The organism is Caulobacter endophyticus (assembly GCF_003116815.1).
In the GTDB taxonomy this organism is placed as follows: domain Bacteria; phylum Pseudomonadota; class Alphaproteobacteria; order Caulobacterales; family Caulobacteraceae; genus Caulobacter; species Caulobacter endophyticus.
Genome location: NZ_QDKQ01000063.1, coordinates 1 through 54,623, shown reverse-complemented (window position 1 = coordinate 54,623; position 54,623 = coordinate 1). Strand labels below are relative to the sequence as shown.

The 54,623-nt window shown below is 68.7% G+C and carries 56 protein-coding genes, 4 tRNA genes and 1 pseudogene; 23 read left to right on the top strand and 38 right to left on the bottom strand.

The window, feature by feature from the left end; translation table 11 throughout:
- Nucleotides 1-73 precede the first annotated feature (73 nt).
- Nucleotides 74-904, bottom strand: a complete 831-nt coding sequence (gene cysE, locus DDF67_RS18575; protein WP_058349242.1) for a serine O-acetyltransferase — start codon at nt 902-904, stop codon at nt 74-76.
- Nucleotides 905-978: 74 nt separating this feature from the next.
- Complete coding sequence (locus DDF67_RS18570; protein WP_109102329.1) at nt 979-1,590, bottom strand: NUDIX domain-containing protein; 612 nt, start codon at nt 1,588-1,590, stop codon at nt 979-981.
- Nucleotides 1,591-1,667: 77 nt separating this feature from the next.
- Between DDF67_RS18570 and DDF67_RS18565 the strand changes: the two genes are divergently transcribed.
- Both DDF67_RS18565 and DDF67_RS18560 read left to right on the top strand, forming a co-directional pair.
- On the top strand, nt 1,668-2,285 hold the full coding sequence (locus DDF67_RS18565) for a nitroreductase family protein (protein WP_109102328.1): 618 nt from the start codon (nt 1,668-1,670) through the stop codon (nt 2,283-2,285).
- Nucleotides 2,286-2,515: 230 nt separating this feature from the next.
- A complete protein-coding gene (locus DDF67_RS18560; RefSeq protein ID WP_146198055.1) occupies nt 2,516-3,205 on the top strand; it encodes a hypothetical protein in 690 nt (229 codons plus the stop codon).
- On the opposite strand, the gene queF is transcribed toward DDF67_RS18560, so the two are convergent.
- The gene (gene queF, locus DDF67_RS18555) at nt 3,202-3,657 is read right to left on the bottom strand and encodes a preQ(1) synthase (protein ID WP_109102326.1); all 456 of its coding nucleotides are present in this window, start codon (nt 3,655-3,657) and stop codon (nt 3,202-3,204) included. The two genes, DDF67_RS18560 and queF, sit on opposite strands and share 4 nt — an antisense overlap.
- A gap of 86 nt (nt 3,658-3,743) precedes the next feature.
- Between queF and DDF67_RS18550 the strand changes: the two genes are divergently transcribed.
- Entirely contained in the window at nt 3,744-4,541 is a 798-nt protein-coding gene (locus DDF67_RS18550; protein ID WP_109102325.1) for an SDR family NAD(P)-dependent oxidoreductase, read from the top strand.
- A 247-nt stretch (nt 4,542-4,788) separates the two neighbouring features.
- Nucleotides 4,789-5,481, top strand: a complete 693-nt coding sequence (locus DDF67_RS18545) for a TorF family putative porin (RefSeq protein ID WP_109102324.1) — start codon at nt 4,789-4,791, stop codon at nt 5,479-5,481.
- Between the two features lie 71 nt (nt 5,482-5,552).
- Here DDF67_RS18545 and DDF67_RS18540 read toward each other — a convergent pair whose 3' ends face one another.
- The 9 genes from DDF67_RS18540 to sfsA all read right to left on the bottom strand — a co-directional run bounded on the left by DDF67_RS18540 (nt 5,553) and on the right by sfsA (nt 15,027).
- Nucleotides 5,553-6,212 carry a cysteine hydrolase family protein gene (locus DDF67_RS18540; RefSeq protein WP_109102323.1) on the bottom strand — a complete coding sequence of 220 codons (660 nt, stop codon included), beginning with the start codon at nt 6,210-6,212 and terminating at the stop codon, nt 5,553-5,555.
- Complete coding sequence (locus DDF67_RS18535; protein WP_109102322.1) at nt 6,209-7,270, bottom strand: LLM class flavin-dependent oxidoreductase; 1,062 nt, start codon at nt 7,268-7,270, stop codon at nt 6,209-6,211. Before DDF67_RS18535 ends, DDF67_RS18540 begins: the two co-directional genes overlap by 4 nt.
- A gap of 103 nt (nt 7,271-7,373) precedes the next feature.
- On the bottom strand, nt 7,374-8,639 hold the full coding sequence (locus DDF67_RS18530; RefSeq protein WP_109102321.1) for an MFS transporter: 1,266 nt from the start codon (nt 8,637-8,639) through the stop codon (nt 7,374-7,376).
- The gene (locus DDF67_RS18525; RefSeq protein WP_109102320.1) at nt 8,639-11,011 is read right to left on the bottom strand and encodes a TonB-dependent siderophore receptor; all 2,373 of its coding nucleotides are present in this window, start codon (nt 11,009-11,011) and stop codon (nt 8,639-8,641) included. Before DDF67_RS18525 ends, DDF67_RS18530 begins: the two co-directional genes overlap by 1 nt.
- Before the next feature lie 180 nt (nt 11,012-11,191).
- Nucleotides 11,192-11,866 (bottom strand): RES family NAD+ phosphorylase, encoded by a 675-nt coding sequence (locus tag DDF67_RS18520; RefSeq protein WP_109102319.1) that lies wholly within the window; start codon nt 11,864-11,866, stop codon nt 11,192-11,194.
- Nucleotides 11,863-12,387, bottom strand: coding sequence for an MbcA/ParS/Xre antitoxin family protein (locus DDF67_RS18515; protein ID WP_199229276.1), 525 nt, complete (start codon nt 12,385-12,387; stop codon nt 11,863-11,865). The genes DDF67_RS18520 and DDF67_RS18515 overlap by 4 nt, the downstream gene beginning before the upstream one ends.
- Before the next feature lie 93 nt (nt 12,388-12,480).
- The gene (locus DDF67_RS18510; RefSeq protein ID WP_101711802.1) at nt 12,481-13,173 is read right to left on the bottom strand and encodes a GntR family transcriptional regulator; all 693 of its coding nucleotides are present in this window, start codon (nt 13,171-13,173) and stop codon (nt 12,481-12,483) included.
- Nucleotides 13,174-13,335: 162 nt separating this feature from the next.
- A complete protein-coding gene (map, locus tag DDF67_RS18505; RefSeq protein ID WP_109102317.1) occupies nt 13,336-14,166 on the bottom strand; it encodes a type I methionyl aminopeptidase in 831 nt (276 codons plus the stop codon).
- 147 nt (nt 14,167-14,313) lie between these two features.
- On the bottom strand, nt 14,314-15,027 hold the full coding sequence (sfsA, locus tag DDF67_RS18500) for a DNA/RNA nuclease SfsA (RefSeq protein ID WP_109102316.1): 714 nt from the start codon (nt 15,025-15,027) through the stop codon (nt 14,314-14,316).
- A gap of 55 nt (nt 15,028-15,082) precedes the next feature.
- Between sfsA and DDF67_RS18495 the strand changes: the two genes are divergently transcribed.
- A complete protein-coding gene (locus DDF67_RS18495; RefSeq protein ID WP_109102315.1) occupies nt 15,083-15,841 on the top strand; it encodes a competence/damage-inducible protein A in 759 nt (252 codons plus the stop codon).
- 5 nt (nt 15,842-15,846) lie between these two features.
- Here the strand turns inward: DDF67_RS18495 and DDF67_RS18490 are convergent, their stop codons facing one another.
- Nucleotides 15,847-16,224 carry a helix-turn-helix domain-containing protein gene (locus DDF67_RS18490; RefSeq protein ID WP_109102314.1) on the bottom strand — a complete coding sequence of 126 codons (378 nt, stop codon included), beginning with the start codon at nt 16,222-16,224 and terminating at the stop codon, nt 15,847-15,849.
- Between the two features lie 105 nt (nt 16,225-16,329).
- On the opposite strand from DDF67_RS18490, the gene DDF67_RS18485 reads away from it, so the two are divergent.
- From DDF67_RS18485 to DDF67_RS18465, 5 genes are all read left to right on the top strand, one after another.
- The gene (locus DDF67_RS18485) at nt 16,330-16,749 is read left to right on the top strand and encodes a response regulator transcription factor (protein ID WP_109102313.1); all 420 of its coding nucleotides are present in this window, start codon (nt 16,330-16,332) and stop codon (nt 16,747-16,749) included.
- 38 nt (nt 16,750-16,787) lie between these two features.
- Entirely contained in the window at nt 16,788-17,051 is a 264-nt protein-coding gene (locus DDF67_RS18480) for a hypothetical protein (RefSeq protein ID WP_233247697.1), read from the top strand.
- A 215-nt stretch (nt 17,052-17,266) separates the two neighbouring features.
- A complete protein-coding gene (locus tag DDF67_RS18475) occupies nt 17,267-17,614 on the top strand; it encodes a hypothetical protein (RefSeq protein ID WP_109102311.1) in 348 nt (115 codons plus the stop codon).
- 88 nt (nt 17,615-17,702) lie between these two features.
- On the top strand, nt 17,703-18,146 hold the full coding sequence (locus tag DDF67_RS18470; protein WP_109102310.1) for a hypothetical protein: 444 nt from the start codon (nt 17,703-17,705) through the stop codon (nt 18,144-18,146).
- 103 nt (nt 18,147-18,249) lie between these two features.
- Nucleotides 18,250-18,738, top strand: coding sequence for a protein activator of alkane oxidation PraB (locus DDF67_RS18465; RefSeq protein ID WP_109102309.1), 489 nt, complete (start codon nt 18,250-18,252; stop codon nt 18,736-18,738).
- 281 nt (nt 18,739-19,019) lie between these two features.
- On the opposite strand, the gene DDF67_RS18460 is transcribed toward DDF67_RS18465, so the two are convergent.
- The 7 genes from DDF67_RS18460 to DDF67_RS18430 form a co-directional block, all read right to left on the bottom strand.
- Nucleotides 19,020-19,106: transfer RNA gene (locus DDF67_RS18460), tRNA-Leu, on the bottom strand.
- 45 nt (nt 19,107-19,151) lie between these two features.
- Complete coding sequence (locus DDF67_RS18455) at nt 19,152-19,916, bottom strand: SDR family NAD(P)-dependent oxidoreductase (RefSeq protein ID WP_199229275.1); 765 nt, start codon at nt 19,914-19,916, stop codon at nt 19,152-19,154.
- A 4-nt stretch (nt 19,917-19,920) separates the two neighbouring features.
- A complete protein-coding gene (gene hisD / locus DDF67_RS18450; RefSeq protein ID WP_109102307.1) occupies nt 19,921-21,246 on the bottom strand; it encodes a histidinol dehydrogenase in 1,326 nt (441 codons plus the stop codon).
- 98 nt (nt 21,247-21,344) lie between these two features.
- A complete protein-coding gene (locus DDF67_RS18445; protein WP_109102306.1) occupies nt 21,345-22,028 on the bottom strand; it encodes a hypothetical protein in 684 nt (227 codons plus the stop codon).
- 70 nt (nt 22,029-22,098) lie between these two features.
- Nucleotides 22,099-22,653 (bottom strand): helix-turn-helix transcriptional regulator, encoded by a 555-nt coding sequence (locus DDF67_RS18440; protein WP_109102305.1) that lies wholly within the window; start codon nt 22,651-22,653, stop codon nt 22,099-22,101.
- 196 nt (nt 22,654-22,849) lie between these two features.
- Entirely contained in the window at nt 22,850-23,905 is a 1,056-nt protein-coding gene (locus tag DDF67_RS18435; protein WP_109102304.1) for an NAD(P)-dependent alcohol dehydrogenase, read from the bottom strand.
- 127 nt (nt 23,906-24,032) lie between these two features.
- A complete protein-coding gene (locus DDF67_RS18430) occupies nt 24,033-25,589 on the bottom strand; it encodes a sensor histidine kinase (protein WP_158278072.1) in 1,557 nt (518 codons plus the stop codon).
- A gap of 115 nt (nt 25,590-25,704) precedes the next feature.
- On the opposite strand from DDF67_RS18430, the gene DDF67_RS18425 reads away from it, so the two are divergent.
- The gene (locus DDF67_RS18425; protein WP_109102302.1) at nt 25,705-26,328 is read left to right on the top strand and encodes a response regulator transcription factor; all 624 of its coding nucleotides are present in this window, start codon (nt 25,705-25,707) and stop codon (nt 26,326-26,328) included.
- Nucleotides 26,329-26,435: 107 nt separating this feature from the next.
- Nucleotides 26,436-26,825, top strand: a complete 390-nt coding sequence (locus DDF67_RS18420) for a response regulator transcription factor (RefSeq protein WP_109102344.1) — start codon at nt 26,436-26,438, stop codon at nt 26,823-26,825.
- 29 nt (nt 26,826-26,854) lie between these two features.
- On the opposite strand, the gene DDF67_RS18415 is transcribed toward DDF67_RS18420, so the two are convergent.
- The 6 genes from DDF67_RS18415 to DDF67_RS18385 form a co-directional block, all read right to left on the bottom strand.
- Nucleotides 26,855-27,991 (bottom strand): hypothetical protein, encoded by a 1,137-nt coding sequence (locus tag DDF67_RS18415; RefSeq protein WP_146198054.1) that lies wholly within the window; start codon nt 27,989-27,991, stop codon nt 26,855-26,857.
- A 296-nt stretch (nt 27,992-28,287) separates the two neighbouring features.
- On the bottom strand, nt 28,288-28,554 hold the full coding sequence (locus DDF67_RS18410) for a hypothetical protein (protein ID WP_109102300.1): 267 nt from the start codon (nt 28,552-28,554) through the stop codon (nt 28,288-28,290).
- Nucleotides 28,555-28,763: 209 nt separating this feature from the next.
- Nucleotides 28,764-28,840, bottom strand: a tRNA-Arg gene (locus DDF67_RS18400).
- A 20-nt stretch (nt 28,841-28,860) separates the two neighbouring features.
- A tRNA-Arg gene (locus DDF67_RS18395) sits at nt 28,861-28,937 on the bottom strand.
- Nucleotides 28,938-28,995: 58 nt separating this feature from the next.
- Nucleotides 28,996-30,312, bottom strand: coding sequence for an NCS2 family permease (locus tag DDF67_RS18390; protein WP_109102299.1), 1,317 nt, complete (start codon nt 30,310-30,312; stop codon nt 28,996-28,998).
- A 3-nt stretch (nt 30,313-30,315) separates the two neighbouring features.
- A complete protein-coding gene (locus DDF67_RS18385) occupies nt 30,316-31,368 on the bottom strand; it encodes a purine nucleoside permease (protein ID WP_109102298.1) in 1,053 nt (350 codons plus the stop codon).
- A 136-nt stretch (nt 31,369-31,504) separates the two neighbouring features.
- Between DDF67_RS18385 and DDF67_RS18380 the strand changes: the two genes are divergently transcribed.
- Nucleotides 31,505-32,407, top strand: coding sequence for a 5'-methylthioadenosine/S-adenosylhomocysteine nucleosidase (locus DDF67_RS18380; protein ID WP_109102297.1), 903 nt, complete (start codon nt 31,505-31,507; stop codon nt 32,405-32,407).
- 153 nt (nt 32,408-32,560) lie between these two features.
- Here DDF67_RS18380 and DDF67_RS18375 read toward each other — a convergent pair whose 3' ends face one another.
- The gene (locus DDF67_RS18375) at nt 32,561-33,523 is read right to left on the bottom strand and encodes an ABC transporter ATP-binding protein (protein ID WP_109102296.1); all 963 of its coding nucleotides are present in this window, start codon (nt 33,521-33,523) and stop codon (nt 32,561-32,563) included.
- Between the two features lie 143 nt (nt 33,524-33,666).
- Here DDF67_RS18375 and DDF67_RS18370 point away from each other — a divergent pair, with 143 nt between their 5' ends.
- Together DDF67_RS18370 and DDF67_RS18365 are read left to right on the top strand one after the other, a co-directional pair.
- Nucleotides 33,667-33,957, top strand: a complete 291-nt coding sequence (locus DDF67_RS18370) for a zinc-finger domain-containing protein (RefSeq protein ID WP_109102295.1) — start codon at nt 33,667-33,669, stop codon at nt 33,955-33,957.
- A 3-nt stretch (nt 33,958-33,960) separates the two neighbouring features.
- On the top strand, nt 33,961-34,392 hold the full coding sequence (locus DDF67_RS18365) for an acyl-CoA thioesterase (protein WP_101711763.1): 432 nt from the start codon (nt 33,961-33,963) through the stop codon (nt 34,390-34,392).
- A 136-nt stretch (nt 34,393-34,528) separates the two neighbouring features.
- Here the strand turns inward: DDF67_RS18365 and ggt are convergent, their stop codons facing one another.
- Entirely contained in the window at nt 34,529-36,298 is a 1,770-nt protein-coding gene (gene ggt / locus DDF67_RS18360) for a gamma-glutamyltransferase (protein WP_109102294.1), read from the bottom strand.
- Between the two features lie 288 nt (nt 36,299-36,586).
- Here ggt and DDF67_RS18355 point away from each other — a divergent pair.
- Nucleotides 36,587-36,663, top strand: a tRNA-Arg gene (locus tag DDF67_RS18355).
- A 74-nt stretch (nt 36,664-36,737) separates the two neighbouring features.
- Nucleotides 36,738-37,199: a low molecular weight protein-tyrosine-phosphatase gene (locus DDF67_RS18350; RefSeq protein ID WP_109102293.1), complete on the top strand. Its 462-nt coding sequence runs from the start codon at nt 36,738-36,740 to the stop codon at nt 37,197-37,199.
- Between the two features lie 134 nt (nt 37,200-37,333).
- Here the strand turns inward: DDF67_RS18350 and DDF67_RS18345 are convergent, their stop codons facing one another.
- Nucleotides 37,334-37,975 carry a TetR/AcrR family transcriptional regulator gene (locus tag DDF67_RS18345; protein ID WP_058348940.1) on the bottom strand — a complete coding sequence of 214 codons (642 nt, stop codon included), beginning with the start codon at nt 37,973-37,975 and terminating at the stop codon, nt 37,334-37,336.
- A 168-nt stretch (nt 37,976-38,143) separates the two neighbouring features.
- Between DDF67_RS18345 and DDF67_RS18340 the strand changes: the two genes are divergently transcribed.
- The 5 genes from DDF67_RS18340 (at nt 38,144) to DDF67_RS18320 (ending at nt 45,315) form a co-directional block, all read left to right on the top strand.
- A complete protein-coding gene (locus tag DDF67_RS18340; protein WP_109102292.1) occupies nt 38,144-38,323 on the top strand; it encodes a hypothetical protein in 180 nt (59 codons plus the stop codon).
- A 71-nt stretch (nt 38,324-38,394) separates the two neighbouring features.
- Complete coding sequence (locus DDF67_RS18335) at nt 38,395-39,570, top strand: efflux RND transporter periplasmic adaptor subunit (RefSeq protein WP_109102291.1); 1,176 nt, start codon at nt 38,395-38,397, stop codon at nt 39,568-39,570.
- 164 nt (nt 39,571-39,734) lie between these two features.
- Complete coding sequence (locus tag DDF67_RS18330) at nt 39,735-42,920, top strand: efflux RND transporter permease subunit (RefSeq protein WP_109102290.1); 3,186 nt, start codon at nt 39,735-39,737, stop codon at nt 42,918-42,920.
- A gap of 152 nt (nt 42,921-43,072) precedes the next feature.
- Nucleotides 43,073-44,470, top strand: a complete 1,398-nt coding sequence (locus DDF67_RS18325; RefSeq protein WP_109102289.1) for an efflux transporter outer membrane subunit — start codon at nt 43,073-43,075, stop codon at nt 44,468-44,470.
- Nucleotides 44,471-44,664: 194 nt separating this feature from the next.
- Nucleotides 44,665-45,315, top strand: a complete 651-nt coding sequence (locus DDF67_RS18320) for a flavin reductase family protein (protein ID WP_109102288.1) — start codon at nt 44,665-44,667, stop codon at nt 45,313-45,315.
- Nucleotides 45,316-45,424: 109 nt separating this feature from the next.
- On the opposite strand, the gene gyrB is transcribed toward DDF67_RS18320, so the two are convergent.
- From gyrB to dnaN, 9 genes are all read right to left on the bottom strand, one after another.
- On the bottom strand, nt 45,425-47,875 hold the full coding sequence (gene gyrB, locus DDF67_RS18315; RefSeq protein ID WP_109102287.1) for a DNA topoisomerase (ATP-hydrolyzing) subunit B: 2,451 nt from the start codon (nt 47,873-47,875) through the stop codon (nt 45,425-45,427).
- Nucleotides 47,872-49,050: a DNA replication/repair protein RecF gene (gene recF / locus DDF67_RS18310; protein WP_109102286.1), complete on the bottom strand. Its 1,179-nt coding sequence runs from the start codon at nt 49,048-49,050 to the stop codon at nt 47,872-47,874. The genes gyrB and recF overlap by 4 nt, the downstream gene beginning before the upstream one ends.
- 17 nt (nt 49,051-49,067) lie before the next feature.
- Nucleotides 49,068-49,415: a hypothetical protein gene (locus tag DDF67_RS18305; protein ID WP_109102285.1), complete on the bottom strand. Its 348-nt coding sequence runs from the start codon at nt 49,413-49,415 to the stop codon at nt 49,068-49,070.
- A gap of 86 nt (nt 49,416-49,501) precedes the next feature.
- Nucleotides 49,502-49,651, bottom strand: coding sequence for a hypothetical protein (locus tag DDF67_RS25795; protein ID WP_199229274.1), 150 nt, complete (start codon nt 49,649-49,651; stop codon nt 49,502-49,504).
- Between the two features lie 75 nt (nt 49,652-49,726).
- The gene (locus DDF67_RS18300; protein ID WP_109102284.1) at nt 49,727-50,104 is read right to left on the bottom strand and encodes a VOC family protein; all 378 of its coding nucleotides are present in this window, start codon (nt 50,102-50,104) and stop codon (nt 49,727-49,729) included.
- Nucleotides 50,105-50,203: 99 nt separating this feature from the next.
- The gene (locus tag DDF67_RS18295) at nt 50,204-50,566 is read right to left on the bottom strand and encodes a hypothetical protein (RefSeq protein ID WP_109102283.1); all 363 of its coding nucleotides are present in this window, start codon (nt 50,564-50,566) and stop codon (nt 50,204-50,206) included.
- On the bottom strand, nt 50,563-52,506 hold the full coding sequence (locus DDF67_RS18290; protein WP_109102282.1) for a S9 family peptidase: 1,944 nt from the start codon (nt 52,504-52,506) through the stop codon (nt 50,563-50,565). The genes DDF67_RS18295 and DDF67_RS18290 overlap by 4 nt, the downstream gene beginning before the upstream one ends.
- Nucleotides 52,503-52,763 carry a GIY-YIG nuclease family protein gene (locus tag DDF67_RS18285; protein ID WP_332888333.1) on the bottom strand — a complete coding sequence of 87 codons (261 nt, stop codon included), beginning with the start codon at nt 52,761-52,763 and terminating at the stop codon, nt 52,503-52,505. The genes DDF67_RS18290 and DDF67_RS18285 overlap by 4 nt, the downstream gene beginning before the upstream one ends.
- A 206-nt stretch (nt 52,764-52,969) precedes the next feature.
- Nucleotides 52,970-54,088 carry a DNA polymerase III subunit beta gene (gene dnaN / locus DDF67_RS18280; RefSeq protein ID WP_058348952.1) on the bottom strand — a complete coding sequence of 373 codons (1,119 nt, stop codon included), beginning with the start codon at nt 54,086-54,088 and terminating at the stop codon, nt 52,970-52,972.
- Between the two features lie 220 nt (nt 54,089-54,308).
- Between dnaN and DDF67_RS18275 the strand changes: the two are divergent.
- Nucleotides 54,309-54,479, top strand: a pseudogene (locus tag DDF67_RS18275) (DUF2061 domain-containing protein); the annotation flags it as partial.
- Between the last annotated feature and the right edge of the window lie 144 nt (nt 54,480-54,623).

The window sequence follows — 54,623 nt, the reverse complement described above, 5'->3', positions numbered from 1 at the left end:
GAGGAAGTCATTGCAACGGCATCCTCAACCTGAGGGGCTAGCCGCAGGCGAGCCTCGAAGGAGGTCGCGCCGCTCAGATCACGTAGTCGTACACTACGTCGGCCAGGGTGTGGTCCATGGTGCGGGCCGGCTCTTCGCAGGTGGGGCAGTTGACGATGCGGGCCGGCACGCCTGCGGCCGTGCAGTGCGGGGGGATGGGCTTTAGAACCACCGAACCCGAGGCGACCTTGGCGTAGTCGCCGATCTGGATGTTGCCCAGCACCTTGGCGCCCGCGCCCAGCAGCACGCCCTTGCCGATCTTGGGGTGACGATCGCCGCGCTCGGCGCCGGTGCCGCCGAGGGTCACGCCGTGCAGCATCGAGACGTCGTCGCCGACCACCGCCGTCTCGCCGATGACGATGCCAGTGCCGTGGTCGATGAACACGCCGGCGCCCACGCGAGAGGCCGGGTGGATGTCCACCTGGAAGACCTCGCTGGCGCGGCTCTGCAGGTAGAAGGCCAGGGTCTCGCGGTTGTTCTCCCACAGCCAGTGCGACACGCGGTGGGTCTGCAGGGCGAGGAAGCCCTTGAAGAACAGGAACGGCTGGACATAGCCCTTGGTGGCCGGGTCGCGCTCGAACACAGCGCGCAGGTCGGCCTCGGCGGCGGCCACCAGGGCCGGATCGCTTTCGAAGGCCTCGGCGGCGAACTCGCGGGCGGTCATGGCCCGCATCTCCTGGTCGCCCAGCTTGCGGGCCAGCTGGAAGGTCAGGGCGTCGGCCAGGTTGTCGTGGCTTAGGATCACGGCGTTGAGCAGCGAAGCCAGGGCCGGTTCGGCCTTGGCGGCATGTTCGGCCTGGTTGCGCAGGGCGGCCCACACGGGCGGCGCGGCGCGCTCGGTCACGACTTCAAGGTGCTTGGCCACGGGGCTCTCCCTTCCCAGCGGAGACTAGAGCATACTTATTCAAAACGCTCCAGCCGGACAGACGGCCGCCCCGATCAGCGAGCCAGGACGAGCGCGGCCAGATCGGCCGGCAGCTCGCCCACGACCGCCATATGGTGCACCCGGAGCAATAACGCCACCGTCAACGAGTCGGGCATCCGCCCAGTGACCGCCGCTTCCAGCGCTTGAGCGAACGGCACGCGGGCCACGGCCAGGTCCTCGGTGTCGTCCGGCTCGGCCCTGGTCGGCGACAGGTCCATGGCCAGGAAGCCGTGGGCGAACTCGTCGCTGATCGAGTTGGAAAGCTCCATCGTCAGGATCGGACGCCAGTCGGCGGCGACCAGTCCGACCTCCTCGGCCAGTTCGCGCCTGGCCCCGTCCAGCGGATCCTCGTCCATCGGCGCGCCGCCCTCGGGGATTTCCCAGCTGTAGTTGCCGCGCGGAAAGCGGGCCTGGCCCACCAGGGTCACCGTGCCGTCGGCGTGCAGCGGCACGACCCCGATCGCCTGGTTCTTGAAGCTGACCTTGCCGTACAGCGCCGGGCTGCCCGTGGGGGCGATCGCCTGGTACTCCGTCACATTGATCCAGGGATTGTCGTAGACGACCCTGGCGCTGGTGACGCCCCACGGCTCGCCGTGCGGTTTCAGCCAGCCGTTTTTATCGGACATGCGAACGACTCGCGACTTGTGCCGGCCGGGGCTCGGCCATAGGTGACGTGCCTGTAGCGCGCTTTCAGGAGATCGTCTTGGCCGGTTCCATTCCCCCCGCCCCCGAATTCGGCGAAGCGATCGCGATCGAGCCCGCGCCCGAGGTCCTCGCCTTCCTGGCGCGACGCCGCTCGGCCTCGGCGATGTCCATCGTCGCGCCCGGCCCCAGCGAGGAGGAGCTGGCGGACCTGCTGCGCCTGGCCGCCCGCGTGCCCGACCACGGCAAGCTCTTTCCCTGGCGGTTCGTGATCCTGCGCGGCGAGGCCAAGGCCGCGTTCGCAGCGAAGATCGCGCCGCTGGCCGCCGACCAGGCCAACCCCACCAAGGCCACGGCGGCCATGCGCAAGCTGACGACCCCGCCCCTGGCCATCGCGGTGATCTCGCGGCCCGTGCCGCACGAGGTGCCCGAGTGGGAGCAGGTGATGAGCGCCGGCGCGGTCTGCACCCAGCTGCTGCTGGCGGCATCGGCCATGGGCTACGGCGCCAACTGGATCACCGACTGGTACAGCTTCGACCAGCGGGCGCTGGATATCCTGGGCGTCGGCGAAACCGAGAAGGTCGCTGGCTTCCTCTACATCGGCACGTCGGCGGAACAGCCTCTGGAGCGCGTGCGGCCGGATGTGGCGGCGATCACGAGTGAGTGGCGGCACGACTAGAAGGAAGCACTCATATTTCGACTTGGCGGTTACTGTTGGCGACGCCATACTCGGAGCATGAAAGTCACGTCATCCGAGACTTTGAAAGCTCTCCGCCAAGCTCGCGACCGCTATGGATCGTGGAGCGAGGTGCTAGCTAACGCAACGCCCGACAAGGATGGAGTGTTGCGTGTACCGCCTGCAACTGAGACTGCGGCGCCAATCCAATCGTCGCGGCCGCGTCGGATCGGGTGATCTTCAGCTTCACCCTCGTTCTAGCGCTTTTCCTGCTGGCGCCCGGTTTCGCCTTTGTCGCTGGCGTCTACTCAGGCGGCTTTCGAACACGGCTGGAAGCGTCGCCACCACCACCGAACTCCGTCATCACCCTAGCCCTCGTCACTAGCGGTGCTCTGGCAGCGCATTTCGTGTTGTCAGCAATGTACGGCCTCGGCTTCGGAGGCAATTATCCCAACCCATACGCCGTCGCGCTTCATCTACCACAGGCGTCAGAAGCCGAGCGCGGCGCTGACCTGCTGTGGGTGCTGAGCAACCTCAGCGCCATCACGATAGCCACCTTCTTTGCGACGCGCCTATTTATCGGGTGGCAATTGCGCTCACACGGTCTCGTTCGCAACGCCCTCTACGGTTGGCTGGCCGAGGCTACTGCTGCTGAAGGCGCCATCGCCTATGTCGTCACCAGTCTGGAACTTAACGGCGCGGCGATCGGCTATGAGGGGGTCCTAGAATACATGACCTTGGATTCCTCCAAACGCATCGTCTCGTTGGTACTTATAGATTGTGAACTTTTCACCCTCGTCGCCAAGGGCGGAATGGTCCATCGCGTGCGCAACCCCCGCCAAACACCTCTGGAGAACATCGTGCTGGCGGGGGACGCTATACGTAACGTCGCTTTCACCCCGATCGGGGTAAAGGCCTCTTAGCCCCGGCCGCGATATGGCGCCACGCCTTGATCCGGCACCCACAGGCCTTCCGGCGCCGGACCGGTCTGCCAGAAGACGTCGATCGGGATGCCGCCGCGCGGGTACCAGTAGCCGCCGATGCGCAGCCAGCGGGGCTTGGCGACCTCGACGATCTTGCGGGCCACCTTGACGGTGCAGTCCTCGTGGAACGAGCCATGGTTGCGGAAGCTGGTCAGGTAGAGCTTCAGCGACTTGCTCTCGATCAGCCAGTCGCCCGGCGCGTAGTCGATCACGAGGTGAGCGAAGTCGGGCTGGCCCGTCACCGGGCACAGCGAGGTGAATTCGGGCGCCACGAAGCGCGCCAGGTACAGCACGTCGTTCTGCGGGTTCGGCACGGCCTCGAGGACGGCGGCTTCCGGGCTTTCGGGAGCGGCGACGGTCTGGCCCAGCTGGGTCACGGAAAGTTCGGTCATGGCGGCGATTTAGGCCTCCGCCCTTCGCGAGACAAGCGCCGGCGCCCTCGCTACGGTGTCGCAAACACGCGTTTGGGAGAGACGCCATGACGGACTTCGACGGCTTCACGGTGGTGGTCACGGGGGCTTCGACGGGCCTTGGCCGGGCGATTGCGGTCGAGACCGCCCGCCGGGGCGCGGGGCTCGTGGTGGTCAACTTCGCCCGCAGCGGCGAGGAGGCCGAGGAGACCGCCCGCCAGGTCGAGGCCCTCGGCGCCAAGGCCTTGCTGGCCAAGGGCGATGTCGCCGACGACGCCGACTGCCGCCGGATCGTCGAGGCCGCCGCCCCCTCGGGCCGTATCGACGCCCTGTTCAACAACGCCGGCATGACCAAGTTCGCCCCGCAGCACGGCGACCTCGACGCGGTGAACGCCGAAGACTTTCTCAAGCTCTATTCGGTCAATGTGGTCGGCGCCTTCCAAATGGTCCGCGCCGCCCGCAGCCTGCTGGAGGCCGCGCCGCGTCCGGGCGCCGTGGTCAACACCAGCTCGATCGCCGGCGTCATGGGCAACGGCTCGTCGGTTCCCTACGCCGCCTCCAAGGGGGCGATGACCACCATGACCCTGTCGCTGGCCCGGGCGCTTGCGCCGAAGATCCGCGTCAACGCCATCTGCCCCGGCTTCATCGACACCCCCTGGTTCGGCAAGGCCATGGACGAGGACCGGGTGGCGCGCCTGCGGGCCGGGGCGGCGGCGGCCACGCCGCTGCAGGTCGCCTCCACCGCCGAGGACGTGGCCGGCGCCGCCGTGTTCCTGGCCTCGCCCGCCGCCCGCCATGTCACCGGCGAGACCCTGCTGGTCGATGCCGGCCTGCACCTAGGCGCCGCGCCCCTGTCGATGCGCTGAAGCCGCAGGCAAACGCGGATCGACAACTTGACGATAACTGTGGCCGATGCGCCGATGCTGCAGCAAATGCGCCACAGTTGCCCAAGTTTTGGGCGATCCGTGTTCTTAATGCTGGCGCTGTGCCCCCGCTGATTGCAACTGAAGCATGGCCCGCGGTTAATCCCGGCTTGTGAAGGAACGCGCTTGCAGGCGCCGCACAAGTTGGGACCACAATCCCAGCGGGCTAACAAAAAAGGGGATAACACGGATGAAGTTCTTCAAGCTCGCGCTGGCCGCCGCCACCGCCTCGGTCGCCCTCGGCGGCGCCGCCATGGCTCAGGAAGTCAGCCTCTCGTACAACGTCGGCATCGCCAGCGACTATGTGTTCCGCGGCGTCAGCCAGACCAACGAAGACCCGCAAGTGTTCGGCGGCGTCGATCTCGGCTACGGCATCGGTTATGCCGGCGTGTGGGCTTCGAACGTCGACTTCGGCGCCGACGACCCGTCCGTGGAAATCGACTTCTACGCCGGCGTGAAGCCGACCGTCGGCACGACCTCGTTCGACTTCGCCGTGCTCTACTACGGCTACTCGAAGGACAAGGGCCTGACCCCCGGCAAGTACAGCTATACCGAGCTGAAGGCCGCCGTGGTGCAGCCGATCGGCAAGGCCACCGTCGGCGGCGCCCTTTACTACTCGCCCAAGTACACCGGCGACGTCGGCAGCTCGCTTTATTACGAAGTCAACGCCTCCTACCCGTTGAACGACAAGCTCAGCCTGAGCGGCGCCCTGGGCAAGCAGGACTACGAAGACACCGACGGCTACGCCACCTGGAACGTCGGCGCCACCTACGCCATCACCGGCAACCTCGGCCTGGACCTGCGTTACTGGGACACCGCCGAGCACGGCTGGGGCGACATCTACAAGTCGCGCGTGGCCGCCACCCTGAAGGCGACCTTCTAAGCCCCGCGGGCCGAAGGATCGGAAACGAGCCGCCCGGGTTCCGCCCGGGCGGCTTTTTCGTGCGCCGGTCCCTAGCGGGCTGCGGCCGCCCAGGCGTCCTCGATCTCGGACGCGTCCGGCGTCAGGGCGAAGGACAGCCCCAGGCTCTTCAGCGCGCCCTCGTGCAGGTCGGACTCGTAGGCCGCGCAGGCGTCGGCGGCGACGAACACGTGGTAGTCGAGGTGGAAGGCGTCACGCACCGTGCTGTCGACGCAGCATTCGGTGGTCAGGCCACAGACGATCAGAGTGTCGACGCCGCGCGAGCGCAGCCGCGCGTCAAGGTCGGTTCCGACGAAGGCGCTGTAGCGCGGCTTTTGGATCACCAGCTCGCCCGGCGCGGGCAAGGGGCCGTGGAAGTCGGCGCCGCGTGTTCCCTTGCGACAGATCACCCGCTCGATCTCTGGATCGCCGCCGCGCCTGCGCATGCGCTCCAGCAGGGTCGGAGGATCGCTCTGCGGCGTGGTCTCCAGTCCGACGAACACCACGGGCGCCCCAGCGGCCCGCGCGGCCTGCGCCAGGCGCTGCGCCTTCTCCAGGGCCGCCGCGACCGAAGACAGGTCGACGCCGAACCGGCCGATGACGCCATCGGGAGCGGCGAAGTCCACCTGCATGTCGACGATCACCAGCGCCGTCCGCGACGGGGCGATCCAGTCCGCCAGGCCGTCCTGCGCGGTGATCGGCCTGGCGTTCATGGATAGGCCTCGCGCAGGCCCGGCAGGATCTCGGCGCCGAACATGGAGAGGCCGGTCTCGTAGTCGGGAAAGATCAGCATCAGCCCGTCCAGCTCGCAGGTTTCGACCAGGTCCCGGATCTGCGCGCCGCAGGTCACCGGCGCGCCGATCACGGTGCGGGTCATGAACGCCCCCTGGCGCGCGGCGGTTTCGGCCAGGCGCTCGGGCGGCACGCCCCAGTTGGACAACATGGTGGTGACCGCGCCCATGTCCACCCCGTCGCGATAGCGATCGGCCAAGCCCTGCGCCTCGGCGTCGGTCGCCGCGTGCACGATGGTGCACATGGCGTAGGTGCGGATCGCCTTGCCCAACTCGGCCGCCCGCGCCTTGGCCCGGCGGCTGGCGTCGCGCAGGGCCGTCTCGTCCTCGCCGCCGATGAAGCAAGCGTCGGCCTCGGTCACCGCGAAGGAAAAGCCCCGCTCGGAGACGCCTGCGCAGATCAGCTCGGGGCGCGGCTGCGAAAGCGGCTTGGGCCTGGACTGGCAGTCGGTCAGGGTGAAGAAGCGGCCCTCATGGCTGACGCTGTCCTCGGTCCACAGCCGCTTGACCAGCTGCGTCCACTCCTCGGCCAGGGCATAGCGGGCGTCGTGGTCAAGGCCGTCGTCCCAGGCCCCCATCTGGGCGAACTCGTCGCGATAGGCGCCGGCGACGATGTTGAGGCCCGCGCGGCCGCCGCTGATGTGGTCCAGGGTGGAAATCATCTTGGCGGCCACGGCCGGGTTCTGCAGCAGCGGGTGCAGGGTGGCCCAGATCTTCACTCGGCTGGTGGCCTCGGCCAGGGCGGCCATCAGGGTCACCGACTCCAGGGCCGCGCCCCAGTGGTCGGTGTCGCCGCCAAACCCCCGGAACTTGGCCATAGACATCACGAAATCGAGGCCGATCTGGTCGGCGAGCACAGCGGCGGCGCGGTTCTGCGGATAGAGGCCGTCGAGCGTGGGCGTGGTGCTGGAAACGATCCAGCCGCCGTTGGCCACGGGCAGGAAGACGCCGAATTCCTTGCGCCCGCCGTCACGCCCCATCGTCGCCTCCACGCCTGCCCGTTCACCTTACGAGTCAGGCGCGACCATAGACCAAAAGCGTGACGGCGCGAGACCGGGTCAGAGGTTGGCGGCGGCCTCCACTTCAGCCTCGCCCCGGGGCCGTGCGCGGCTTGGGCGGACGCATCAGCAGCACGGCGACGAACACCGCCGCCGTCAGGGCCGCGAACAGCTGGAAGGTCGGGGTGAAGCTGCCCAGCCGGTCGCGCATGAAGCCGCCGATGAACGGTCCCGCCGCCGACACCGCGCCCACCAGGCAGACCAGCGAGAACAGCTCGACGTTGTTGCGCCGGCCAAAATAGTTGAGCAGCAGCAGGCTCACCGCCAGCACCGTCAGGCCAAAGCCCAGGCCAACACCCACGGCGTACAGCGCCTGCAGCGGCAGGGTGGTGGCGTGCGACAGGGCCAGCAGGCCCGCGACCAGCAGGCCCTGGGCCAGCACCAGCAGCCAGCGCGGATCGATGCGGTCGCCCACCGCGCCGCCGGCCATGCGGGCGGCGACCTGCATCAGGCCCTCGGCGCTCAGCGCCCCGGCCGCGACGACGCCGGCCACGCCCAGCTCGGTCAGGTGGGCCTGGGTAAGGCTGGCGGCGGTGACGCCGGCCAGCAGGTGGCTGAAATAGGCCGCCACCAGTATGGCGAACTGCGGCGTGCGCACCGCGTCGCGGACGCTCCAGTCGTGGTCGGTGCGGAAGACGCGCGGATGGGCCGGAGCGGACTTGGCCTCGGCGGCGGTCAGGCGATCCATGGCCCGGCCGGCCTCCTCCAGCCACTTCGGCCCGCCGACCACGGCGGCGCACAGCAGGCCCAGAAGGCCGATGACCACCGCCTGCAGCGCCCAGTAGGTCCGCCACTGGCCGTCGAAGGCGTCCTGGCTGGCCAGCACCAGCAGCGGGCCGGCCACGCCGCCCAGGGCGCCGCTGGTGAAGTAGATCCCGAACGGCAGGGCCCGCTGGCGGAAGATCGCCGACAGCACGTGCGTGCCCGGGATCAGGGCCGCGGCCTGGAAGCCGATCCCCAGCAGGGCCGTGGCCAGGAAATAGGCCGGCAGGCCTTGCACCCTGGCCAGCAGGGCCAGGCCGGCGGCCATCACCGCCGCGCCCGCGACCAGCGTCGCCCGCACGCCCCAACGGCGGATCAGCAGGGTCGGCAGCCAGGACGAGGCGCCGGTGGCCACCCCCATGACGGTGAAGCCCAGGAACGCGTTCTGCCAGCTCCAGCCCAGTTCCGGAACCATGGCCGGGATCACCACGCCCAGCGACGAGTAGGTCGCCGCGGTGATCAGGAACAGCAGCAGGCTGAAGGCGCCCAGCAGCAGCCACGGCCGGTGCTGGATCTGGTGGTTCGTCATCAGAAGCGCCTTGCGAGGGTGATCCGCCACTCGCGCCCCTTGCCGGGAAGGGCGGCGAGATTGGCGTAGGTGTCGGCGACGGGCGTGAAATAGAGCTCGTCCAGCAGATTATCGACGTTGAGCGTGGCCGTGTAGGGGCCGTGCTCGTAGGCCAGCGAACCGTTCACGACCGCATAGGCCGGATAGACCACTGCGCCAGGAACCGTGCCCGAGGTCTTGGTCACGTGGGTCACGCCCAGCGTCCCGTAGAGCTTGCCCCAGTCGTACTGGTCCGACGCATAGGCGCCATACAGGCTGACCACCGATTTCGGGATCAGGGTGTAGTCGTAGTCGCCCGGCCGGATGCTGGCGAAGCTCCACACCACGTAGGAGCCGCCATAGCCCTGCGTCCCCGGCACGCCCGCCGTATAGGTCGGCACGTACTGGAACGAGGTGTCGGGACCCTTCACCGTCGTGCGCTGGGTGTTGCCCGAGAAGGTTAAGCTGAAATGCTGGCTGGCCAGCCAGCGCACCTCCAGCTCGACGCCCTTCGAGCGCGTGCCGGCCGGGTCGCCGTTGATGCCCATCAGCTGGGTGCGGTTCTGGCGATAGCCTGCCAGCGAGCCGATCAGCGCGCCCCTCAGCCATTGAAACTTCACCCCGGCCTCGGCCAGGTCGCTGTCCGACAGCCAGGCGTCGCCGGCGTCGGCCACCAGGCCCGGGTTGATGTCGCCGGCCTGGCTCATCTCGAGCGCGCTGGCCTTGGCGTAGGTGATGTAGGGCATCAGGCCGAACGGGGCCTTGTAGGTGGCGCTGGCGGTGTAGGTCCCCTTGCCCTTGGCGGCGCGCTGCTCGCCAGGCGTGGTGAAGCTCAGCGATCCGGTGTCTTCCGACGTGACGTCGTAGTCGTCGTAGCGACCGCCCAGCACCAGGTTCAGCTTCTCGCCCACCTTGATGTCGGTGGTGAAGAAGATCCCGGCCTGCGTCCACTTGCTGTGGTTGTCGTTCTCCCAGGTCATCGACGGGTCGGTGAACGGGCTGCCGATCAGGTCGGTGGCGGTCTGGCCCACCGACAGGTCGCGGCGGTCCAGGGCGATCAGGCCGCTGTTGTAGCTCTCCCTCCGGCGACCCTTGAAGCCGCGATAAGAGGCGCCGACGAACGAGCGTGCGACCACCGCCTCGTCGAGGAAGCGATTGGCGAACTCGTAGGTCAGACGCGCCTCCCAGACATTGCTGTCGAACCGCGCGGGATAGCCGTAGGAGACGAAACGCTTGTTCTCCAGGGCGTCGTAGAACAGCTGCAGCTTCACCGCGCTGTCAGGCGACAGCTTCCTGGCGATGTCGAAATAGAGGGTGTTGGTCGCCGTCTTCGAGAAGTCGGCGCCCGAAACATAGACCGTGCGCGGCGACAGCTTTGTCGTGCCCACGCCCGTATCCAGCGTGTGGGCCGCGTCGCTGGTAGGGAAGCCGTAATAGGGCAGGTACAGCGCCCCTCCGGTCTCGTTGGGCGTCAGGCGGCCGTTGCCGTCGGCGTCCACTAGGCTCATATCGCGGCCCGTGGCGTAGGTTCCGTTATCGATCAGGTCCTGCGTCAGGCGGTTCCAGCCGGCGGTCTGAACGTCGCCCTTCGAGCGATAGACCATGCCCCCCAGCGCCGTGCTCCAGCCGCCGCCCAGGTCGAAGTCGGACGACACCTGCAGGGTCTGACGGCGCGGATAGATGCCGCGATAGTAGCTATGGCTGTCCTCGACCTCGCCATAGACATGCACGCCGCCGACCACGTTTCCGAAATTGGCCGGCAGGCCGACCTGAGCGGTGGCGTTCTTGCGGTTGTAGCTGCCGAAGGCAGCGGTCAGTTCGCCTTCGGGCGCGGTCAGGTAGCCGCCCTCGCCCTTGCCGGACTTGGGAATGAAGTTGAGCATGCCCCCGACCTTGCCCGAGCCGTAGATCGGGGTGGGCGGGCCGCGCACGATCTGGATCTGGTCGGCGGCGCCGATCGGGGTGGCGTAGGTGCCGCGGTTCTCGATGCGCTTGAAGCCGCGGAAGTAGTTCTCGGCCAGGGTGCCGCGGATGTTGAGGGCGCCGGGCACGCCGTAGAAGCTGGCGGTGTAGGTCCCCGGCGACACCGCCGTCAGGCCGTCGATGGTCTCGATGCCGTAGCGCTGCAGCGTCAGGTCGGAGACGAAGCTGGCCGAGCGCGGCGTCTCGATCAGCGGCTTGTCGAGGCCGAAGACGGTGTCGTTGGGCTGCTTTTCCAAGAGGCCCGCATTGCGGTCGCGGGCGACCACCACAACCGCGTCGACCTCGGCCAACTGATCGTCGGCGCGCGCGGCCGAGACGGCGGCGAGGCCGGCGAAGGCAGTAGCGGCGAGCAGGGCGAGGCGGCGGGACATGCGGGCGGGCTCCTGAGAGCGGGACCATGGCCCCGCCTCGCCGCACCAAATGGGGATCACTTGACGTTCGTCAAAATCTCTTCTGACATTTTAGAACGAATTGCCAAGACCCTGTGTCGGGAAAGCCTCACAGTTGGCGGGATGTTCCGCGTCCTGTCGCCGACAAGCCACGGAGGGCCGTCAGGCGGCCAGCTTCCGAGCCTCGATGCGGCGCGAGGCGGCCTGCACCCGCAGTTCGTAATGGTCGCCCTGCGTCACGTCTTGAACGTTGCGGGGGCGGTGTGCGACGACATTGATCCCGCCGGCGTGGCGCAGGCTGTCGAACACGATCCCCGCCCCGCCCGAGGCGCGCACCGCCTCGCCCAGCACCTGGCCGGCCGCGTAGTCGTCGCTGGCGTAGACGTCGGGCCGCGCGGCCCGCTGCCCCTGAAGATCGAGATACCGCCCCTCCAGCCGCGCGGTGTAGACGCGGTATTGGCGGCTCAGCGAAGCCGCGCCCATGGCGGCCGCTTCACGGCGCAGGTGGTGGGCCACCTCGGCCACCGCCGTGGCCAGGCGCGCGGCGGCGTACCAGGCGCCCAGATCGGGACCGTTGAAGCGCATGCCGCCCGGCGCCACGTGCAGGAACGAGGCCATGACGATGCTGGCGTTGAGCCGGCCGTAGACCCGCTCCGCCACCGGCAGGCGCGCGATGCGCTCGGCCACCAGCCGGTCGTTGGTCCAGCCGGCCAGGTCCATCACCGCGTCGAGGTCGGCCGCCGTCGCCACGGTGTCGAACAGGCCGATCGGCGGAAATCGCGACGGGATCAGGCGGAAGGCCGGACGCGGCGCCGGGACGAGGGCCTCGCCGCTCACGAGAAGACGATCTCGGCGTCTTCGTAGGGTCGGAAATCACGATCGATATCGCCCGGCGGCATGTAGAGCCCGCCGCGCGCGGCGTCGAGAAAGCGGCGCACGCTGATCAGGCCGTCCTGGGTTCCGCAGGCCAGGAGCGCGATCGGCGCGCGGCCGCCGAACAGCGGCGCGGCGTGCGGATTGCGCAGCCAGGCCACGCCCTCGCGCTCGCTGGCGTGCAGCACGCCCAGCGCCTGGTGCACGCCCAACACCGCCGAGATGCGGGTCAGCATGTCGAGGTCGAGCGTGATGTCGCGATGCTCCCGCACCGCCTTGATCCAGTTGTAGTAGGTCGAGCGCGACGGCAGGCCCAGCACCAGCAGTCGCTCGTCCTCTGTCAGGCCCCACAGGTCGGCGATCGACAGGAAGGTGCGAAGCCCCGGGGCGCTGAGCCGCCGACGGTTGGCGGCGGAGAACCGCGACAGGTCCAGCACGCCCGGACCGGCGGCGACTTCGACGGGTTTGCGCCTTGCGAGCGACATGCATGCCTCCATCCGGATTTATATATAGTCCAAATCTGGACTGGATGGAAGGTTGTGCGCGTCCCCTCCCCCTCGATGGGGAGGACTTGGCGCCTAGGCTTCCACCGGCGGCCGCTGCACGGCCTCGGGCGTCACGCTCAGCACCCGCATCATGGCCGCCCTGGAGGCCTCGACGTCGCCGCTGGCGATAACGTCGGCGACCTCGCGGTGCTGCTCGATGTCGGCCATCAGTTCGGCCTCGGTGGCGCCGCCGAACGAGAACACCCAGAAACGGGCGGCCTTGTGCTGCAGGGGTATCAGGATGCGCGCCAGGGCGAGGTTGCCCGAAGCGCGCGCCACGGCGGCGTGGAAGCGCTGGTCCATGGCCACCAGCGCCGGCAGGTCGCGGGCCTTGGCGGCGGCCTCGGCGTCGTCGAACACGGCCTTGATGGCGGCGATATCGGCCTTTGAGGCGTGGCGGGCGGCCAGGCCCGCGCAGTGCGGCTCGATCAACGCCCGGGCCTCGTAGCCCTGGCGCAGGTCGACGAGGTCCAGCGGCGCCACCGTCGTGCCCGAACGGGCGCGGCGGATGACGAGGCCTTCCAGCGCCAGGCGCCCCAGGGCGTCGCGCACGCCCGCCAGGCCCGCGTCGTAACGGGCGGCCAACGACTGCTCGTCCAGGCGCGCGCCGGGCGGCAGTTCGCCCAGGATCAGGTCGAGCAGGATCTTCTCGTAGACCTTGGCCTTCTGCAGGTCCGGCGACCAGTCCTCCAGCCCCGACGAGGAGCAGACGTCCAGCACCAGCATGCGCGACCGCGCGCCGCCTCCAGCGACGTTGTAGGGGGCGTCGTCAGGGGCCCGCAGGGGCGAAGGCTGGCGCACGGAACCGCTCCGAAGGTTGTCTCCGGACTGATAGGTAGGCTGAAATGTCAGTTTCGCCTAGTGGCTTCGCGCCCGTAAGGGATGCGCTCAGGCGCCGTGCATCGGCGGCTGGAACAGGCCGGTGGGCGAGGCCGTGAAGATCTCGCAGCCATCTTCCGTCACACCGATCGAATGCTCGCACTGGGCCGACAGCGACTTGTCGCGGGTCACGGCCGTCCAGCCGTCGCCCAGCACCTTCACCGCCGGCTTGCCCAGGTTCACCATCGGCTCGACGGTGAAGAACATGCCCGCCTTCAGCACCGCGCCCTGACCGGGACGGCCGAAGTGCAGGATGTTGGGCGCGTCGTGGAACACCTTGCCCAGGCCATGGCCGCAGAAGTCGCGCACGACGCTGCAGCGCTGAGCCTCGACATACGACTGGATGGCGTGGCCGATATCGCCCAGGGTCGCGCCCGGCTTCACGGCCGCCAGGCCCCGGGCCAGGCTTTCATAGGTGATGTCGACCAGGCGACGGGCGCGCGGACCGACCTCGCCGACGCCATACATCCGCGAGGTGTCGCCGTGCCAGCCGTCGACGATGACCGTGACGTCGATATTGGCGATATCGCCCTCGCGCAGGGTCCAGTCGCCCGGGATGCCGTGGCAGACCACGTGGTTGCGCGAGATGCAGACGGTCTTGGGATAGCCGCGATAGAAAAGGCAGGCCGGCAGGGCGCCGTGGTCGAGGATGAACTCGCGGGCCAGCTTGTCCAGGTGGTCGGTCGACACGCCCGGCACGACGTGCGGGATCAGCATGTCCAGGCACTCGGCGGCCAAGCGGCCGGCGCGGCGCATGCCCTCGAAGTCTTCGGGCTTGTGGATCTTGATCTGGCCCGTGCGGGTCTCGGTCTCGATCTCGAAGGCGTCGTCGAGGGTCATGGCGTTCAATCTCAAACGGGGGCGCGGCCCCGAAGGCGCGCCGCAAATACAGATGCCGGTCGGGCTTATGTCGCGACCATAGCATGAAATTTCAACCGGCGTCGCATCGCGGAATGCTCCCTCCCCCATCAAGGCGGAAGGAACCCGTCAATGCCTCCACACCAACGGCCGTGCGACCTTGATCTCCTGCGTGCTCATCGCACACGCCCAGACCATGATCTCCACCCCTGCCTCGGCCGCGCGGTCGAGGCCCGCGGCGAAGGCCGGATCCAGTTCGCGGCAGGGCTGGAACGCCTCGCAGTCCTCGCGCTGCACCACGAACAGAGCCACAGCGCGATGGCCCTCGCGCACCTGGGCCGCGAGGTCCTCAAGGTGGCGGGTCGAGCGAGCGGCCTTGCAGTCGGGGAACTCGGCCAGCCCCGGCGAGCGCGACAGGTGGACGTTCTTGACCTCCAGCCAGCACGGCGGGCGGTCGGGATCGGTGAGCAGGAAGTCGACCCGGCTGGCGGCCGCGTACTTCACCTCGGGCCGGATCGAGGCGTAGCCCGTCAATTCGGGGATGACCCCGCCGGCCAGGGCCTCGGCGACCAGCTTGTTGGGCAGCAGGGTGTTGATGCCGACGAGGCCCGTCCCGTCCGGCCCCGCGGCCTCGACCAGCTGCAGCGTCCAGGCCAGCTTGCGCTTGGGATCGTCGGACCAGGAGACCCACGCCCCCTGCCCAGGCAGGTTCACGCCCAGCATGGCGCCGGAGTTGGGGCAGTGGGCGGTGATCTCGCGGCCGTCGTCCAGCACCAGGTCGCAGAAGAACCGCTTGTAGCGCTGGACGATGCGGCCGCGGGTCAGCGGTTGCGGGAGGAGCATGCGGGCCTTAAGTCGGTCGGTGGAAGAAGCTCCAGCGATGTAAGGGATCGGAACCATGACGGCCAGCGAACGCGTGACGGCGGCGGTTCTGATCATCGGCGACGAGATCCTCTCGGGCCGCACCCAGGACGTGAACCTGAACGCCATCGCCAAATACCTGGCGACCTATGGTGTGGACCTCTGCGAAGCGCGCGTCGTGCCCGACGTCGAGCAGGAGATCATCGACGCGGTCAACGCCCTGCGCATCAAGTACGACTATGTCATCACCACCGGCGGCATCGGCCCCACCCACGACGACATCACCGCCGATTCGGTGGCCAAGGCCTTCGGCGTCACCGCGCCCGAGCATCCCGAGATCATGGCCATGCTGCGCGAGCGCTGGGGCGAGCCCAACGCCGCCCGCCGACGCATGGCCCACGTGCCCGAGGGCGGCAGCCTGGTGAAGAACCCCGTGCAAGGCCCGCCCGGCTTCCAGAAGGAGAACGTGTTCGTGCTGGCCGGCGTGCCGGCGATCATGCGCGGCATGCTCGACGACGTCGGCCCGCGCCTGCGCACCGGCGCGGTCGTGGTGGCGACCACCGTCCGCGTCACCGGCTCCGGTGAAGGCACGATCGCCGCGCCGCTGGAAGCGGTGGCCAAGGCCCATCCGGACCTGTCGATCGGCAGCTATCCGTTCTTCGCCCCGCCGGACGTCTACGGCGCCAGCCTGGTGATCCGCGGCCGCGACCCCGCCGAGGTCGAGGCCGCCGCCGTCGAGCTGGAAAAGTCCCTGGCGGACCTGGGCGTCTCCAACGTCGCGCGACTGGAGGCGTAAGGCCGCTATAAGTCCTCGTCGGCCGCCAGCAGCGACTGGGCCAGGCCCAGCAGCGCCCGCTGGGTCTTGGGGCCGGCGGCGGCGTAGGCATGCAGCAGATCCAGCGCGCCCGGCAGGGTCAGGGCCGCCAGCATCGCCGAATCCTCGCCGCTCGGCGCGTCCTCTCCGACCAGGGCGGCCACCGTGGTCTCCAGCCGGCCGGCGATGCGCACCAGCATCGAGGCCGAGACGCGGTTCTCGCCTCGCTCGTATTTCTGGATCTGCTGGAAGGTCAGGCCCAGCGCCGCGGCCAGGTCGTCCTGACTGACCTTCAGATAACGACGACGAATACGGATGCGGGTGCCGACCGCGACGTCGATGGGATCCGGGCCGGTTGTCGTCATCGAAATTATCCGAAGCTCACAGAACTCGGCTATCTATCGACGTAGCCGTCACCGGCCGCAACGCACCTCCCTCTTAGATCGAGTAGTTTAGTTTCGCTCGCCCTCATGCCTGACACGCCCCACATCGCCGCCGGCCTCGAACTGTTGACCAAGCGCGAACGCGAAGCCCTTCGGCTGGTCAGCGAGCACAGGCTTTCCAAGGAAATCGGGCCTCTGATGGGGGTCTCCAAGTCGCGCGCCGACGCCCTGGTCGAAAGCGCCTGCCGCAAGCTGGGCGTCAACGGCCGGCGGGCCGCCGCACGGGTGCTGAGCGAGCACGAACGGATCGCCGCGGGCGGGGCAAGCCCTGTGGGATTCGCCGCCGACGACTATGGGATTCGATCCCACCCCGACCCAATCGGACTGGCGGTCGTCCCGTCCTCCTCGCCACCGTCGGCCTCGCCATCAACCGAGGCCTTCGACCGCAGTGAAACAATCCGCCGCCGACGCCGGCCGCGCCGACCAGCCTGCAGGAGCATCGCCTGAGCCTGCTGGTCTGGAAGGCCCGTCAGATCCGCCAGGCGGTGAACGCCTTCGAGCAGGCCTGGCCGCCCCTGCCGCCGGAGCCGGCGCTCCCGCCCTTCGGCTGGTCCCAGCTGCAGCGCCAGCTGACGGACCTGGCTCCGCCGGACCTTTCGCCGCTGGTGGCCGACCTGGTCTCGGCGATCCGCAAGGAGGCCGCGGCCAAGCCGGCCGAGATGGTGCTGAGGGAGGTCCTGACCATCACCGCCACGGTGCTGGACGAGGGATTCCGCGAGAAGTACGCGGAGGACTCGACCATGCTCTGACGCCCGCCTTCCGCCTCCTGGCCGTCCTGGCCATCGCGCTCGGCTTCGCCATGCTGATCGGCGGGCTGCTCAGCGCCCGCCAGGTGGTCGAGCTCTTCCAGAACCTGCGCCACGGCTGATGCGCCTTCCCCACGAAGGCGCCGCCGCCGGCGCCTTCGATCATCGTCCGGACCGCGCCTGCCGGAGCGCCGGACTTCCGAGGGGACAACCGCTTCATGAACCGCCGTATCGTCGCCGAGCACCTGGCCACCCGCCTGTTCACCGCCGAGGAGGCCGTGGACAACACCCTGGCCGCCATGGGCGAGTTGATCGCCGCCATGCCCCGCGCCCGCCTTCAGGCCCGGGTCGCCGCCGGGGTCGGCCAGCAGGCCGTCGACCACGTGATGGAGGCCGCCTCGGGCCTTGCCGAGGTCCGCCGCTCGCTGATCGCCGCCCATGGCGCCCTGGCCGACGCCAAGGACCAGATCGGCCTGCGCCGAGTCACCCTGGTCGGCGGCGGCGACAAGGCCGACGAGGTCGACCCCACCCGTACCGGCTTCCTGGAAGTGGTGAAGTCGGCCTGACCTCCGTCTTGGTCGGCTAGCCGACAGCCCTCTTCCGGCCGTCACGATTCGTCGCGACAATGGCCCCCGGACACTGTTCGGGGGCCTCATGTTCAGCATCCTGCCGACCCAGCTCGGCGCCGGCGCGATGTTCGTCGTCTGCGGCGTGGCGCTATGGATGGGCGGCCGGCTGGAGCGGATCCTGGCCGCAGCCACCATCCTGGCCTGGGTCGCCTCGGCCCTGGCCGAGATCGAGGACAAGAGCCTCACCCAGTGGGGCATCTTCGCCGTCGACCTGATCTATCTCAGCGTGCTGGTCGGCCTGACCCTGTTCGACCGCCGGGTCTGGCTGCTGTTCATGACGGCCTTCCAGCTGCTGATCGTGCTGACCCACGTCGCCTTCGCGCTGGACCGCTCGCTGAGGCAATGGGGCTTCTTCTCGGCCTACTACCTGTGGAGCTACGCCGAGCTGGTGGCGTTCGCGGCGGGGCTGGGGGTGTTGGCGTGGCGACGGCGCAGGGCGCACGCAGGCAAAAGGGCCACGAGAACCTGAGCGACCGGCGCAACCCTGACGTTTACCATCAACTTAAAATGGTGTAAGTAGCACATCAAACCAGAAGATCGCGGCCAGAAGCTCGCGAACGGGGAGATGCGCCGTGCTGAAATACGCTGCTGTTGCCTCTGCCCTGGCTGTCGCCGGCCTGGCCACGCCGCTCCAGGCGTCGGCCCAGACCTTCACGCCCGCTTCCGGCCCTGTGACGATCACTGGCAGCTTGCTGATCCAGGAGACGACCACTGTCTCGTGCGATGTCACCCTTACCGGACAGGTTATGGGCGGCGGATCCTACATCTGGGTGACGGGCGGCTCGTTCGCCCCGGGAGATTGGCAGTGCGGCTGGCTGATCGGGCCGGTCGGGTTCTCATGGCAGATCCATCCGTTCGGCGCACAGCACGTCATCGTCTACGGCATGGAAATCACGACCGTCTTGGGCTCATGCAGCGGGACGCCCTATATCCGTTGGTCGAGCGACAACTACTCTCCCAACAGCAGCACGATGGAACTGATCGAAGTGACCATAGGCGGGGCCTCTTCTTGGTGCACCCTCACCGGATCTCTCTCCGTTTCCGGCGTCACCATGCAGTAGAGACGCGCATCGCGCGCTCGCAAAGCCTGACTTTGCGTCGCCGCCCTGGCGACCATGATCCCGTCGCCGCGGCGCCCGCCGCGAACTTCGTTTCCAATCCGCAGGACCCGGCGACGTTAAGCGGCGACCTGATCGTGTCGCGGGCTTTTCACCGGAGGGGCCAACGGCAGCCCCGGCATGTTGGTCTTCTCCAATACGGTCATCCCCGGAACGCCCGCCGCCTTCACCGTGGATGGAACGCTCGATTCCACGCTGACGATCGTCTAGTCCGGGAAACGACTTGGTGCGGGCAGCCGGGATCGAACCGGCATAGCCTTGCGGCTGGCAGATTTTAAGTCTGCTGCGTCTACCAGTTTCGCCATGCCCGCACTGGTGAGCGAGGCCTAGCCTAGCTCGCGGAAGGCGTCGAGCCCTCAGTCGGCGGTCCAGCCGCCGTCGACCACCAGGGCGCTGCCGGTCATCAGGGCGCTGGCGTCGCTGGCCAGGAACACCACCGCGCCCATCAGGTCTTCCACCTGGCCCAGGCGCCCCAGCTTGATCCTGGCCAGCACGCTGTCGAGGAAGGCCTGGTCCTCGAAGAACGGCTTGGTCAGCGGGGTCTCGATGAAGGTCGGGGCGATGGTGTTGACGCGGATTCCGTGCGGAGCGAGGTCCAGCGCCATGGCCTTGGACAGCCCCTCAAGCCCCCATTTGCTGGCGCAGTAGAGGCTGCGCCGCGCGCCGCCCACATGGCCCATCTGCGAGGTCAGGTTGACGATCGAGCCCTTCACCCGGGCCTCGACCATCCGCGCCGCTACGGCCTGGGCGACGAAGAAGGCGGCCTTCAGGTTGAGGTCGAGCACGGCGTCGTAGTCGTCTTCCGTCACCTCGACGAAGGGCTTGGGGCGGTTGGTGCCCGCGTTGTTGACCAGCACGTCGAAAGCCGGCCGCGCGGCGATGGCGGCCTTCACCGCCGAAAGGTCGCCGACATCGAGCACCAGCGCCTGCGCCTGCCCGCCCTGGCCGCGGATGGCTTGCGCCGCCGCCTCGATCTCGCCGGCCGAGCGGGCCGCCAGGGTCACCGCCGCGCCGGCCTGCGCCAGGGCCGTGGCGGCGGCCAGGCCAATGCCCCTGCCCGCCCCCGTCACCAGGGCCCGGCGGCCGTCGAGGCGGAACGAGGGCGCGCGCGGCAGATCCAAGGCCCTACTCCGCCGCCAGAACCGGCGAGGCCGCGCCCGCATAGGGCACCTCGCGTCCGCCGTAGCGGCGCACGCGGATATTGGCCTGCTCGCCGTGGCCGGCGAAGCCTTCCAGGGCGCACAGGCGCGAGCAGTATTCGCCGACCAGGGCCGAGGCCTCGTTCGTCAGCACCTTCTGGTAGGTGCAGGTCTTGAGGAACTTGCCCACCCAAAGGCCGCCGGTGTACCGGGCCGCCAGCTTGGTCGGCAGGGTGTGGTTGGTGCCGATCACCTTGTCGCCGAACGAGACGTTGGTCCGCTCGCCCAGGAACAGCGCGCCGTAGTTGGTCATGTGGCGCAGGAAGTAGTCGGGGTCTGCGGTCATCACCTGCACGTGCTCGGAGGCGATCTTGTCGGCGATCTCGACCATCTCGGCGTCGCTGTCGACGAGGATCACCTGGCCGAAGCCCTCCCAGGCCCGGCGGGCCACGGCGGCGGTCGGCAGGATCTCAAGCAGCTTCTCGACCCAGGCGATGGTGTCTTCGGCCAGCTTGCGCGAGGTGGTCAGCAGAATGGCCGGGCTGTCGGGGCCGTGCTCGGCCTGGCCCAGCAGGTCGGTGGCGCACAGCTCGCCGTCCACCGTGTCGTCGGCGATGACCAGGGTCTCGGTCGGGCCGGCGAAGAGGTCGATGCCCACGCGGCCGAACAGCTGGCGCTTGGCCTCGGCCACATAGGCGTTGCCGGGGCCGACCAGCATGTCGACCGGCGCGATGGTCTCCGTGCCCAGCGCCATGGCCGCCACCGCCTGCACCCCGCCCAGGCAGTAGATCTCGTCGGCGCCGGCCAGGGCCTGGGCCGCGACGATGGCCGGCGCGGGCTTGCCGCCGAACGGCGGAGCGCAGGTGACCACGCGCGGCACGCCGGCCACCTTGGCCGTCAGCACCGACATGTGGGCCGAGGCCAGTAGCGGATACTTGCCGCCGGGCACGTAGCAGCCGGCCGCGCTCACCGGGATGTGCTTGTGGCCCAGCACCACGCCGGGCAGGGTCTCGACCTCGAGGTCCAGCAGCGTCTCACGCTGCTTCTGGGCGAAGTTCTTGACCTGGGCCTGGGCGAATTCGATGTCGGCTAGGTCGCGGTCCGACAGCTGGTCGATGCAGGCCTGGATCTCGGCCGGCGACAGGCGATAGCTCTCGCGGTCCCAACCATCGAACTTCACAGACAGCTCGCGCACCGCCGCGTCGCCGCGCGCGGCCACGTCGGCCAGAATGCCTTCCACCGTCTCGCGCACCGCCCGGTCCGCGTTCGCCACCGCCGTCACGTCGGCGCCGGTCTTCAACCACCTGGCCATGGCCTTGTCCTCCTGGGTCTCCCGGAGGGTGTTTGGCCCGGATCGTCCCGGCCGGCGCGCGGTTAGGCCGGAACGGTCGCTGGGTGGAGAGGCGGCGCTCAGGAGCCCGGAGCCGGGGCCGCCGCCAAGGGGCCCAGGCCATGCCGCTGAGCCGCCTTCACCACATAGACCAGCCAGCCCATCCCATCGCCGGCGTTGGCCAGGAACTGGGCGTTGGCGGCCTCGCCGCTCATGCGCATCTTGATTTCCCAGCCGGCGATCGCCGCCACCGAGACGCTCTCGTAACTGGCGCCGTCGATGAAGCGCTCGGTGCGGCTGGGCGGCAGCTTCCCCGAGGCCTGCATCATGGCCACGATCTGCGAGGCCTTGCCGCGATAGGGCTTGGCCTTGGGGTGCCTGACCTTCAGAGCCGTCACCGCCATGCCCATGGCCTGATCGAGCGTCAGGTCGGACTTTGTGGCATAGACCGTGCGGCTGTCGGCGAAGGTCACGATCCGGCAGCCGACGTCGGTTCCGTCCGGCTTGAACAGGATCACTTCGTTGCCCTCGCGCCCCGGCGTGAACACGCAGAGCAGGCCGGAGTCCTTGTGCTGCAAGGTCACTCCGCTCTCGCCCTCGCGGTCGCTGATGTTGTCGAAGAACGCCGCGGCGCCGGCCTTGGCCAGCATGGCGTCGCCCTCGGCCTTGGCGGCGGCCCGCTGCTCGGGCGTGCTTTCCGCCCAGGCCAGCGCCGGAGCCGTCGCCAGCGCGGCCGCGCAGGCCAGCATCGTCATCCACTTCATCGCCGCATCCCCCCGATCTTGACCGGGCGAGCCTTGCAGCTTTCGGTGGAGAAGGCGAGCCCGTTTCAGCCTATGCGGCCAGGCGGTTGGCCCGTCGCCAGGCCTGCGGCGCGACCCCGGCCGAGCGGCGGAACAGCCGGCACAGGTGCGACTGGTCGGCGAAGCCGCATTGGTAGGCGATCTGGCTCAGCGGATCGCGGGTGGCCAGCATCAGGTCCCTGGCCAGCTCCAGCCGGCGGCGGGTGATGTAGGCGTGCGGCGTCTCGCCGAAGGTCGCCTTGAAGGCGCGGCCGAAATAGCTGGCGCTCAACGCCACCAGGTCGCCCAGCGCGGCCGTGGTCAGGTTGCCGTCGAGGTTCTCGTCGATGTGCTTGCGCAGCTTGCGCGCCTGCCAGGGAGCAAGGCCGCCCTGGATCGGGGCGGGCGGGGTCGCGCCGATGACGATGGCCGAGGCCCGGGCGACCAGGGCGCGCGCGGCGCGCGCGTCCGGCTCCAGCGAGCGCTCCAGGGCGGCCAGCACCTCGCGCAGGTCGGCGAAGCTGCGGGCCTCGCCCACGAGATCCGGTGCGGCCAGCAGGCCCTCGACCGGGGTGGCGCTGGCGGTGTCGACGGCGAGGAAAGACATGGTTTCGATCCCTGGCTGGAGCGCCCCCCACGGGCCCTCTCGTTCTCAAGGATCATTGTTCTTGGATGCGGGACCGCGCCGCCATCGCACCTGGGCTTATCGTCGCGCTCCCTGGGTTTGGCGGGGTCATACCCAGGTATGAGAGCGGTAACCGGAGAAGTGTCCGCGCGGCCCGAAGACCGCGCGGAACCCGAACCTACGCCTTGGCCAGCGAGGCGCTGTCGATCACGAAGCGGTACTTCACGTCGCTCTTCTGCATGCGCTCGTAAGCGGTCTCGATCTGCTGGATGTCGATCTTCTCGATCTCCGAGACGATGCCGTGCTCGGCGCAGAAGTCGAGCATCTCCTGCGTCTCGGCGATGCCGCCGATCAGCGAGCCGGCGATGGCGCGACGCTTGAAGATCAGGGCAGACACGTCGGGGCTGGGGTGAGCATGCTCCGGCACGCCGACCAGGCACAGGGTCCCGTCGCGCTTCAGGAGGGCGGTGAAGGCGTCGAGGCTGTGGCTGGCCGAGACGGTGTTGAGGATGAAGTCGAACGAGCCCGCGTGGGCGGCCATCTCGCCTTCGTTGCGCGACACCACCACCTCGTCGGCGCCCAGGTCCAGGGCGTCCTGGCGCTTGGCTTCCGAGGTCGTGAAGGCCACCACGTGCGCGCCCAGGGCGTGGGCCAGCTTGACGCCCATGTGGCCAAGGCCGCCGATGCCGACAACGCCGACCTTCTTGCCCGGGCCGACGTTCCAGTGGCGCAGCGGCGACCAGGTGGTGATGCCCGCGCACAGCAGCGGGGCCACGGCGGCCAGCTGCTCCTCGGGGTGGCTGATCTTCAGCACGAAGTCGTCCTTGACGACGATCTGCTGCGAATAGCCGCCCAGGGTGTGGCCGGGGGCGTCGGCGGTGGGGCCGTTATAGGTGCCCACGAAGCCGTTCTCGCAGAACTGCTCCAGGCCCTCGTCGCACGAGTGGCAGTGCTTGCAGCTGTCGACCATGCAGCCGACGCCGACGACGTCGCCTTCCTTGAAGCGGCTGACCTGGCCGCCGACGGCCGAGACGCGGCCGACGATCTCGTGGCCGGGCACGCAAGGGAAGAGGGTGCCGGCCCATTCCGAGCGCACGGTGTGCAGGTCGGAGTGGCAGACGCCGCAATAGGCGATCTCGATCTGGACGTCGTTTGGGCCGACCGCGCGGCGCGTGATGTCCATCGCTTCCAGCGGCTTGTCGGCGGCGAAGGCGCCATAGGCTTTGATGGCCATGTGCAGGATATTCCGATTGGCTTTTCTGGGGAGGCGGAGACTCGGGAAGGAGCCTCGCAAAGCCAAACTACCGCGCGCGCGACCGTAAAATTAGCCGCTCAGATTTGCACGGGTTGATGAGCATTTTTCAGCAATCTGCCTCTTGCGCAGGTTCTGCGCGCGGCAGTTTCAGCACGAAGCTCGCCCCCTGCCCCGGCTCCGAGATCGCGACGATCTCGCCGCCATGGGCCTGGACGATGGTCCGGCAGATCGACAGGCCCATGCCCATGCCGCCGGCCTTGGTCGTGTAGAAGGCGTCGAACAGCCGGGCCAGCCGCTCGGGCGGCACGCCGGGCCCGGTGTCGGTCACCGACAGGGCCACGCCCTCGCCCTGCGCCTCGGCGCGGACGGCCAGCACCCGCTCCTCCGCGCCGGCCATGGCCTGGGCGGCGTTGACCATCAGGTTGACCAGCACCTGCTGCAGCTGGACCCGGTCTCCCAGCACCTCCGGCAGGTCGGCCGGAACCTGCACGCGCAAGGCCACGTCGTGGACGGTCAGTTCGCGCCGCACCAGCAGAACGGAGTCCTCCACCAGCGGCCCCAGCGCCAGGCGCGCCGTCTCGGGTTCGCCCTTCACCGCCATGGTGCGGATGCGGCCGATGACTCCGGAGGCGCGGTTGGCCTCGCCGATCATCCGGTCGAAGGCCCGAACCACCTCGTCGAGGTCGGGCGTCTGGCGCCTCAGCCAGCGCAGTCCCGCCTCGCCGTTGGTGACGATCGCCGACAGCGGCTGGTTGACCTCGTGGGCGATCGAGGCGGTCAGTTCGCCCAGGGTCGAGATCCGCGCCGCATGGGCCAGTTCGGCCTGCACGCGCTGCAGGTCCTCCTGGGCCCTCAGGCGGTCGGTGATGTCGATGACGCCCACCAGGGTCGCGCCCTGCGGCAGGTATTCGCGCGGATAGCAGCAGGTGAACAGGCCGTCGAACTCGCGGCCGCCATAGGTGCGGAAGCGCGCCTCGCTTTCGTAGTGCGGCCTCTTTTCCAGCGCGGCGATGACGCTGGCGGCGAAGACGTGCTCGCTGCACGGCGGCCAGAAGCGGTCGACCGGACCCAGCAGCTGCTCGCGCGTGGCCTCGAACAGCTGCAGCGACTTGTCGTTGACGTCGACGACCTGGCTGGCCCGCATCATTTCGCGCACGAAGCCGGGATTCTCGGCGATGTGGGCGCGCAGGCTGGTCACGCCGCGCGCGCGCAAGGCCCCGAACATTCCGGCCAGGGCCGAGAAGTCCAGCTCCCAGAACGACACGCTCATGGCGTGGAAGACGTTGCGGAAGCGGTACTCGCTGCGGCGCAGGGCCTCCTCGGCCGAGCGGGCCTCCGTGACGTCGCGGCCGGTCTCCAGCACCCAGGCCGCGTCCGAGGCGTCGCGGCCCAGCGACCAGCGCAGGGCGATCACCGCCTCGCGGCCGTCGGCCAGGCGCCGCCTGACCTCGCCCTCCCAGCGCCCTTCGGCCAACAGGCGGGCGGTGATCTCCTCCAGCGGCGCGGGAAAGACCGTGGCCAGCAGCCGCGGCGCATACGCTCCCCGCGCGGCCTCCCGCCCATGGCCGTACAGGGCCTCGCAGCCCTGGTTCCAGAACAGGATCCGCCCCTCCAGGTCGCGCACCAGGATCGGCTCGTGGGCCGCGTCCAGGAGTCCGGCCAAACTATTGTCCGATATGTTCAAGACGTCGGCCGGACGGTCGTGCATCGAGCTCACCGAAGGGATGCGCTCCCCCATTGTTGACGCCGCGCCAGCGGCGGGTCCAGCTATTCGTCCCATGCCCAGCCCGACGGTGCACATTGTCGATGACGACGGCCCCTTGAGAGAGGCCCTCGACAGCCTGTTCCGGTCGGTCGGGCTGGATACGCGCCTGTTCGGCAACGCCCAGGACTTCTTCCGTTCGGGACATGCGCATGACGCCGGGTGCCTTGTCTTGGACGTTCGACTCCCGGGGGTGAGCGGTCTCGACTTCCAGGCCCAGCTCAACGCCGCCGATATCCGCATGCCGGTGGTGCTGATGACCGGCCATGGGGACATCCCCATGACCGTGCGCGGCATGAAGGCCGGCGCCGTCGACTTCCTGGCCAAGCCCTTCCGCGACCAGGACATGCTAGACGCGGTGATGGCCGCCATAGACCGCGACCAGGCCCAGCGCGCCGAGCGTTCGGGCCTGGACGAGGTGCGCCGCCGCTACGAGACCCTGACCATGCGCGAGCGCCAGGTCATGGCCCTGGTCGCCGATGGCCTGATGAACAAGCAGATCGCCTTCGAGATCGGCCTGTCGGAGATCACGGTGAAGATCCATCGCGGCGCGGCCATGCGGAAGATGGAGGCCCGCTCGGTGGTCGAGTTCGTGCGCATGGCCGAGCAGCTGGGCGCCAAGGGCGCCTCCGCGACCTGACGCCACACACCCGAGTATAGTTCCGCCCGCCGCCCGCTTGCGGCAGATAGAGGGCTCGTCGCCGTCGGCAGCCTGAACAGGCCGGCGGGACCCGGAAGGACCAGTTGGTGTCGCAAGCCCCGTTGATCGCCGTCGTGGACGACGACGAAGCCATCCGGGCCTCGCTGGAGGCCCTGATCCGCTCGCTGGGCCACCGCGTCGCCACCTTCGACTCCGCCGCCGCCTTCCTGGCCTCGGAGGTCTCGGCCGGCGCCGACTGCCTGATCAGCGACGTGCAGATGCCCGGCCTGTCCGGGTTCGACATCCAGCAGGCCCTGGGCGAACGCGGCGTGCCCACGCCGGTGATCCTGATCACCGCCTTCGACGACGACCGCGCCCGCACCCGAGGCCTGGATCTCGGCGCCACCTGCTTCCTGAAGAAACCCTTCAGCGGCGACAGCATCATCGGCTGCCTGGAAACGGCCCTGGCCCCGCGCGGCAAGCCACAACAGGCTTAGGCCGGCGACGCCAGGCTCGCGTGGCGACCTCAGAGGACGAGGACGGTCTCCGGAAGTCCAAGGTCTCGAAACCAGAACTCGTGCTCCTTGACCAGTGAGATCGAGATCGGGTTGGGCCCGGCGGGCAACTGCGACGACTGGAAGCACAGACCGAATGGATACTTGCCGCCCGGGACCAGCGCAGATGCGTCGAAGTCGTGTCGCCATTCCACTGGCCACGGAGCCCGACCGTCGATGGACAGACGCCGGGCGCCCACCCGGACGGGGCGTTCCGAAGAGCCGTCGACGGCCAGCACACCGTTCCCGATCTTGTGGACGACGCCGGTCACCCGAACCTCGCCTGCCGCTCGGCCCCATTGGGAAGGCGGGTCGATCCACAATTCGTAGGCCAGTCCGTCCAGCCAGCGCGCGTAGCGATCGGTCGCGCCAGCAAGGTTTCCACGGATGCCGCCAACCGCCTCGTCGATCAAAAGCCGCAGGGCGCCCGACCGCCTCAGCCAGATCGCAAAACCTGAGTGGGCGACGTCGTCGCCCAACTCGACCAGATCTGCGTGGTCGGAGAGGCGGCGCGCATGCAATCGGTCCAGCGCGTCGCCGGCCGCCGGGAAGTAGATCGAGGTTCGGCGGCGAGCGGCGGAAGCGGCGGTTTCCGCGAATAGGGCTTTCAGGTCCATAAGTCCGCGGGGCGCTTCGAGCGCTCGCACCTTGTCCAGGTGGTCTCGCCAGCGTGGATCGGCCAGCCGCGCCATGCCGCATGCGGTCAGCACGGTCTGCGGCGCGAAGGACAGAGTGACGTCGGCCTGCAGCAATCTGCCGAAAAGCAGGGCCGCGTAGCCGCCCATGCTGTAGCCTACGCAGACGACGCGCGAGTAGCCGCGCGCATATGCGGCCAGGCGTCGGGCGAACCCTTCCGCGCCGCCCTCAACGCCCGGAACGCCGTGGAACCAACTGTCGGAAGGATCGCGGACCAGCAGCACCGAGCAGTCGGGCCGGTGCGCGAGGCCGGAAAAATCGTATGGCCGCGCCGCATGTGTTCCAAGGCCGGAAAAGACAATCAGCAGGACACCGGGCACGTCTAGCCGGCCACGGCAGAATGGCTCCTCGACCAGTCCTGGCAGATCGCTTCCCGCAGCGGCGGCGGCCGATTTCGCCGAGCCAAGCAGCAACTCCGCAATTCTCCTGAAACCTCGCCCCGCCCCCTCGGCGCCTCGGGGCGATCCCCAAGGGGCTATTGCCATCCTGTGACGACCATCTCCGCCGGGAACGGTTGGGGAAAGGCGAAGGCGGCGGGCAAGGCCGCCAGCCCAAAGCCGAGCACGCGCTTGAACGCGGAAGCCTGTCGGGCCATCGGCATGAAATTTCGCATCTCGCCCCACCCCGCAGCCTGCGGGCCGCTGTGAAGCTTTTGGCGAGCGCTCCTGGTGCGTCACTGTGCCAAAACACAGGACCGAACGGGTCCGTGCTATTCGTTCGCGGTCGAAGACAGCCTGTCCCTGGCCGCCTGAACGATCGACTTGTACTCGGGCAGAAAGACCTCCTCCAACTTGACCTCGAGGGCCGCCTCCAGGGTGTCGAGCGCCACGTGTTCGGCTAAAAGAAGTTGCTCCTCCTGTCCGGCGATCCTGCCCGCGGCGCTGGCGGTCTCGCGCATGTCCGCCAGCCATTCGAACAGGACGAGAGCGACGTCCCTGGGGATGCTGATGTCGATAAGGCCTGGAGAGCTGTTCATCTAGTTCAAGCCTCTATGGCTCAGTAGGCTGCGGGGCCGAAGACGGCTCATATCGCCGCGAACACGTCCGCGCCGTGGCTCAGCGCGTTGAAGTGCTCTCGACGAAAGAAATCCAAATTATGGGAAATTGGACCGATTTGCTGCGAACCTTGGTCGCCTCAACGGGCGAAACCACAGCGATTATCGAAGTTCGCAGTTTCAAACCGAAGTGGCGCGCCCGGAACGATTCGAACGTCCGACCCTCAGATTCGTAGTCTGATGCTCTATCCAGCTGAGCTACGGGCGCGCATTTCTTGGCAAGACGACTGGCGCACCCGACACGATTCGAACGTGTGACCTTTGCCTTCGGAGGGCAACGCTCTATCCAGCTGAGCTACGGGTGCATCCGCCTTGCGGAAGCGCGGTCTTAGCCGAAAGCCGCGCTCGCGCAAAGGGTTTTGGTCAGCCTTTCGCCAGATAGACGAAGCGGATGACGAACAGCGCCGCGAGGATCACCAGCAGCCAGTCGCCCTTGCGCAGCTTGCCGGTCGCGGCCTTGAGGATCGCGTAGCTGGTGATGCCGAACGCCAGGCCGTTGGCGATCGAGAAGGTCAGCGGGATGGTGATCACCGTCAGGAAGGCCGGGATGGCCACCGTCGGGTCGGTCCAGTCGACCTCGGCCAGCGAGCCGATCATCAGCGCCCCCACCAGCACCAGGGCCGGAGCGGTGGCGGCGGCCGGGATGGCCTGCACCAGCGGGGCGAAGAACAGGGTGATCAGGAAGAGGATCCCGACCACCACGGCGGTCAGGCCCGTGCGGCCGCCGGCGGTGACGCCCGAGGCGCTCTCGATGTAGCTGCAGACGGTGCTGGTGCCGGCCGCCGCGCCGATCATGGTGGCGGCGGAGTCGGCGGTGAGGATGCGGTTGAGCCGCGGGATCGTGCCGTCGGGCTCGACGAGACCGGCCTTCTTGGTGACGGCCACCAGGGTGCCGACATTGTCGAACAGGTCGACGAACAGGAAGACGAAGATGATCTCGAGCAGGGCGATGCCCATGCCGCCCTGCAGGTGCAGGGCCGCGCCGATGTCCATCTTGAACATGGTCGCCGACAGGTCCGAGAGGCTGTAGGCGCCCGGCGTGAACTTCGACAGGCCCAGCAGCCAGCCGGCCACGGCGGCCAGCAGGATGCCGATCAGGATCGCGCCCTTCACCCGCCAGGCCTGCAGGGCCGCGATGACGACGAGGCCGATCAGGGCCAGGGCCGCCGTCGGGGTGGTCAGGTCGCCCAGGGCCACGGCCGTGGCCGGGTCGGCGACGATGACGCCGGCGCTTTTCAGGCCGATGAAGGCGATGAACAGGCCAACGCCCGCCGCGACCGCCGAGAACAGCGGCCGGGGGATCGCCCCCACGATCATCTGGCGGATGCCCGCCACGGTCAGGATCAGGAAGGCCACGCCTGAGATGAACACGCAGCCCAGCGCAGTTTCCCACGGCACGCCCATGCCCTTGACCACGGTGTAGGTGAAGTAGGCGTTGAGGCCCATGCCCGGCGCCAGGGCCAGCGGGTAGTTGGCGATCAGGCCCATCAGGATCGAGCCCAGGCCGGCGGCCAGGCAGGTGGCGGCGGCGACGGCGGCCACCGGCATGCCGGTCTCGGCCAGGATCGCCGGATTGACCACGACGATATAGGCCATGGTCATGAAGGTGGTGAAGCCGGCCAGCACCTCGGTGCGGACGTTGGTCCCCTGGGCCTGCAGCTTGAAGAGACGTTCGAGCATGGCCTATCGGGCTCCAGCCTGAGGCAGGGCCGCCGCGCGACGGTCCCAGTTCTTGACGAGGTCGCGGGCGACAACGCCTCCGACCAGGAATTCGGCTTCGAAGGCGGCCTTGGCGCCGTCGTCGTGCAGCACGCGCGGGAAGGTCGGCTCGCCCAGGGGCGGGCGCGTGTAGTTGCTGGCGGTGCGCAGCACCAGCACCCGGCGCCGATCGATGCGGCCGCTGTCGGCATGGGCGTCGAGCACGTCGAGGATCCCCTGGTCTTCGCAGTCGCTCATGGTGAAGGTCCCCGCGCCGTCGGTCCAGAGCCTGACCCAGTCGCGGGCCCACTGGGTGCGGTGCGTCCCGTGCCAGAAGCGCACCGCGCCCAGGGCGTCGCCCTGCAGCACGAAAGGCGGGCGGGCCGCCAGCGGCTCCTTCACATAGCCGGCGCGCAGTTTGACCAGATCGGGATTGTCGGGCAGCGCCACGTCCTTGGTCAGCTCATAGGCCCAGTCGACCAGGCCGCGATCCAGGGTCCAAACCATGGCGCTGGCCCCCTCGGCCTTGCCCTTCACGTTGGGACGATCGGCGTCGTTGGAATAGAGGCCGTAGGGCCAGTCGGCCGGGATCTCGCGGTCGTCGACCTCGTAGATCGGGTCGGCGTCGACGACGTATCGGGCCCAGGCGGCGCTGCCGACCGAGGCGGACGCAGGATCGACGCCGGCGATGCCGCTGACGATCCAGTAGGCCTTGGTCAGGTCGAACTGGTTGGACAGGATCAGGGCCGCGACGCTTTCACGGGTGCGGCCGCGCATGTCGCTGACGATGGCCAGCACGCCGTCGTCGGAATAGCGGGCGACGTGGCGGATGCCCGGCACCTTGATTTCGCGCTTCAGCGGCCAGCCCTCGACCCAGGGCTGGAACTCGCCGGCGACGTCGCCGGTGTCGGCCCCGATCTCGAAGGTGGTGACGACCACCACCTTGATCGGGATCGGCTTGGAAGCCGCCATGGCCGGCGCGGTCGCGCCAAGGATGGCCGCGAGAGCGACCAATGTTCTGAGAATCCAAGCCCGCATGCCTGCCCCGCTCGCTGAAAAACGGCGCGAAAATCGTCGCTTAGGGGAGTCGATGCAACAGCGGCGCCGTGCGGCCTTCCGGGGGCGGCGTTCGCGAGGCTAGGTTGCCGCCGAATCGACCACCGGAAGCCTCGCCATGCGTATCGCCTCGACCGCCCTTGCTCTCGCCCTGCTGTCGGCGCCGATCGGCGCGGCCGCCGCCGAGCGCTTTGACACCGCGCCGCGCACGGCCGTGGTCAGCGCCTTCCCGCCGGAAATGGCGGCGCTGGAGGCGGCGACCTCGAACAAGAAGGAATTCACGGCCGCCGGCACGCGCTTCGTCACCGGCACGCTGGAGGGCAAGCCGGTGGTGCTGTTCCTGTCGGGGATCAGCATGGTCAATGCGGCCATGACCACCCAGGCCGCGCTGGACCGCTTCCACGTCAGCCGCATCGTCTTCTCCGGCGTGGCTGGCGGCGCGGACCCCGGACTTGAAGTCGGCGACGTGGTGGCGCCCGAGACCTGGGCCCAGACCTCGGAAATGGCCTATGCCCGAGAGGTTCCGGGCGGCTTTTCGCCGACGCCCGGCCTGGTCAGCGATCTGCCCAATTTCGGCATGATGCATCCGCGCGCGGTGACGGTGACGCAGGATCCGAGCAAGCCCGAGGACCGGCTGTCGTTCGCCGCCGATCCGGCGCTGATCGCTCTTGCCCGCAAGTCGGTGGAGGGCCTGGCCTTGAAGCGCTGCGCGGCCGACCAGTGTCTGGCCAAGCCGCCCAAGGTGGTGGTCGGCGGGGCCGGCGGCTCGGGCCCGGTGTTCGTCGACAACGCCGCCTTCCGCGACTACGCCCACAAGACCTTCGGCGCCCGCGTGCTCGACATGGAGAGCGCCGCCGTGGCCCAGGTGGCCTACGTGAACAAGACCCCGTTCATCGCCTTCCGCAGCCTGTCGGACCTGGCCGGCGGCGATCCGGCCACCAACCAGTTCCCGGTGTTCCTGCGGCTGGCGGCGGACAATTCGGCGACGGTGGTGCGGGCGTTCGTGAAGGCGTTGTCTTGAAGCCAATCAACAAGGAACCTCCCCCTGTGGGGGAGGTGTCGGCGAAGCCGACGGTGGGGGGAAATGACGACGAAATCGGCCGCCCTGCTCGGCAGCTGAAAACGTCCCCCCACCGGCCTTCGGCCGCCTCCCCCATCGGGGGAGGTTCCTGTTTCAAGTCTTCAGCGGATCCTTGGCGTTCGGATCGCCGTAGGTCAGCGACACGAACACGTCCTCCAGGTCCGGATCTTCGGTGGCGATATCCTTGATCGACACGCCCGCCGCGCGCACGGCGGCCAGCACGTGCTCGACGCTCGACTGGCCCGTGCGATAGCTGACCGAGAAGGCGCCGCCGGCGCGGCCCCTGGTCTCGAAGCCTTCCAGCACGGGGGCCGCGTCCAGGGGGCTCTCCGGCGTCACCACCACGTTGCGGATATCCATGCGGCGCAGCAAAGTCGGGGTCGGCTCGCAGACCACCACCTCGCCGCGGTTGACGATGGCGATCTGGTCGCACAGTTCCTGGGCCTCTTCCAGGTAGTGGGTGGTCAGCACGATGGTCACGCCCAGCTCGTGCAGGCCCTTCACATATTCCCAAAGCTGGCGGCGCAGCTCGACGTCGACCCCGGCGGTCGGCTCGTCGAGGATCAGCACCGGCGGCTGGTGGACCATGGCCTTGGCCACCATCAGGCGCCGCTTCATGCCGCCCGACAGCTGGCGGACATAAGCATTGGCCTTGTCGCCCAGGCCCAGGGCGTTCAGCAGCTCGTCGGTGCGGCGCTCGTTCTTGGGCACGCCGTAATAGCCGGCCTGCACCTCCAGCGACTCGCGCGGGGTGAAGAAGACGTCGGCGGCCAGTTCCTGCGGCACCACGCCGATGGCGGCGCGGGCGTCGCGCGGGCGCTCGTCGATGTCGCGGCCCCAGATCCGCACAGTGCCGCTGGACTTGCGGGTCAGGCCGGCCAGGATGTTGATGAAGGTGGACTTGCCCGCCCCGTTGGGACCCAGCAGGCCGAAGATCGAACCGCGCGGCACCTTCAGGTCGATGCCGTTCAGCGCGCGCTTCTCGGGCGCGGTCTTGGTGGCGGGATAGGTCTTGAACAGGCCCTCGGCTTCGATCGCGTAGGCAGGCAGGTCCATGAAGCGTCCAATCGGGGGCGGAAGGCCTTGAAAACAGAAGCATGCGCGGCTTCGTCGAATTGACGGGGCGCCGACGCGTCGCATAGGTATGCCTCGTTCGCCGCCTAGCCAAGGCCGCGCTCAGAATTCGAAGGTAGTTCCCCATGGCCAAGGCCAAGTCCGAAGCTCCGACCGCCCCCACCGCCATGGATGTCGCCGTGGCCGAGATCGGCGCCGGTCCCGCCCCCGAGATCATCCACGTCCACTCGCACCGCATCGCCTGCGACGGCGTCGGCGGCGCGCTGGGCCATCCGCGCGTTTGGCTGGAGATGGGCGAAGCCGGTTCGGTCGACTGCCCCTATTGCGATCGCCGCTTCATCGCCTCGACCCACGCCGGCCACGACGAGGACGAGCGTCTCGCCCCCGGCGTCTACGAAGGCCCGGGCGGCCACTAACCCGTGGACGATTCCTCGCTCTCCGGCCCGCGCGCCGAGACCCTCGCCAAGGCGTGGGAAGCCGCCGAGTGGCCGCACGACCCGCCGGTCCTGCGCGCCATCGCCATGCCCTCGGACACCAACCCCGAAGGCGACATCTTCGGCGGCTGGCTGCTGTCTCAGATGGACCTGGCCGCGGCCTCGATCGCCTTCCACCGGGCGGCCGGCCGCTGCGCCACCATCGCCGTCGACGGCATGGTGTTCATCAGCCCGGTGTTCGTCGGCGACGAGGTCAGCCTGTTCGCGCGCATCGTCCATACGGGCCGCACCTCGCTGAAGGTCGAGGTCGAAGCCTGGCGCCGCCGCCGCGATGGCGAGAAGGCCCACAAGGTGACGCAGGGCGTGTTCACGTTCGTCGCCATCGGCGAAGACCGCAAGCCGCGTCCGCTGCCGTAGAAAGATGCTCCCCCTGAAGGGGGAGCTGTCGGCGAAGCCGACTGAGGGGGAAGTGATAGCGGCGCTTCAGCAGCCGCTTCCCCCTCCGGCCCTTCGGGCCACCTCCCCCTTCAGGGGGAGGATCTATTCCCAGCGCCTACTCCAGACCCTTGGCCACGCCTTCGCGACGCGGATCCGCGCCGCCTTCCAGCACGCCGCCCTCACGCACGATCACCCCGTGCAGTCCCGAATTCTCGTTCTGGCCTTCCTTGACCATAACGCCGCGCGCCTGCAGGGCCGCGGTCAGTTCGGGGCCGAAGCGGCCCACCTCGCCCGAGAAAGTGTCGCCGCGCGCCACCAGGTTGGGCAGGGCGACGGCCTCCTGCATCGACAGGCCCCAGTCGAACACCCCGACCATGGCCTTCAGATTATAGGACAGGATGGCCGAGCCGCCCGGCGAGCCGACGGCGGCCAGGAACTTGCCCTTGCCGTCCAGCACCACAACCGGCGACATCGACGAGCGCGGGCGCTTGCCCCCGGCCACGGCGTTGGCGCCGGGCAGGCCGTCCTTGTCGGTCGGCGCAAAGTTGAAGTCGGTCAGCTGGTTGTTGAGGAAGAAGCCGCCGACCATCCGGCCCGAGCCGAAGATGCTCTCGACCGTGGTGGTCATCGACACCACGTTGCCGGCCGCGTCGACGATCACGAAGTGGGTGGTGCCGCCCGGCTCGATCGTCGAGTCCGGACCGACCCTGGGCGCGCCCTTGGGCAGGCCAAAGCTCGGGGCGGGACCGGCCGTCTCGCCAATCAGCCTGGCGCGCGCCTTCACATAGGCCGGCTCCAGCAGCCCTTCGACCGGCACGCTCACCTTGCCCGGGTCGCCGACATAGCGGTCGCGGTCGGCGTACATGACGCGCTCGGCCTCGGCGATCTGGGTCCAGGCGATCGGGTCGTTCCGGTTGCGCCTTGAGATGTCGGTGTGCTCGAGCATCAGCAGCGCCTGCAGCAGCGACACCCCGCTCGACGACGGGTTGGGCACGCAGACGGTGTAGACCTTCCACGGCCGGCACAGGGCGTCGTCCGAGCGCGGCTTGTAGGCCTTCAGGTCCGCCAGGGTCATGGCCGAAGGGCGCTCGCCCTCGTGCAGCTTGGCGACGATGGCCTGCGCCAGCGGGCCTTCATAGAGGGCCGAGGGACCTTCGGCGGCCAGGCGGCGCACGGTGGCGGCGTAGGCGGGGTTCTTCAGCGTCTCTCCGGCCTGGTAGCGCTGGCCGCCCGGCTTGGTGAAATAGGCGGTTGCGTCGGGCGTCTGGCCCTGGGGCGAGCGGCCGTTGATCATCGAGGCCAGGCGGGGACTGACCACGAAGCCCTGGTCGGCCAGCTTTTCGGCGTCGAGGAACAGGCGGTCCCAGCCGATGGCGCCGTACTCCTTCTGGGCCTGGGCTAGCATGGCCACTGCGCCCGGCACGCCGGTCGAGCGGCCCGACAGCACCGCGGCGATGAACGACACCGGCTTGCCGTCGTCGCCCAGGAACAGGGCCGGCGTCGCGGCCGCCGGGGCGGTCTCGCGGCCGTCATAGGCCGTCACCTTGCCGGTCCTGGCGTCGTAGAAGACCATGAACGAGCCGCCGCCCAGGCCCGAGCTCTGCGGCTCCACCAGGCCCAGCACCGCCTGCACGGCCACGGCGGCGTCGACCGCCGAACCGCCTTCGCGCAACACCCGCAGGCCCGCTTCGGTGGCCAGCGGATTGGCCGAGGCCACCATGCCGCGCGGGCTGTAGGCGGCGGCCGCGCCAGACGTCCTGGGAGCGGTCTTCGGCGCCGAGACGGCCGGCTTGACCGCATCCGGCGCCGCCGCCGTGGTCGCGCAGCCGGCGATCCCCCCGCAAGCGGTCAGGACGGCGAGGGCGGCGAGAACGGGCAGGCGCATGGGCGGATCCTTCGGAAGACCGGGCGTTGGGGCGCGAAACGGGCCGGCCAGGGCGTCGGAAATCCGACTCGGACGGCGGAGATTCGACGAACCATGCCCCCGACGCCGCCACCACGCTCGCGAAAAATCGCCCGCGCACGCCCCTGCGACATCTTTTTCACCACCGGAAACCCTTATGTTTCAAGGGATCGCGCGGTTATCCACCGGCTTCGGCGACTTTCTTGCGACAAGACGCTTGCACACCCCCAGGGTCCGGGGTATCTCCCCCGCCTCGCCGCAAGGCAGTGCGCGCCCGTAGCTCAGCTGGATAGAGCATCAGACTACGAATCTGAGGGTCGGACGTTCGAATCGTTCCGGGCGCGCCATTCTTCTTCTCCTTGAAGAACCTCCTGAAAATTCAGAGTTGCCGGCGCGGCGGGTTTGGCCTTAGCGCTGCGGCATGAGCGTTTCCGTACTCTTCGTCTGCCTGGGCAATATCTGTCGCTCGCCGTTGGCCGAGGCCGCGTTCAGGCTGGAGGTCAAACGGCTGGGGTTGGACGTGGTCGTGGATTCCGCCGGCACCGGCGGCTGGCACGCGGGCGATCCGCCGGATCGGCGGGCGCAGGCGACGGCGCGAAGGCATGGGGTGGAGATCGGCGGCTATGCGGCCCGGCAGGTGACGGCCGGCGACTTCGAGCGCTTCGACCATGTGGTGGCGCTGGATCTCGACAACCTGCGCAACCTGAAGCGCCTGGCGCCGGCGGGGAGCCGCGCGCGGCTGAGCCTGCTGCTGGATCACGTCGAGGGGCGGGCCGGAGAGGCCGTGGCCGATCCATACTACGGCGACGACGCCGGGTTCGAGGTCACCTGGGCCGACGCCGTGGCCGGGGCGCGCGGGCTGGCGGCGAAGATCGGGCGATAGGACGCTCTCCTTGAATGGAGAGGCGTCGCCGAAGAAACGACCAACTTCGAAACGCCCCCCTCCGGCCCTCCGGGCCACCTCCCCCAGAGGGCCCCGGAGGGGGGAGGATCTTCGGGCGAAGCCGAACGGGACCCCTATCCCAGGTGCACCCGGATCAGGCTGCGCGCGGCGCGGGCCACCGAGCGGGCGGGACCGTCGGCGCCGAGGGTGACGCGGGCGGTGTAGGAGCCCTCCATCAAGAGCATCAGGGCGTCGGCCAGTTCGTCATCGGCGGCGCCGGCGCGGCGGCACAGGTCGATCAGCCGGCCGTGCAGCGAGCGCTTGTAGTTCACCGACACCTGCTGGGCGGGATGGTTCTCCTCGTGCAGCTCGATGGCGGCGTTGGCCAGCGGGCAGCCGTGGATGTTCATGTCGCAGGCCTTGGTCTCGAAGGCGTCGAAAATCGCCTCGAGCTGGCCGCGCGGATCGCTGCAGCACATGGCCGTGACGCCGTCCCACCAGGCCCAGTATTCGCGCTCCTGTTCGCGCAGCACCTCGGCGACCAGCTCGTCCTTGGACGGGAAGTTCCGGTACAGGGTCATCTTGGTGGCCTCGGCCTCGGCCGCGATGGCCTCGACGCCGACCGCCCGGATGCCGTGCTGGTAGAAGAGCTCGCGGGCCGTCTCGAAGATCCGGTCGCGGGCGGGCCTCTTGGACGCCGGCGGACCGTCCGGCGCGCACGCCGTCCCGGCTCCCAGCTCCCCCGAGCCGACCTCCCCAGATTTTCTCGCAGCCATTTTCGCAGCACCTCGCCTTGACGTGAGAGTTACCGGTCAGTATCTCTCCGCCATGGAGTGATACCGAACGGTATCGTCACATCCTAAATCGTAATTCCGCCGAGCCAAGTCAAGCAACAGACCCTGCGACATTTCTCCCCCTATTACCCCTTGAACGGAGCGCAAGCCATGCCGAACGCGAGCGACATCAACGCCGCCCCCGAAGCGACCCAGGCCTGCCTCTCCACAGGGTGGCTGGCCAGCGCCGCGCGTCACGGCCGGTCGATCCAGCGGTGGATCGGCAAGGCCGCCGCGCCCAAGCCCCGCCCCCGGTCGTCGCGGCCCTACCGTCCGCCGACCTGGGAATAGTTCCCCAAGCGTACCTGCTTCTCCTCCCCGTCCGCCCGCTCCCCCGGGTGTCTTTCTCGACAGGTCTTCCGATGCGCCAAGCCATCAACACCTTCGCCGGCCTCGCCGCGCTGGCAGTTCTCGCCGCCTGCAGCGCCCAGGCCAAGCCCGAACAGGGCCCCGCCCCCGCCGTGCAGGTCACCGTCGCCGACGTGGCCTTCAAGTCGCTGCGCCAGTGGGACGACTTCACCGGCCGCCTCGAGGCGGTCGACACCGTCGACATCCGCCCCCGGGTCGGCGGCTACGTGAACGCCGTGCGCTTTTCCGAAGGCGCCTATGTCCGCAAGGGCCAGGTGTTGTTCGAGATCGACCCGCGCCCGTTCCAGGCCGAAGCCGCCCGCGCCGGCGCCGAGGTGGCCCGGGCCAAGGCCGGCCTCGACCTGGCCGTCGTCAACCGCGAGCGCGGCCAGCGGCTGATCGACCAGAACGCCCTGGCCCGCAGCGAATTCGACCGCCTGGCCTCCGAGGAAAAGGCCGCCCAGGCCAATCTCGCCGCCGCCCAGGCCGCCCTGCAGACCGCCCGCCTGAACCTGGAATGGACCCGCGTGGTCTCGCCGATCGACGGCCGCGTCTCCAAGGCCCGCATCACCCGCGGCAACCTGGTCACCCAGGCCGACATGCTGACCACCGTGGTCTCCGACGCGCCCATCTATGCGGCCTTCAGCGCCGACGAGCAGACCTTCCTGAAGTACGCCGCCGCCGAGCGCGGCAAGCAAAGCCCCGTCTATATGGGCCTGATGACCGAAGACGGCTATCCGCACGAGGGCAAGCTGTCGTTCATCGACAACGCGCTCGACGCCAAGAGCGGCACGATCAGCGGCCGGGCGATCTTCGCCAATGCCGACGGCAAGTTCACGCCGGGCCTGTTCGCCCGCATCCGCCTGGTCAGCGCCGCCAGCCAGACCGTCGCCCTGGCGCCCGACCGCGCCATCGCGACCGACCTGGGCAAGCGCTACGTCATCGTCGTCGGCGCCGACAACAAGGCCCAGTACCGCCCGGTCGAGGTAGGTCCGCTGGCCGGCAACCTGCGCGTCGTCCGCCAGGGCCTCAAGCCCGGCGACCGGGTGATCGTCGGCGGCCTGCAGAAGGTCAAGCCCGGCGACACCGTCGCTCCGGTGGCGGTGAAGACCCAGGCCGCGGATCTGGGCCAGCTGGAAGTCGGCCCGCAGAAGGTGGCCTCGGTGGCCACGAGCACGAGCCAGAACTAGTGCCCTCTCCCTTCCCCCTCGATGGGGGAAGGGCCGGGGATGGGGGTGACAGCGCGTCAGGATAAGGCGCCAGCCCCACCGCCGCAGACACCCCCACCCTAGCCCTCCCCCATCCAGGGGGAGGGAACGCCCCCTTACGTCCCTCCCCTTGCCGGACGCTCCCCATGAATTTCGCAAAATTCTTCGTCGGACGACCGCGGTTCGCCGCCGTGCTGTCCATCGTCATCTTCATCGCGGGGCTGGTGGCCCTGCCCAACCTGCCGATCAGCGAGTACCCCGAAGTGGTGCCGCCGACCGTCGTGGTGCGCGCGGCCTATCCGGGCGCCAACCCGTCGGTGATCGGCGAGACCGTCGCCTCGCCGCTGGAACAGGCCATCAACGGCGTCGAGGGGATGATCTACCAGTCGTCCCAGTCGGCCTCGGACGGGGCCATGATCCTGACCGTGACCTTCGCGCTCGGCACCGACCTGGATAAGGCCCAGGTGCAGGTGCAGAACCGCGTGGCCCAGGCCCTGCCGAAACTGCCCCAGGAGGTGCAGCGCATCGGCGTGACCACCAACAAGGCCTCGCCCGACCTGACCCTGGTCGTGCACATGATCTCGCCCAACAACCGCTACGACATGCTGTACCTCAGCAACTACGCGCAGCTGAACGTGCGCGACCGGCTGAAGCGCATCGACGGCGTGGGCGACGTGCAGATCTTCGGCGCCGGCGCCTACTCCATGCGGGTGTGGCTGGATCCGGAGAAGGTGGCGGCCCTCGGCATGACCGCCGGCGACGTCGTGCGGGCCCTGCGCGAGCAGAACGTCCAGGTGGCCGCCGGCCAGTTGGGCGCGCCGCCCAACGCCGGCTCGGGCGCCGAATTCCAGCTGTCGATCAACGCCCCCGGGCGCCTGACCGACGAGGACCAGTTCCGCAACGTCATCATCCGCTCGGGCGCCGACGGCCAGATCACCCGCCTGGGCGACGTGGCCCGCGTCGAACTGGGCGCCAACAACTACGCCCTGCGCTCCCTGCTGGACAACAAGTCGGCCGTCGCCGTGCCGATCTTCCAGCGCCCCGGCTCCAACGCCCTGGAAATGGCGGCCGAGGTCAAGAAGACCATGCAGGAGCTGAAGAAGGATTTCCCCGAGGGCGTCGACTACGAGATCATCTACGACACCACCGCCTTCGTGCAGGAAAGCATCGACTCGGTCGTCCACACCCTGATCGAGGCCATCATCCTGGTGGTCATCGTGGTGGTGATCTTCCTGCAGGGCTGGCGGGCCTCGGTGATCCCGCTGCTGGCCGTGCCGGTGTCGCTGATCGGCACCTTCGCGATCATGCTGCTGCTGGGCTTCGGCCTCAACGCTCTGACCCTGTTTGGCCTAGTGCTGGCCATCGGCATCGTCGTCGATGACGCCATCGTCGTGGTCGAGAACGTCGAGCGGCATATCGAGAACGGCCTGTCGCCGCCCGAGGCCACCCGCAAGGCGATGAGCGAGGTCACCGGCCCGATCATCGCCGTGGCCCTGGTGCTGTGCGCGGTGTTCATCCCCACGGCCTTCATCACCGGCCTGTCGGGCCAGTTCTACCGTCAGTTCGCCCTGACGATCGCCATCTCGACGATCATCTCGGCCGTCAACTCGCTGACCCTGTCGCCGGCCCTGGCCGCCGTGCTCCTGAAGTCGCACCACGCGCCCAAGGACCGCTTCCAGAAGCTGATCGACCGCCTGCTGGGCTGGCTGTTCGTTCCGTTCAACAAGGTCTTCCACCGCGCCTCGAACGGCTATGTCCGCGGCGTGAAGATGACCCTGGGCCGTTCGACCGCCTCGCTGTTCGTCTATGGCGGCCTGCTGGTCCTGACGGCGCTGGCCTTCGCCCGCACCCCGTCCGGCTTCGTGCCGCAGCAGGACAAGGCCTATGTGGTCGCCGTCGTGCAACTGCCCGACGCCGCCTCGCTGGACCGCACCGAGGCCGTGATCAAGCAGATGGGCGACATCGCCATGAAGACCCCGGGCATCGAACACTCGGTGGCCTTCCCTGGCCTGTCGGCCAACGGCTTCATCAACAGCCCCAACGCCGGCGCGGTGTTCTTCCCGCTCAGCGACTTCAAGGACCGCCGCTCCAAGGACCTGTCGGCCGGCGCCATCGTAGGCCAGCTGAACCAGAAGTTCGCCGCCATCCCCGACGCCCAGATCGCGGTCTTCCCGCCGCCGTCCGTGCAGGGGCTGGGCACCATCGGCGGCTTCCGCATGCAGATCGTCGACAAGGCCGGCCTGGGCTCGGACGAGCTCTACAAGCAGACCCAGGCGATCATCGCCAAGGCCCAGAAGGATCCGGCCCTGGCCGGCGTGTTCTCCAGCTACCAGGTCAGCGTGCCCAAGATCCAGGCCGATATCGACCGCGAGAAGGCCCGCGCCCAGGGCGTGTCGCTGACCGACCTCTTCGAGACCCTGCAGGTCTATCTGGGCTCGCTGTACGTCAACGACTTCAACCGCTTCGGACGGACCTACGAGGTCAACGTGCAGGCCGACCAGGACTTCCGTCTGCAGCCCGAGCAGATGCTGCGCCTGCAGACCCGCAACGGCGACGGCCAGATGATCCCGCTGGGCGCCTTCGTCAGCTTCAAGGAGGCCACCGGTCCCGACCGCGAGATGCACTACAACGGCATGCTGACCGCCGAGATCAACGGCGGCCCGGCGCCCGGCTTCTCGACCGGCCAGGCCCAGGCGGCGCTGGAGAAGATCGCGGCAGAGGAACTGCCGGGCGGCATCGGCTTCGAATGGACCGAGCTGACCTACCAGCAGATCCTGGCCGGCAACACGGCGATCTACATCTTCCCGCTGTGCGTGCTGCTGGCCTTCCTGGTGCTGGTGGCCCAGTACGAAAGCTGGAGCCTGCCGCTGGTGGTGATCCTGATCGTGCCCATGACCCTGCTGTCGGCCCTGGTCGGCGTGCTGGTCACCGGCGGCGACAACAACATCTTCACCCAGATCGGCCTGATCGTGCTGGTGGGGCTGGCGTGCAAGAACGCCATCCTGATCGTCGAGTTCGCCCGCGAACGCGAGATCGAGGGCGACACGCCGCTGCAGGCGGTGCTGGAAGCCTGCCGCCTGCGCCTGCGTCCCATCCTGATGACCTCGATCGCCTTCATCATGGGCGTCTGGCCGCTGGTCGTGTCGCACGGGGCCGGGGCCGAGATGCGCCGGGCCATGGGCGTGGCGGTGTTCGCCGGCATGCTGGGCGTGACCGTCTTCGGCCTGATCCTGACGCCGGTGTTCTACTACGTCATCCGCCGGCTCTCGGGCCGCAAGTCGCTGGCGACCGTCAAGACGGCCCCGCCGGCGGTGGAGGCGCAGGCGCATTGACGCCGCCCGTCTCCTCCCCTCCCCCTCGATGGGGGAGGGGCAGGGGTGGGGGTGAATGCGGCATCGGCCGCCTCCCCATCCTGAAACGCTGTCACCCCCATCCCCGACCCTTCCCCCATCAAAGGGGGAAGGGAGACCTTCCGAGGTTCTCCATGACCTTCCTCAAAATCGCTCTCGTCGCCGGCGCCTCGCTGCTGGCCACGGCCTGCGCCGTCGGCCCGACCTACAAGGCCCCGACGCCCGCCCCCGTCGCCCTCCAGAACGCGACGCCCGCCGTCGCCTCCACGACCGCCAATCCCGAGGCCCAGTGGTGGAAGGCGTTCGGCGACCCGACGCTCGACGCCCTCGTTTCCCAGGCCCTGGCGGCCAATCTCGACCTCAAGGTCGCCGTGGCCAGGGTCGACGAGGCCCGCGCCCTGTTCAAGGACGCGCGTCTCGACCAGATCCCGCGCGTCACCGCCTCGGGCGGCTATACCGACACCAAGCAGCAGCAGCCCGGCTTCAGCGACCAGCGGGTGGAGGTCGAGAGCTATCGCGCCGGCCTCGATGCGGCCTGGGAGATCGATCTCTTCGGCCGCGTGCGCCGCGGCGTGCAGGCCGCCAGCGCCGAGGCCGGCGCGGCCCAGGCCGACCTGCACGACGTGCAGGTCAGCGTCGCCGCCGAGGTGGCCCGAAACTACCTGGAACTGCGCGGCGCCCAGGCCCGCCTGGCGGTGGCCCGCCGCAACCTCGAGACCCAGCGCGACACCCTGCGCCTGACGCGCGTGCGGTTCGAGGCCGGCGCCGGCGGGGCGATCGACGTGGCCAGCGCCGAGGCGCGCCTCAACGCCACGGAAGGCACGATCCCCGACCTGGTCACAGCCGCCACCCGCGCCAACTACCGCCTGGCCGTGCTGACCGGCCAGCGGCCCGGCGCGCTGGACGCCCAGCTCGCCCCCCGCGCCGAAGAGCCCGCGCCGCTGGTCGCCGCCCTGCCGATCGGCGAGGCCTCCGATTTCCTTCGCCGCCGCCCCGACGTGCAGGCGGCCGAACGACGCCTGGCGGCCCAGACCGCCAAGGTCGGGGTGGCTACGGCCGACCTCTTCCCGCGCGTGCGGGTGACCGGCTTTGTCGGCTTCCTGTCGGGCACGTCGTCGGGCTTCGGAAACAGCGCCAGCCAGGCCTGGTCGGTCGCCCCGGCGGTCAGCTGGCCCGCGCTCGACCTCGGCGGCGCCCGGGCGCGGCTGAAGGCGGCGGAAGCCCGCAACGATGCGGCCCTGGCGGCCTACGACCAGACGGTGCTGGCGGCGATCGAGGACCTGGAGACGGCGCTGGTCTCCTACGCCCAGCGCCAGGCGCGGCTGAAGAGCCTGGCCGACCAGGCCGCAGCCTCCCGCCGCGCCGCCGAGCTGGCGAGGATCCAGTACAAGGAGGGCGGCATCGACTTTCTCGTGCTGCTCGACGCCGAACGCACCCTGCTGGCGGCGGAGGACTCCCTGACCGTCGCCGAGACCGGCGTGAACACCGACGTGGTGGCCATCTACAAGGCGCTGGGAGGCGGTTGGAGCTGACAAGATCCTCCCCCCTCTGGGGGAGGTGGCCCGAAGGGCCGGAGGGGGGACGTTATCAGCTACCGCAGAGGCGGCCGACTTCGCAGACCTTCCCCCCTCAGTCGCTCAGCGACAGCTCCCCCTTCAGGGGGAGCATCTTGTTGCCGAACCCCTCTCCCATCCCCACCTGCACAGCTCCAACCTGGAGCCCCCGCATGGCCGCCGCCGACGCCTATGTCTACCACCCCCGCGACGGCCACGGCCTGGCCCACGATCCGTTCAACGCCATCGTCGGGCCGCGCCCGATAGGCTGGATCTCCAGCGTCGACGGTCAAGGCCAGCGCAACCTTGCGCCCTACAGCTTCTTCAACGCCTTCAACTACGCTCCGCCGATCGTCGGCTTCGCCTCGACGGGCTGGAAGGACACCATCGCCAACGTCCAGGCCACCGGCGTGTTCTGCTGGAACCTGGCCACGCGCGAGCTGGCGCAGGCGATGAACACCACCTCGGCTCCCGCCGCCCCCGGCCAGGACGAGTTCGAGCTGGCCGGCCTGACGGCCGTTCCCGGTACGCTCGTCGCCGCGCCGCGCGTGCTGGAAAGCCCGGTGAACTTCGAGTGCCGCGTCACCCAGTCGTTCCAGCTGACCACGGCGGCCGGCGAGGCGGTGGAGACCTGGATGACCTTCGGCGAGGTCGTCGCCGTCCACATCGACCGCCGCCTGATCCGGCCGGACCGCGTCTACGACGCCCCCGCCGGCGAGCCGATCCTGCGCTGGGGCGGCCGCGGCGACTATGTCGCGGTGGATCCCGCCGCCATGTTCGAGATGTTCCGCCCGACCAAGGCCGACATTCCGCCTGCGGCGTGATGAGAACCTCCCTAGCGGGACAGGCGGCTTCATCGCCGCCCCAAATGAAAAACCCTCCCGAACCGGCCGGCTCGGGAGGGTTTCATTTTCGCAAGGAAGCCGTTCGCCGTCAGACGTCGACTTCGGCGTCCAGGGCGTTTTCCTGGATGAACTCGCGGCGCGGCTCGACCAGGTCGCCCATCAGGCGGCTGAACATGTCGTCGGCGTCGTCGGCGTGGTTGACCTTGACCTGCAGCAGGGTGCGGGCGTCGACGTCCAGCGTGGTTTCCCACAGCTGATCGGGGTTCATCTCGCCCAGACCCTTGTAGCGCTGGATGGTCAGGCCCTTGCGGCCGGCGTCGAGCACGGCCTGCACCAGGTCGAGCGGACCGCGAACGGTCGTGCTCTTGTCCTTGCGGCGGAAGACGGCCGGCTTGGCGAACACCCCGGCCAGGTTGGCGGCGCGCTCGGCCAGGCGGCGGGCGTCGGCGGCGTGCAGCAGCACGTCGTCGAGCACCACGCGCTCCGACACGCCGCGACGCACGCGGCTGAAGACGAAGCCGGTGTCGCCGCGCTCGCCGCTCCAGGGGCCATCGCCCTCCTCGTTGTAGAGGTCGAGACGGCCGGCCGCGGCGGTCGCGTCCGGGGTCTCGCCCAGCAGGCCGGCCAGGGCCGCCTGCTCGATGGCCGAGGCCGGGGCGCGGGCCGCCAGGCGGTCGATATTGGCCTTGGCCGCGCGGGCCAGCTGCACCAGGGCCAGGAGGTCCTGGCCGATCAGGCGCTCGCCCGACGACAGGTCCAACTCCGCGCCGTCGACGCCCTCGTCCACCAGGAACGCGTCCATTTCGGCGTCGTCCTTGAGGTAGCGCGACGACTTGCCCTTGGCGGCTTTGTAGAGCGGCGGCTGGGCGATGTAGATGTAGCCGCGCTCGATCAGCTGCGGCATCTGCCGGTAGAAGAAGGTCAGCAGAAGCGTGCGGATGTGGGCGCCGTCGACGTCGGCGTCGGTCATCAGCACGATCTTGTGGTAGCGCACCTTGTCGGGATTGAAGTCGTCGCGGCCGATGCCGGCGCCCAGCGCCGTGATCAGCGTGCCGATCTGGTCGGACGACAGCATCTTGTCGAAGCGGGCGCGCTCGACGTTCAGGATCTTGCCGCGCAGCGGCAGGACGGCCTGGTTGTCGCGGTTGCGGGCCTGCTTGGCCGAGCCGCCGGCCGAGTCGCCCTCGACGATGAAGATTTCGGACTTGGCTGGGTCACGCTCGGAGCAGTCGGCCAGCTTGCCGGGCAGGCTGGTGATATCGAGCGCGCTCTTGCGACGGGTCAGCTCGCGCGCCTTGCGGGCGGCTTCGCGGGCCGCGGCGGCCTCGGCGATCTTGCTGACGATCTGCTTGGCCTCGTTCGGGTGTTCCTCGAACCAGGTCGAGAGGCCCTCGGCCACCAGGTTTTCGACGGCCGGGCGCACTTCCGACGAGACCAGCTTGTCCTTGGTCTGCGAGCTGAACTTGGGGTCGGGCACCTTGACCGACAGCACGCAGGTCAGGCCCTCGCGGCTGTCTTCGCCGCCCAGGTTGACCTTCTCCTTCTTCAGGATGCCCGAGCTTTCGGCGTAGTTGCTGATCACCCGGGTCAGGGCGCCGCGGAAGGCCGAAAGGTGCGTGCCGCCATCCCGCTGCGGGATGTTGTTGGTGAAGCATAGCATGTGCTCGTGGTAGCTGTCGTTCCACCACATCGCCAGGTCGAGCTCGACCTTGTCCTTGGTCCCGCGCACCGTGATCGGCGTCTTGAGCAGCGGCGTCTTGGCCTTGTCGAGGTGACGGACGAAGGCCTCGATGCCGCCTTCGAAGAACAGCTTCTCTTCCCACGGCTCGGCGTCGCGGTGATCCTTGAACCAGATGGTCACGCCCGAGTTCAGGAACGCCAGCTCGCGCAGGCGGTGCTCGAGGGTCTTCCGGTCGAACTCGATGAACGAGAAGGTCTCCTTCGACGGGAAGAAGGTCACTTCGGTGCCCGTCAGGGTCTCGCCGGCCTTGGGGCCGTCGTCGCGCACCGGCGAGTCGCCGGTCACGGCCAGCGAGGTCACCGCGTCGCCGCGCTCGAAGCGCATCTGGTGGACCTTGCCGTTGCGGTGGATCAGCAGCTCAAGCCAGTCAGAAAGCGCGTTGACGACCGAGACGCCCACGCCGTGCAGGCCGCCCGAGACCTTGTAGCTGTTCTGGTCGAACTTACCGCCGGCGTGCAGCTGGGTCATGATGACCTCGGCCGCCGAGACGCCTTCGCCCTCGTGGATGTCGGTGGGGATGCCGCGGCCGTCGTCGGTGACCGTCACCGAACCGTCGGCGTTGAGGATCACCTGCACCTTGGTGGCGTGGCCGGCCAGGGCTTCGTCGATGGCGTTGTCCACCACCTCGTAGACCATGTGGTGCAGGCCCGAACCGTCGTCGGTGTCGCCGATGTACATGCCCGGGCGCTTGCGCACCGCGTCCAGGCCCTTGAGGACCTTGATCGAGTCCGCGCCGTATTCGCCGGCGACGGCTTCTTCGGGAACTTCGGGGACTTGGCCTTCGGTATTCTCGGTCATTCGTCTTCCAGAGCCGTAGACTCAATGGGGATCAGGCCGGCCTCGCTGACGCGAACGCCCAACGCCCGACCCTTGAGATGGTCGAACAGCGACTCGTCCGTGCCGGTGAGGAAGGCCTGGAGCTTGAGCGCCGTGAGTTCGTCGGCCAGAGCGGCTCGCCGGGTGAGGTCGAGATGCGCGGCGACTTCGTCGAGCAACACTATAGGATTCGGCGCGGATTCCGCACGCGAAAGTCTCGCCGCCTGGGCCAAAACCAGGTTCAAAATCAGCGCTTTTTGCTCGCCGGTGGAGCATTCCGAGGCCGGACGGTCCTTGTCGACGTGGAACACGGCCAGATCGCCCCGGTGCGGGCCTGTCAAGGCCCTGCCCGCGGCCCCGTCGCGCGGCCGCGCGGCGGCCAGGGCCTGGGCGAGCTGCAGCTCGATTTCGGCGGTCGGAACCCCGTCCAGGGCCATCAGCTCCCAGGGCCCGGTCAGGGTCAGGCGGGCCTGCGGGAACGGCCGGTCGCCGCGTCCGTCGATCTCGGCCTGCAGGGCGATCAGCGTGCGCGCCCTCGCCTCCGCCATCAGCGCCCCGGCGCCCGCCAGGCGCGCCTCCAGCACCGTCAGCCAGGCCGGGTCGGCCGGCGCCCCGCCGTCGGCGGCGTCGCTCAGCAGGCGCATGCGCTCGCGCTGGGCCTTTTCGTAGGCGTTGGCGTGGCTGGCGTGGGCCGGTTCGGCGGCGAACACCAGCCGGTCGAAGAACTTGCGCCGCTCGGACGCGGCTTCGAGAAACAGGCGGTCCTGGGCGGGGGTCAGCCACATGGGCCGCACGTGGTCGGCCAGCCTTCCCGGCGGCACGGTCTCGCCCTCGATGCGGACGATGCGGCGGGAGGCCCCGGCCAATTCCGTGCCGGTGCCGACCTTCAGCACCTCGCCGTCGGCCTGCTCGACCTCGGCGGCCACGGCCCAGGCCCGGCCGACGCCCTCGCCGGGCATGCGGCGGCCTACCTCCGCCAGACTGGACCCGCGCAGCCCCTTGCCCGGCGACAGCAGGCTGACGGCCTCCAGCAGGTTGGTCTTGCCCGAACCGTTGGGGCCGAACAGATAGACGCTGCGCCCGCCGGTGATCAGGCGAGCGCGCTCGTAGGACCGGAAATCGGTCAGCATCAAGGAAAGCAGGGCGGCGCGGCTCACCCACGCCTTCTAGCCTATTACCGGTCCCGGCCCATAGGCCTCGCTGACAGCACCATGTAATCACGCATGGCCCGGCGCTTTTCCGCATCGAAGTGCGTGAAATCTTCCATGAAGGGGTCCGGCTCGATCCTCAGGCTGACATTGTCACGGTTTTGCCCCCCCGAAGACGCCCATACCGTCAGATACTCGCCATCCGCGTCCTCCGGTATCTCGATGTACAAAGGGAAATCGTAGCCCTTCGACGTTATCTGCACCTTCGGGCGATTTCCTATCCGGAGGTCCACGAACGTCGGGTCTTCACCGCCCTTCAGGCCGTACCAGAACTTGTACCCGGGCGCCGGCCCCTGACTGTAGATGATCTTCATGGCTCCCCCGCCGCAAAACACAAGCACAGGTTCGCACGGAGCCACGATCAAACCTATAGGCGCTTTTACGCCTTGAGGCCTGCGCCCTAGCCTTGCCAACGCCGCCCGCCGGCATGGGCCAGCAGGCGCGGCGCGGTCCGCAGGCCGTGCATCAGATGCGGTCCGGCCAGCAGCACCACGGCCCAGGCCCCGGCGCTGACGAGCACGACGACGATACGGTCCCAGGCCAGGCGCATGGGGGTCTCCGGAAGACTGCGACTTCGCCGCGCTACGCCCGGATCACGGCGGAAAAAAGAACCTCCCTCTTGTGATCACTCCCCCAGCCGGTAGGCGCACAGCTTGTTGCCATCGAGATCGCGGAAATAGGCGAAATAGGCCTTGGGCATGCGCTCGCCCGGCGCGCCCTCGCAGGCGCCGCCCAGTTCGATGGCCTTGGCGTGAAAGGCGTCGACCTCCTCGCGGGTTTCGAAGTCGAAGCCGCCCATCATGCCGTTGCCGATGCAGGCGGGATTGCCGTCATAGGGGCCCAGCACCCCGAACATGCCCACGCCCTTGCCGCGATAGAGCCGTCCGCCGGACGGATGCTCGAACAGGGGGCGCATGCCGATCGAGCCCAGCAGGGCGTCGTAGAAGGCCTTGGCCTCCTCCAGCCTGTTCGAACCGACAGTCATGTAGCTGATCCTGGCCATGGCGGCGCCTCCCGTTTTCTTATGAAACGGACGTTGGCATGGCAGGAGGAGCGGGAGCAAGGGGCGGTTTGGGGCTTGGCCCGGACGTTGGAGCGCCCCCTACCCGAAATACCCCCGCGCGACCTCGACCTCGGTCAGGCGCCAGACGCCCGTCGCGCCGAGCAGGACCCGGCGCATCTCGACCTCGAACACCTCGCGGGCGATCGCGCGGTCGACCAGTTCGCGCACCGGCGCTTCGAACGGCGCGTCGACCGCGATGGCGCGATGCACCGCGACGTTCATCGCCGCCAGATCCACCGCGTACTCCAGCGAGGCGAAGGCGGCCGCCACCGTCTCCGACCGCTCGAACCATGTCGTGCAGTCCGAGAAATCGATCGCCGCCCACAGGGTCAGCATGCGCTCGAAGAGGTCGTCGAAGCGGTCCTCGCGCAGCAGGCCGGCGGGACCGCCTCGATTGCTCACTGGGCCGCGCCGGTTCCCAGCACCTTCTGCAGGAACTGGGTCTCGACCTCGCGGCGGCGGTCGTTGTTGATCTTCTTGGCGAAGCCGTGGCCCTCATCCTTGAACTGGACGTACCAGGTCTCCACGCCCTTCTCGCGCAGCTTCTCGACCACCTGGTCGGACTCCGACTTCGGGACCCGCGGATCGTTCCAGCCCTGCATGACCAGCATCGGCTTGGTGATCTTGCCCACGTTGTTGAGCGGCGAGATCGTCTCGAAGGCCTTCAGCATCTTGGGATCACGCTCGTCGCCGTACTCGGCCCGGCGCAGGTCGCGGCGATAGGCCTCGGTGTTCTGCAGGAACGAGACGAAGTTGGAGATGCCGTAGCGCTCGACCCCGCCGGCCAGGCGGTCGGAATAGTGGGTCATCACCGCCAGCGACATGTAGCCGCCATAGGACTGGCCATAGACGACGACGCGGCTCGCATCGAGGTCCGGCTGGGTCTTGATCCAGTCCAGCAGCGCGCCGATGTCCTTGACCGAATCCTCGCGCTTCTCGGCGTTGTCGAGGTTAAGGAAGGTCTTGCCATAGCCCGACGAGCCGCGGACGTTGGTGACGATCACCGCAGCCCCCAGCTCGGCCGTTGTGTGCTGGTGGAATGGGTTGAAGACCGGCCGCGACTGGCCTTCGGGGCCGCCGTGGATGTCGATGATCACCGGCGCCTTCTGGCCGGCCGCGAGCTTTGGCTTGTAGACGAAGGCCGGGATCGAGCGCTTGTCGAACGAGGGGAAGCGCACCAGCTCGGGGCTGACCAGGGCCCTGGCGTCCAGGCCGCCCAGCTCCGAGGCCGTCCAGCGCGTCACCTGGCCGCTGGCCAGGTCAAAGCTCCAGGCGTCGCTGGCCGCCGTGGGCGTGGCCAGGGAAAAGCCGATCTTCGAACCATCTTCCGAGAAGGCGAGGTTGGAGACCACGCCGCCCGGCAGCTGCGGCTGCGGCAGGGCGCGGCGGGTGCGGAAGTCCTGCACCACCAGCTTCGAATAGCCGTCCTCGTTGACCACATAGGCCAGCACCCGGCCGTCCTTCGACAGCTTGAAGTCCTCGACGTCCCAGGGACGCTCGCCCGAGACCAGGGCCTTCTTGCCGGTGGCCAGATCGAACTCCACCAGGCGCATGAAGTCCGAGCCCTCGTCCGACAGCATCAGGATCGACTTGCCGCCGGGCGTGAAGAGCCCGCCGTCGTACGAGACCTTGCCCTTGACCGGGTTCAGCTCGGTGGTCTTGCCGGTGGCCACGTCCAGCAGCCAGCGCTTGCTTTCGCCGATCGAGAAATAGCGGCCCAGCAGCACGGTCTTGCCGTCGGGCGAGACGTCGATCGGCGAGACCTGGCCCTCGCCCTTGAAGATCACCCGCCGACCGTCCGGCGCGGCGGGATCGCGCATGACGACGTCGTAGTTGGCCGCGCCCTTGGTCGCGCGGCTCCAGACCAGCACCTTGCCGTCGCCCGACCAGGCCGGCGACTGGTTGCGCGTGCCCGGTTCGGTCAGCTGGACCTCCTTGCCCGAGGCGTCGCGGACGAACAGCTGGAACCACTCGTCGCCGCCGGTGTCCTTGGAGAACAGCACGTCGCCGCCCGGCAGGGTGTGGACGCCGCTGACCGGCTCGTCGTGAAAGGTCAGCTGGCTGCGGTCGGCGCCCGGGGCGGCGACCTTGTGGATCTGGTTGGTGTTGCCGAAACGCGTGACGATCAGCATGCCGCCGCCGGCCGCCCAGTCCTGGAAGCTGGCGCTGCGGGCGTTCTGGTAGCGCGCCAGGCTCTCGCGGATCGAAGGCGCGGCGACCGGCACGTTCTCGAGGATCTGATTGCCGATCTCGCGACGTTCTACGGGCTGGGTTTGGGCCAGAGCGAGCGTCGAGGTCGACAACGCCAGGGCGAGGCTCAGGGCGAACAGGCGGGATTTCACGAGGGCGTCTCCGGTCGATCTAGCAGTTCAGATCCTGGGCCAGATCGCGCCAGCCCGGGTTGGTGCGTTCGATGAGTTCCAGCTTCCAGAGCCGGCGCCATTTCTTCATCTGGCGCTCGCGGATCAGAGCGGACTCGCGGGTGTCGTGGACCTCGTACCAGACCAGGATCCCGACGTCGTATTTTCCGGGTGAAACCTGGCCGGACCTTCTCCTGGTGCTCCCAGATACGGCGGGCGAGGTCATCAGTATGACCGATGTAGAGCGTTCCGTTGCGGCGACTGGCGACGATTTAGACGTAGAACGCCACGACCAGCCCCCTCGAACGCTCCTCTACTTCCGTACAATCCCCGCGAAAGCGGGGACCCAGGTGTTTTGTCGTCGAGCGCCGTGGGTTTCAGAAAAAGCCTGGGTCCCCGCTTTCGCGGGGATTGTACGGTGAAAAACCGAGCCCAGAATTCTCAATTAAACCCGCAGCGGCATCAGCACGTACTTCACGCCCGGGTCGGTCGGGTCCACCACCAGGGTGGGCGAGGCCGGGTCGGCGAAGCGGAACTCGGCCTGCGGGCCGCCGATCTGGCCGCAGACGTCCAGCAGGTAGCGGGCGTTGAAGCCGATCTCGAAGGGCTCGCCGTCGTAGTCGACCTCGACCTCTTCCACGGCCTGGCCGGCTTCCATGTTGCGGACGGTCAGGGTGATGCGGCCCGGCTCGATGGCCAGCTTCACAGAGCGGCTCTTCTCGGCCGAGATGGTGGCCACCCGGTCGACGGCCTTGGCGAACAGGTCGTTGTCCAGCGTCAGGATCTTGGCGTTGTCCTTGGGGATAACGCGCATGTAGTCGGGGAACGAGCCGTCGATGACCTTGGAGGTCAGGGCGGCGCGGCCGAACTCGAAGCGGACCTTCTGGGGCGAGACCTGCAGGTCGATCGACTCGCCGGCGTCTTCCAGCAGGCGGCGGGCCTCGGCGATGGTCTTGCGCGGCACGATCACGCCCGGCAGGCCGGCCGAGCCTTCCGGCGCCGGCATCTCGGCCAGGGCCAGGCGGTGGCCGTCGGTGGCCACGGCGCGAAGCTTGGTCTCGCCGCCTTCGTTGACCGTATGGAGATAGAGGCCGTTCAGGTAGTAGCGGGTCTCTTCGGTCGAGATCGCGAAGCGCGTCTTGTCGATCAGGCGCATCAGCTCGTTGACGTCGACGGCGATGCGGCCCGACAGGCCCTCGTTGCTCATCACCGGGAAGTCGCCGGCCGGCAGCACCGGCAGGTTGAAGCGCGAGCGGCCCGTCTGGATCACCAGGCGCGGATCGTCGCCGCTGAAGTTCAGCGACACGTCCGAACCGTCCGGCAGCTTGCGGACGATCTCGTACAGGGTGTGGGCCGGGGCGGTGATCTGGCCGGGCACGTCGATCTGGGCCAGGCCCTCGTCGATGATTTCCATGTCCAGGTCGGTGGCCGAGAACGAGAGGGTGTCGCGGTCCGCCGACAGCAGGATGTTCGACAGGATCGGGATGGTGTTGCGGCGCTCGACGACGCTCTGCACGTGACCCAGCGCCTTCAGCAGCGCCGCCCGCTCGATGGTAAGCTTCATTTCTCGGTCCAGGCTGGACGCGGGCCGCGGCGGATCGAGAGAATCCCCCTGCGCGACGGCCCCGTCGTCAATGGACCACGGACATTACCGTAATCGAGCCGACAGGGAAGGGCCTGCAAGGCGTTTGGCGCATCCGGCGGTGGGCGAATCCGCTTCGCGACACTTGCAGAGGTGCGCCCATTTCTTATATTGATAATCAATCGCAACAAGAGACCGCGCCATGCGCCTCGCCCTCAAGACCGCCACCTACGCCACCATGCACCTGACCGTCGCCATCGGGGTCGCCTACGCCCTGACCCGCGACTGGCGCGTGGCCCTGGCGGTGGGGATCGTCGAACCGATGGTCCAGACCGTGGCCTTCAACATCCACGAACGGCTGTGGAGCCGGGCCAAGGCCTAGAGCCTCTCCTCTCCCCTTGCGGGCGTGTTGCGAAATTAGCCGATTGTGATTCCCTGGGTTTAGTACGGGGAGGCCAGGCATGGCGGTGAAGCAGACGGGTCAGTTCAGTTTCGCCGAGGCGCTGATGCCGGTGGG

What these genes read in the sequence shown, in the direction of transcription:
- DDF67_RS18570 (WP_109102329.1), bottom strand. Translation starts at nt 1,590, where the DNA reads ATGTCCGATAAAAACGGCTGGCTGAAACCGCACGGCGAGCCGTGGGGC.
- queF (WP_109102326.1), bottom strand. Translation starts at nt 3,657, where the DNA reads ATGACCGAACTTTCCGTGACCCAGCTGGGCCAGACCGTCGCCGCTCCC.
- DDF67_RS18550 (WP_109102325.1), top strand. Translation starts at nt 3,744, where the DNA reads ATGACGGACTTCGACGGCTTCACGGTGGTGGTCACGGGGGCTTCGACG.
- DDF67_RS18545 (WP_109102324.1), top strand. Translation starts at nt 4,789, where the DNA reads ATGAAGTTCTTCAAGCTCGCGCTGGCCGCCGCCACCGCCTCGGTCGCC.
- DDF67_RS18540 (WP_109102323.1), bottom strand. Translation starts at nt 6,212, where the DNA reads ATGAACGCCAGGCCGATCACCGCGCAGGACGGCCTGGCGGACTGGATC.
- DDF67_RS18535 (WP_109102322.1), bottom strand. Translation starts at nt 7,270, where the DNA reads ATGGGGCGTGACGGCGGGCGCAAGGAATTCGGCGTCTTCCTGCCCGTG.
- DDF67_RS18530 (WP_109102321.1), bottom strand. Translation starts at nt 8,639, where the DNA reads ATGACGAACCACCAGATCCAGCACCGGCCGTGGCTGCTGCTGGGCGCC.
- DDF67_RS18525 (WP_109102320.1), bottom strand. Translation starts at nt 11,011, where the DNA reads ATGTCCCGCCGCCTCGCCCTGCTCGCCGCTACTGCCTTCGCCGGCCTC.
- DDF67_RS18515 (WP_199229276.1), bottom strand. Translation starts at nt 12,387, where the DNA reads ATGTCGCTCGCAAGGCGCAAACCCGTCGAAGTCGCCGCCGGTCCGGGC.
- DDF67_RS18510 (WP_101711802.1), bottom strand. Translation starts at nt 13,173, where the DNA reads ATGCTGGTGCTGGACGTCTGCTCCTCGTCGGGGCTGGAGGACTGGTCG.
- map (WP_109102317.1), bottom strand. Translation starts at nt 14,166, where the DNA reads ATGACCCTCGACGACGCCTTCGAGATCGAGACCGAGACCCGCACGGGC.
- sfsA (WP_109102316.1), bottom strand. Translation starts at nt 15,027, where the DNA reads ATGCTCCTCCCGCAACCGCTGACCCGCGGCCGCATCGTCCAGCGCTAC.
- DDF67_RS18495 (WP_109102315.1), top strand. Translation starts at nt 15,083, where the DNA reads ATGACGGCCAGCGAACGCGTGACGGCGGCGGTTCTGATCATCGGCGAC.
- DDF67_RS18490 (WP_109102314.1), bottom strand. Translation starts at nt 16,224, where the DNA reads ATGACGACAACCGGCCCGGATCCCATCGACGTCGCGGTCGGCACCCGC.
- DDF67_RS18485 (WP_109102313.1), top strand. Translation starts at nt 16,330, where the DNA reads ATGCCTGACACGCCCCACATCGCCGCCGGCCTCGAACTGTTGACCAAG.
- DDF67_RS18475 (WP_109102311.1), top strand. Translation starts at nt 17,267, where the DNA reads ATGAACCGCCGTATCGTCGCCGAGCACCTGGCCACCCGCCTGTTCACC.
- DDF67_RS18470 (WP_109102310.1), top strand. Translation starts at nt 17,703, where the DNA reads ATGTTCAGCATCCTGCCGACCCAGCTCGGCGCCGGCGCGATGTTCGTC.
- hisD (WP_109102307.1), bottom strand. Translation starts at nt 21,246, where the DNA reads ATGGCCAGGTGGTTGAAGACCGGCGCCGACGTGACGGCGGTGGCGAAC.
- DDF67_RS18445 (WP_109102306.1), bottom strand. Translation starts at nt 22,028, where the DNA reads ATGAAGTGGATGACGATGCTGGCCTGCGCGGCCGCGCTGGCGACGGCT.
- DDF67_RS18440 (WP_109102305.1), bottom strand. Translation starts at nt 22,653, where the DNA reads ATGTCTTTCCTCGCCGTCGACACCGCCAGCGCCACCCCGGTCGAGGGC.
- DDF67_RS18435 (WP_109102304.1), bottom strand. Translation starts at nt 23,905, where the DNA reads ATGGCCATCAAAGCCTATGGCGCCTTCGCCGCCGACAAGCCGCTGGAA.
- DDF67_RS18425 (WP_109102302.1), top strand. Translation starts at nt 25,705, where the DNA reads ATGCCCAGCCCGACGGTGCACATTGTCGATGACGACGGCCCCTTGAGA.
- DDF67_RS18410 (WP_109102300.1), bottom strand. Translation starts at nt 28,554, where the DNA reads ATGAACAGCTCTCCAGGCCTTATCGACATCAGCATCCCCAGGGACGTC.
- DDF67_RS18390 (WP_109102299.1), bottom strand. Translation starts at nt 30,312, where the DNA reads ATGCTCGAACGTCTCTTCAAGCTGCAGGCCCAGGGGACCAACGTCCGC.
- DDF67_RS18385 (WP_109102298.1), bottom strand. Translation starts at nt 31,368, where the DNA reads ATGCGGGCTTGGATTCTCAGAACATTGGTCGCTCTCGCGGCCATCCTT.
- DDF67_RS18380 (WP_109102297.1), top strand. Translation starts at nt 31,505, where the DNA reads ATGCGTATCGCCTCGACCGCCCTTGCTCTCGCCCTGCTGTCGGCGCCG.
- DDF67_RS18375 (WP_109102296.1), bottom strand. Translation starts at nt 33,523, where the DNA reads ATGGACCTGCCTGCCTACGCGATCGAAGCCGAGGGCCTGTTCAAGACC.
- DDF67_RS18370 (WP_109102295.1), top strand. Translation starts at nt 33,667, where the DNA reads ATGGCCAAGGCCAAGTCCGAAGCTCCGACCGCCCCCACCGCCATGGAT.
- ggt (WP_109102294.1), bottom strand. Translation starts at nt 36,298, where the DNA reads ATGCGCCTGCCCGTTCTCGCCGCCCTCGCCGTCCTGACCGCTTGCGGG.
- DDF67_RS18350 (WP_109102293.1), top strand. Translation starts at nt 36,738, where the DNA reads ATGAGCGTTTCCGTACTCTTCGTCTGCCTGGGCAATATCTGTCGCTCG.
- DDF67_RS18345 (WP_058348940.1), bottom strand. Translation starts at nt 37,975, where the DNA reads ATGGCTGCGAGAAAATCTGGGGAGGTCGGCTCGGGGGAGCTGGGAGCC.
- DDF67_RS18340 (WP_109102292.1), top strand. Translation starts at nt 38,144, where the DNA reads ATGCCGAACGCGAGCGACATCAACGCCGCCCCCGAAGCGACCCAGGCC.
- DDF67_RS18335 (WP_109102291.1), top strand. Translation starts at nt 38,395, where the DNA reads ATGCGCCAAGCCATCAACACCTTCGCCGGCCTCGCCGCGCTGGCAGTT.
- DDF67_RS18330 (WP_109102290.1), top strand. Translation starts at nt 39,735, where the DNA reads ATGAATTTCGCAAAATTCTTCGTCGGACGACCGCGGTTCGCCGCCGTG.
- DDF67_RS18325 (WP_109102289.1), top strand. Translation starts at nt 43,073, where the DNA reads ATGACCTTCCTCAAAATCGCTCTCGTCGCCGGCGCCTCGCTGCTGGCC.
- DDF67_RS18320 (WP_109102288.1), top strand. Translation starts at nt 44,665, where the DNA reads ATGGCCGCCGCCGACGCCTATGTCTACCACCCCCGCGACGGCCACGGC.
- gyrB (WP_109102287.1), bottom strand. Translation starts at nt 47,875, where the DNA reads ATGACCGAGAATACCGAAGGCCAAGTCCCCGAAGTTCCCGAAGAAGCC.
- DDF67_RS18305 (WP_109102285.1), bottom strand. Translation starts at nt 49,415, where the DNA reads ATGAAGATCATCTACAGTCAGGGGCCGGCGCCCGGGTACAAGTTCTGG.
- DDF67_RS25795 (WP_199229274.1), bottom strand. Translation starts at nt 49,651, where the DNA reads ATGCGCCTGGCCTGGGACCGTATCGTCGTCGTGCTCGTCAGCGCCGGG.
- DDF67_RS18300 (WP_109102284.1), bottom strand. Translation starts at nt 50,104, where the DNA reads ATGGCCAGGATCAGCTACATGACTGTCGGTTCGAACAGGCTGGAGGAG.
- dnaN (WP_058348952.1), bottom strand. Translation starts at nt 54,088, where the DNA reads ATGAAGCTTACCATCGAGCGGGCGGCGCTGCTGAAGGCGCTGGGTCAC.